The sequence below is a fragment of the Desulfoluna sp. CYM3A genome (assembly GCF_056829965.1).
The window spans coordinates 788756-846426 of sequence record NZ_CP186556.1 but is presented as its reverse complement, the minus strand read 5'-3'; the positions used below and the strand labels follow the sequence as shown (position 1 = coordinate 846426).

48 protein-coding genes, 3 tRNA genes and 2 pseudogenes (2 of these 53 running past the window's edge) are annotated in these 57671 nt (G+C 58.5%); 15 read left to right on the top strand and 38 right to left on the bottom strand.

All coding sequences use genetic code 11. The features are described 5' to 3' along the window. Positions 1–136 carry the 5' portion of a hypothetical protein gene (locus ACOYW1_RS04530; protein ID WP_482421826.1) on the bottom strand. It extends 80 nt beyond the left edge of the window, so the window shows 136 of its 216 coding nt (coding positions 1–136); its start codon is at positions 134–136; its stop codon lies off the left edge, out of view. Between the two features lie 430 nt (positions 137–566). Here ACOYW1_RS04530 and ACOYW1_RS04525 point away from each other — a divergent pair, with 430 nt between their 5' ends. The 7 genes from ACOYW1_RS04525 to ACOYW1_RS04495 all read left to right on the top strand — a co-directional run bounded on the left by ACOYW1_RS04525 (position 567) and on the right by ACOYW1_RS04495 (position 10447). Then, on the top strand, positions 567–1580 hold the full coding sequence (locus ACOYW1_RS04525) for a methyltransferase (protein WP_482421825.1): 1014 nt from the start codon (positions 567–569) through the stop codon (positions 1578–1580). A 255-nt stretch (positions 1581–1835) separates the two neighbouring features. Further along, on the top strand, positions 1836–2828 hold the full coding sequence (locus tag ACOYW1_RS04520) for a hypothetical protein (protein WP_482421824.1): 993 nt from the start codon (positions 1836–1838) through the stop codon (positions 2826–2828). Between the two features lie 632 nt (positions 2829–3460). Beyond that, on the top strand, positions 3461–4795 hold the full coding sequence (locus ACOYW1_RS04515; RefSeq protein ID WP_482421823.1) for a diguanylate cyclase domain-containing protein: 1335 nt from the start codon (positions 3461–3463) through the stop codon (positions 4793–4795). A 141-nt stretch (positions 4796–4936) separates the two neighbouring features. After that, on the top strand, positions 4937–5494 hold the full coding sequence (locus ACOYW1_RS04510; protein WP_482421822.1) for a MarR family winged helix-turn-helix transcriptional regulator: 558 nt from the start codon (positions 4937–4939) through the stop codon (positions 5492–5494). Continuing rightward, the gene (locus tag ACOYW1_RS04505; protein WP_482421821.1) at positions 5475–6893 is read left to right on the top strand and encodes an MFS transporter; all 1419 of its coding nucleotides are present in this window, start codon (positions 5475–5477) and stop codon (positions 6891–6893) included. The genes ACOYW1_RS04510 and ACOYW1_RS04505 overlap by 20 nt, the downstream gene beginning before the upstream one ends. Positions 6894–7028: 135 nt before the next feature. Further along, on the top strand, positions 7029–9479 hold the full coding sequence (locus tag ACOYW1_RS04500; RefSeq protein WP_482421820.1) for an ATP-binding protein: 2451 nt from the start codon (positions 7029–7031) through the stop codon (positions 9477–9479). Between the two features lie 128 nt (positions 9480–9607). Beyond that, positions 9608–10447: an MBL fold metallo-hydrolase gene (locus ACOYW1_RS04495; RefSeq protein ID WP_482421819.1), complete on the top strand. Its 840-nt coding sequence runs from the start codon at positions 9608–9610 to the stop codon at positions 10445–10447. Between the two features lie 88 nt (positions 10448–10535). Here the strand turns inward: ACOYW1_RS04495 and ACOYW1_RS04490 are convergent, their stop codons facing one another. From ACOYW1_RS04490 to ACOYW1_RS04415, 16 genes and pseudogenes are all read right to left on the bottom strand, one after another. Further along, a complete protein-coding gene (locus ACOYW1_RS04490) occupies positions 10536–11108 on the bottom strand; it encodes an REP-associated tyrosine transposase (RefSeq protein ID WP_482421818.1) in 573 nt (190 codons plus the stop codon). Positions 11109–11565: 457 nt separating this feature from the next. Next, on the bottom strand, positions 11566–12303 hold the full coding sequence (locus ACOYW1_RS04485; protein WP_482421817.1) for a tetratricopeptide repeat protein: 738 nt from the start codon (positions 12301–12303) through the stop codon (positions 11566–11568). Continuing rightward, on the bottom strand, positions 12300–14042 hold the full coding sequence (locus ACOYW1_RS04480) for a BatD family protein (protein ID WP_482421816.1): 1743 nt from the start codon (positions 14040–14042) through the stop codon (positions 12300–12302). The genes ACOYW1_RS04485 and ACOYW1_RS04480 overlap by 4 nt, the downstream gene beginning before the upstream one ends. Further along, entirely contained in the window at positions 14043–15260 is a 1218-nt protein-coding gene (locus ACOYW1_RS04475; protein ID WP_482421815.1) for a tetratricopeptide repeat protein, read from the bottom strand. Between the two features lie 16 nt (positions 15261–15276). Further along, positions 15277–15705 (bottom strand): annotated as a pseudogene (locus ACOYW1_RS04470) (VWA domain-containing protein); the annotation flags it as partial. Between the two features lie 180 nt (positions 15706–15885). Continuing rightward, positions 15886–16164, bottom strand: a complete 279-nt coding sequence (locus ACOYW1_RS04465; protein ID WP_482421814.1) for a hypothetical protein — start codon at positions 16162–16164, stop codon at positions 15886–15888. Next, positions 16142–16876 carry a vWA domain-containing protein gene (locus ACOYW1_RS04460; protein WP_482421813.1) on the bottom strand — a complete coding sequence of 245 codons (735 nt, stop codon included), beginning with the start codon at positions 16874–16876 and terminating at the stop codon, positions 16142–16144. Before ACOYW1_RS04460 ends, ACOYW1_RS04465 begins: the two co-directional genes overlap by 23 nt. Positions 16877–16938: 62 nt before the next feature. Beyond that, entirely contained in the window at positions 16939–17619 is a 681-nt protein-coding gene (locus ACOYW1_RS04455; protein WP_482421812.1) for a hypothetical protein, read from the bottom strand. Continuing rightward, positions 17619–18113 (bottom strand): DUF58 domain-containing protein, encoded by a 495-nt coding sequence (locus ACOYW1_RS04450; protein ID WP_482421811.1) that lies wholly within the window; start codon positions 18111–18113, stop codon positions 17619–17621. Before ACOYW1_RS04450 ends, ACOYW1_RS04455 begins: the two co-directional genes overlap by 1 nt. Positions 18114–18189: 76 nt before the next feature. Beyond that, positions 18190–18381: pseudogene (locus tag ACOYW1_RS04445) on the bottom strand (DUF58 domain-containing protein); the annotation flags it as partial. A 112-nt stretch (positions 18382–18493) separates the two neighbouring features. Then, positions 18494–19468 carry an AAA family ATPase gene (locus tag ACOYW1_RS04440; RefSeq protein WP_482421810.1) on the bottom strand — a complete coding sequence of 325 codons (975 nt, stop codon included), beginning with the start codon at positions 19466–19468 and terminating at the stop codon, positions 18494–18496. 554 nt (positions 19469–20022) lie between these two features. Then, on the bottom strand, positions 20023–20517 hold the full coding sequence (locus tag ACOYW1_RS04435) for a cytochrome P460 family protein (protein ID WP_482421809.1): 495 nt from the start codon (positions 20515–20517) through the stop codon (positions 20023–20025). A 650-nt stretch (positions 20518–21167) separates the two neighbouring features. Further along, entirely contained in the window at positions 21168–22088 is a 921-nt protein-coding gene (locus ACOYW1_RS04430) for a transposase (RefSeq protein WP_482421808.1), read from the bottom strand. 204 nt (positions 22089–22292) lie between these two features. Then, the gene (locus ACOYW1_RS04425; RefSeq protein ID WP_482421807.1) at positions 22293–23669 is read right to left on the bottom strand and encodes an aldehyde dehydrogenase family protein; all 1377 of its coding nucleotides are present in this window, start codon (positions 23667–23669) and stop codon (positions 22293–22295) included. A gap of 82 nt (positions 23670–23751) precedes the next feature. Further along, on the bottom strand, positions 23752–25413 hold the full coding sequence (locus ACOYW1_RS04420) for an acetolactate synthase large subunit (protein WP_482421806.1): 1662 nt from the start codon (positions 25411–25413) through the stop codon (positions 23752–23754). Between the two features lie 421 nt (positions 25414–25834). Beyond that, entirely contained in the window at positions 25835–26731 is an 897-nt protein-coding gene (locus ACOYW1_RS04415) for a LysR family transcriptional regulator (RefSeq protein WP_482417345.1), read from the bottom strand. Between the two features lie 563 nt (positions 26732–27294). Between ACOYW1_RS04415 and ACOYW1_RS04410 the strand changes: the two genes are divergently transcribed. Then, a complete protein-coding gene (locus tag ACOYW1_RS04410; protein ID WP_482421805.1) occupies positions 27295–28296 on the top strand; it encodes a YeiH family protein in 1002 nt (333 codons plus the stop codon). 997 nt (positions 28297–29293) lie between these two features. Here ACOYW1_RS04410 and ACOYW1_RS04405 read toward each other — a convergent pair. The 7 genes from ACOYW1_RS04405 to ACOYW1_RS04375 all read right to left on the bottom strand — a co-directional run bounded on the left by ACOYW1_RS04405 (position 29294) and on the right by ACOYW1_RS04375 (position 34340). Next, a complete protein-coding gene (locus ACOYW1_RS04405) occupies positions 29294–30070 on the bottom strand; it encodes a hypothetical protein (protein WP_482421804.1) in 777 nt (258 codons plus the stop codon). Between the two features lies 1 nt (position 30071). After that, complete coding sequence (locus ACOYW1_RS04400; RefSeq protein ID WP_482421803.1) at positions 30072–30866, bottom strand: transketolase family protein; 795 nt, start codon at positions 30864–30866, stop codon at positions 30072–30074. Next, a complete protein-coding gene (locus tag ACOYW1_RS04395; RefSeq protein ID WP_482421802.1) occupies positions 30836–31078 on the bottom strand; it encodes a hypothetical protein in 243 nt (80 codons plus the stop codon). The genes ACOYW1_RS04400 and ACOYW1_RS04395 overlap by 31 nt, the downstream gene beginning before the upstream one ends. Positions 31079–31088: 10 nt before the next feature. After that, positions 31089–31727 (bottom strand): transketolase, encoded by a 639-nt coding sequence (locus ACOYW1_RS04390; protein ID WP_482421801.1) that lies wholly within the window; start codon positions 31725–31727, stop codon positions 31089–31091. Next, positions 31724–31930, bottom strand: a complete 207-nt coding sequence (locus ACOYW1_RS04385; protein ID WP_482421800.1) for a hypothetical protein — start codon at positions 31928–31930, stop codon at positions 31724–31726. Before ACOYW1_RS04385 ends, ACOYW1_RS04390 begins: the two co-directional genes overlap by 4 nt. 363 nt (positions 31931–32293) lie before the next feature. Beyond that, positions 32294–33553 (bottom strand): aminotransferase class III-fold pyridoxal phosphate-dependent enzyme, encoded by a 1260-nt coding sequence (locus ACOYW1_RS04380; protein ID WP_482421799.1) that lies wholly within the window; start codon positions 33551–33553, stop codon positions 32294–32296. A gap of 25 nt (positions 33554–33578) precedes the next feature. After that, positions 33579–34340: a hypothetical protein gene (locus ACOYW1_RS04375; protein WP_482421798.1), complete on the bottom strand. Its 762-nt coding sequence runs from the start codon at positions 34338–34340 to the stop codon at positions 33579–33581. A 293-nt stretch (positions 34341–34633) separates the two neighbouring features. Here ACOYW1_RS04375 and ACOYW1_RS04370 point away from each other — a divergent pair, with 293 nt between their 5' ends. After that, positions 34634–35332, top strand: a complete 699-nt coding sequence (locus ACOYW1_RS04370; protein WP_482421797.1) for a TetR/AcrR family transcriptional regulator — start codon at positions 34634–34636, stop codon at positions 35330–35332. Next, positions 35333–36274: an AraC family transcriptional regulator gene (locus tag ACOYW1_RS04365; RefSeq protein WP_482421796.1), complete on the top strand. Its 942-nt coding sequence runs from the start codon at positions 35333–35335 to the stop codon at positions 36272–36274. It begins immediately after the preceding gene. Positions 36275–36606: 332 nt separating this feature from the next. On the opposite strand, the gene ACOYW1_RS04360 is transcribed toward ACOYW1_RS04365, so the two are convergent. The 3 genes from ACOYW1_RS04360 to purM form a co-directional block, all read right to left on the bottom strand. Then, positions 36607–37941: a sodium-dependent transporter gene (locus tag ACOYW1_RS04360; protein ID WP_482421795.1), complete on the bottom strand. Its 1335-nt coding sequence runs from the start codon at positions 37939–37941 to the stop codon at positions 36607–36609. 403 nt (positions 37942–38344) lie between these two features. Beyond that, positions 38345–39364, bottom strand: a complete 1020-nt coding sequence (gene tsaD / locus ACOYW1_RS04355; RefSeq protein WP_482421794.1) for a tRNA (adenosine(37)-N6)-threonylcarbamoyltransferase complex transferase subunit TsaD — start codon at positions 39362–39364, stop codon at positions 38345–38347. A 139-nt stretch (positions 39365–39503) separates the two neighbouring features. Continuing rightward, positions 39504–40547 carry a phosphoribosylformylglycinamidine cyclo-ligase gene (purM, locus tag ACOYW1_RS04350; RefSeq protein ID WP_482421793.1) on the bottom strand — a complete coding sequence of 348 codons (1044 nt, stop codon included), beginning with the start codon at positions 40545–40547 and terminating at the stop codon, positions 39504–39506. Positions 40548–41082: 535 nt separating this feature from the next. On the opposite strand from purM, the gene ACOYW1_RS04345 reads away from it, so the two are divergent. The 5 genes from ACOYW1_RS04345 (at position 41083) to recQ (ending at position 45596) form a co-directional block, all read left to right on the top strand. After that, complete coding sequence (locus ACOYW1_RS04345) at positions 41083–42387, top strand: homoserine dehydrogenase (RefSeq protein ID WP_482421792.1); 1305 nt, start codon at positions 41083–41085, stop codon at positions 42385–42387. Between the two features lie 98 nt (positions 42388–42485). Continuing rightward, entirely contained in the window at positions 42486–43106 is a 621-nt protein-coding gene (thrH, locus tag ACOYW1_RS04340) for a bifunctional phosphoserine phosphatase/homoserine phosphotransferase ThrH (RefSeq protein WP_482421791.1), read from the top strand. A 2-nt stretch (positions 43107–43108) separates the two neighbouring features. Further along, positions 43109–43423: a DUF167 domain-containing protein gene (locus ACOYW1_RS04335; protein ID WP_482421790.1), complete on the top strand. Its 315-nt coding sequence runs from the start codon at positions 43109–43111 to the stop codon at positions 43421–43423. Positions 43424–43489: 66 nt separating this feature from the next. Then, positions 43490–43566 (top strand) — tRNA-Met (locus ACOYW1_RS04330). Between the two features lie 194 nt (positions 43567–43760). Then, the gene (recQ, locus tag ACOYW1_RS04325; RefSeq protein ID WP_482421789.1) at positions 43761–45596 is read left to right on the top strand and encodes a DNA helicase RecQ; all 1836 of its coding nucleotides are present in this window, start codon (positions 43761–43763) and stop codon (positions 45594–45596) included. 175 nt (positions 45597–45771) lie between these two features. Here recQ and ACOYW1_RS04320 read toward each other — a convergent pair whose 3' ends face one another. From ACOYW1_RS04320 to ACOYW1_RS04270, 11 genes are all read right to left on the bottom strand, one after another. Beyond that, positions 45772–46023 (bottom strand): hypothetical protein, encoded by a 252-nt coding sequence (locus tag ACOYW1_RS04320; protein ID WP_482421788.1) that lies wholly within the window; start codon positions 46021–46023, stop codon positions 45772–45774. Positions 46024–46898: 875 nt separating this feature from the next. Next, on the bottom strand, positions 46899–51263 hold the full coding sequence (locus ACOYW1_RS04315) for a coiled-coil domain-containing protein (protein WP_482421787.1): 4365 nt from the start codon (positions 51261–51263) through the stop codon (positions 46899–46901). Between the two features lies 1 nt (position 51264). Further along, a complete protein-coding gene (locus tag ACOYW1_RS04310; protein WP_482421786.1) occupies positions 51265–52047 on the bottom strand; it encodes a hypothetical protein in 783 nt (260 codons plus the stop codon). A 502-nt stretch (positions 52048–52549) separates the two neighbouring features. Then, positions 52550–52930: a hypothetical protein gene (locus ACOYW1_RS04305; RefSeq protein ID WP_482421785.1), complete on the bottom strand. Its 381-nt coding sequence runs from the start codon at positions 52928–52930 to the stop codon at positions 52550–52552. Further along, positions 52890–53690 (bottom strand): hypothetical protein, encoded by an 801-nt coding sequence (locus ACOYW1_RS04300; RefSeq protein ID WP_482421784.1) that lies wholly within the window; start codon positions 53688–53690, stop codon positions 52890–52892. Before ACOYW1_RS04300 ends, ACOYW1_RS04305 begins: the two co-directional genes overlap by 41 nt. Before the next feature lie 271 nt (positions 53691–53961). After that, positions 53962–54171, bottom strand: coding sequence for a hypothetical protein (locus ACOYW1_RS04295; RefSeq protein WP_482421783.1), 210 nt, complete (start codon positions 54169–54171; stop codon positions 53962–53964). 637 nt (positions 54172–54808) lie between these two features. Next, on the bottom strand, positions 54809–55918 hold the full coding sequence (ychF, locus tag ACOYW1_RS04290; RefSeq protein WP_482415317.1) for a redox-regulated ATPase YchF: 1110 nt from the start codon (positions 55916–55918) through the stop codon (positions 54809–54811). 98 nt (positions 55919–56016) lie between these two features. Next, positions 56017–56913: a glutamate--tRNA ligase family protein gene (locus ACOYW1_RS04285; protein ID WP_482421782.1), complete on the bottom strand. Its 897-nt coding sequence runs from the start codon at positions 56911–56913 to the stop codon at positions 56017–56019. 296 nt (positions 56914–57209) lie between these two features. Further along, positions 57210–57286: transfer RNA gene (locus tag ACOYW1_RS04280), tRNA-Met, on the bottom strand. 138 nt (positions 57287–57424) lie between these two features. Next, positions 57425–57501 (bottom strand) — tRNA-Met (locus ACOYW1_RS04275). Positions 57502–57582: 81 nt separating this feature from the next. Continuing rightward, positions 57583–57671: the 3' end of a rhodanese-like domain-containing protein gene (locus ACOYW1_RS04270; RefSeq protein WP_482421781.1), read on the bottom strand. Its footprint extends 247 nt past the window's final position; only the last 89 of its 336 coding nucleotides appear in the window; the start codon falls outside the window, past its right edge; it ends in the stop codon at positions 57583–57585.

The window sequence follows — 57671 nt, the reverse complement described above, 5'->3', positions numbered from 1 at the left end:
GGACCAGAATCTCCTTCTGCCCCTTTTTCAAAAACCGCATCTCAAGTTCCATGCGACCGTGGCCGTCATGATGAAAAAGGTCTTCGTACAACGTTTCAATGGTCTTGAGTATCTGGCTGTGCCCTTCAGGTATCATCCGTCCATTCCTTGCGATTCAGTGCGTTGGTTCATCCGGGGCAAAGTGGAAAAAACGCCCCGCTGTGTGCCTTGTTTTTCTCCCCGACATCTCGAATAACTTCATTACCCATGCCAAGTATGAAGTGTCAAGTATTTTTTGCCTAACCAAAACAATATCAAGCATCCAAAACCGGTTTTTTCCAGCCCCAAAATAAAGGAACAATATATTGACACACGACCGCTTTTTGTCTGACACCACCATCCGGAGTGCATATTACTAGTTTATAAACACCAACAAAAAATGATACACAACAACCACGTCAGAGTTCTCCATCCTCCCCCCACTTCAGGCCCTGACGGATGCGCCCCGTTACAGAGCCGGTAATGAAAAGGCGTTCCACCGTTCAAAACCATGGTTCTATCCAGATTACGGAAGAAAAGGAGACACCATGCACCTCCCGGACATCACCGCCCCATTTCGCCCCATCCATCACATTGTCGCCGCCGGGTACGGCCACCGAATCCTCCTGGGAGCCATGGAGATCGGTCTCTTTGACCAACTCGCCAAAGGCCCCGCCACCGTCGAAGAGCTCACCATGGCCCTGGACGCGGGCCCCGTTCAGACCAAGGCCCTGCTGGAGACCCTTGTGGCCCTGGAACTCGTGGAAACCGACGGGAAGAGCTACCAGAACACCCCCTCGGCTCAGCAGTACCTTGTCCGCGCATCGGACGCCTGCCAGGCCCCCTTTATCACCATGCTTACCGGACTCTACGAGACCGCCCTGGCCGACATCCCGGCCCGCATGAAAACCTCGGAAGCTGAACAAAAAAAGACGGAAAGCTTGTGGGCAAAGCCCGAGGCCCTGGAGGGCATGGGGCGAGCCTCCCTGAGGGGCCCCGTCCAAAAAGCCCTTGCCTTCATCCGTGACCTGCCCGGCTTCGACGGGTTCTCCACCCTGTGCGATGTGGGAGGAAACCACGGTTTTTACAGCATGGCCCTTTTGGACGCCAACCCCGGATTGACAGCCACGGTCTGCGACCTTCCCCATGTCACGGGACCGGCCGCCGAGATTCACAAAAAGTACGGCTACAGCGAACGCATAACGGTGCAGGACCTGAACCTGAACACCGACGCGCCGGAAGGGACCTACGACATTGTTTTTGCGTCCCACATCCTCTACGCCTGGAGCGGGCGGCTCATTGAGGTGATCAGGCGCCTTGCCCAACCCCTGAAGCCGGGTGGGTGGCTTGTCCTCAACCACATGGCCCCCACCGAGGGCAGGCCAAACCTCATCAACGCCCTGATGAACTTCCACGCAAGCCTGTCCGGGTATCCCGCCCACGTCCTTGATTCCGACGAACTGGAATCCGCCACTGGGGAATGCGGCCTCACAGCGCCCCGAACATCCCTGGACCACGACACATGGGCTCTGCTTTTTGCCGTGCAAAAGCCTTCCGGATAGAAACATCGGCCAGAAAACAGTGACTAAAATATCCGGGTCAGGAGGCCCCGGCAGGAGACTGCCGGATGGCCCCCGAGGGGGGTATTCCCGTGTGGCACAAGCCACATTTTGGCCTGTCAATTCCTGAACCCATCGTGTACGTTCAAAGGAACACACCGGACTCCCCTTTTCACTGTTCACCGCCCCCATTATCCTGTGCTGCTTCAGCTCCGAACAGGCGGAGTCCCCCACCCATCTTCATTGAGGACCCTGGACATGATCAACCGAAATCATCGCAGTCTGCGGGCCTGGGCTCTTTGTCTTCTTCTGCTGCTCGGTTTCGGCGGGTGCGCCACCCGTTCCGCGCCCCCGGCGCCCCATGATGTTGTGGCCTTCCTGCCCCCCGAGGACAACACGATTCTCAGCCGGTACGCACCGGCCTTTGTCGTCGAAGAACCCGAACAGTTTTACAACCTCGTGGGCACCCCCACGGCCGGGCTCGGAGGCGACGGCACGGAAGAGATCCGGGTGGACCCCTGGTCGAGTCGCTACACCGAAACCCGACGGTTCGACACAGGCAACGGGAGCTGGACAAACCTTGTCTACCGCGTCCACTTTCAGGAGGTTCCCGGCGGGCTCCTGCCCTATTACCTGGGAAAGGGAAAAAACGTCGGACTCTTGGTGGTGGCGACCCTCAACCGGGAGATGAAGCCCGTTCTCTACACCACGGTACACACCTGCGGTTGCTACCTGGCCTTCGTGCCCACCAACCTTTTGCCGCAGAGCGCGCACCCCGCAGGCTGGCCCCAGGACCGACAGACGGTTCACTCCGAAAACCTCCCCGCCCTCATCCGCCTGGGAGAGAAACCGGAATCAAAGCGCCTCATGGTTCTCCTCCGGGACGGCACCCACCGGGTCAAAGACATGTGGCTGGAGCCCGAACATGCCCTGATACGTTACCGGCGCATCAAAACCGAAACAGCCCCGCTCTCCTCCCTGGAGGCCCTGCCCCTGCCCACGGGGGGAACCACCTCGCTGTACGAATCCACAGGTTCCCGCTCTGGCTATGTCAAGGGAAGCCAAAAACCCAGGGAGCGACTGCTGATGAGCTGGTGGGCCTTTGACTGGCGAGTGGGAGAAGACAAAAAACTGGGGGCATCCAAAACCGACGGCACCCTTTTTTACACCAGCCTCAAGCCCTGGGCACGGGAGCGGTCGGACATGCGGGACTTTCCCACATTTCTGGCGTACTGGGGCTGGCGTCTGTAAGGGCAATGAATAGAATAAAGACACATGACGGGATCATCCCATCAGTCCTGAGCCAGGATTTTTTGATCGTTGCTTCGATACATAACGAATTTGAGGCGGCGTATCGTTATGTCTTATTATTTTAGGGCATAGCCCTAAACCAAAACGCCCGGCCCATTTTCTCCCCCGCATCCCCAAGGCTAACACATTTGGATTTTGCCTCCGGCGGCCCTGTCCGGGGCCAAACTTTTAAAAAGTTTGATAAACAGGTTTTGTTTTTTGAGGATGCGTCTCTACACGGTATAACCTCTCTTCTTTTTTTATTACCGGAACGTTTTTGCGGAGCTTTTTTCAAAAAGCGACCCGCCGGAGGCAACTGAGTTTTTAAATGCGTTGACCCTGCCCGCATCCCACTTTGCTGTTGACATGATTCGGCTTTATTCATAGTAAACGGTGATACGTTTACTAACTGGAGTTCTCCTCAACCGCACACCCCGGTCCCAAAACTCCTGAACCCCAGAAACTGCCGCGACAGAGAGCTTTGGCTTTTGCGTCGGCCCACAACCCGTTTGGCCCCTTTCTCCACCCCTGTCCGCCATGGGACAGAAGCTGAATCAGGAGCCGTTTACGTTTTTCGGCTCCCGGAGTAAGGCATGAACTATCGCATCACCGGTTCCTGGGCGATCCCGACCCTCCCCCTTCTTCTCTTTGCCCTTCTTATGGGCACAAGCCACTACGTGGTCAAACGCGAACGGCAGCACCTCCGGGATGTGCAGTACCGCAAGGTCTACGAGCACGCCGGGGCAATCCGCACCCGGATGGAGGTGGAGCTCAGCACCACCCTGAATCTCTGCCTCGGCCTGGCGGCGGTGATCCGGTCCCAGCCCGATTCCCCGGACCGCGCCTTTGAAAATGTGGCCAGACACATCATGTCCGGGGCACCCCACATCCGAAGCATCACCCTTGCCAAAGACAATGTCATCACCCACATCTTCCCTGCTATAGGGAACGAAAAGGCTTTGGGCCTTCGTTACGCAGACCATCCCGACCAGTGGGCCACGGTGGAGCGGGCCATGATCTACCGTCAGCCCCTTATGGCTGGCCCCATGCTCCTGGTTCAGGGGGGCAGGGCCTTTGTCTGCCGTATCCCCATCTATCCCCGGGACAACATCTACTGGGGCGTGGCCAGCGTGGCCATTGATGAGAAGTCCCTCTACCGCCTCAGCGGCCTTCTGGAACCGAATCCCACGGTGCAATTCGCACTCAAGGGAAAAGACGGCCTCGGCATGTCCGGCGATGTGTTCTACGGAGAGCCTCAACTCTTCGAAGATCCACATGCAGCGGTGCTCCCCGTCAAGCTCCCTGCCGGCACATGGCTCCTTGCCGCCGTCCCGGCCACCGGGTGGGTGGAAAGCACCTCCGTACTCTCCGTGATCCGCTGGTCGGGCCTGCTGCTCTCCCTTATCATCTCCGGTCTTGTCCACGCCCTGCTGCGCTCTTACCGGCGCATTCATCTCATTGCCCTTGAGGACCCCCTCACCGGCCTTTCCAACCGTCGCCTGCTGGAGGAACACCTCTCCCAACTCATCCTTCTCTCCCGCCGAAAGAAAAAAGGATTTTCCCTCCTGTATGTGGACCTGGACCGCTTCAAGCCCATCAACGACCGGTTCGGGCACGAGGCCGGTGACGCTGTTTTGACCACCCTGGCCCGCCGCCTCAAGACCAACCTCCGTCAGTCGGATATCATCGCACGGGTCGGCGGTGATGAGTTTATCCTCCTTTTCCACGACATGGTCACCAGGCACGACGCCGACGCCATGGCATCCAAGGTGGCACGTATCATCCAGGCACCGGTGGCCCTCTCCTGCGGCAGAGAAATCTCCGTGGGCGCCAGCATCGGTGTCAGCCTCTACCCGGACGACGGCACCTCCGGCGAGGCCCTCATCAACCATGCGGACTTGGCCATGTATTCCCAAAAGAACCAGTAGCCCCTGCCCCGACCGCCCAAAAGTGGTCGCCCATGCCCTTCACACACAAAAATACCATTGACAGGAACACGTCACCTCGCTAATTATTGACATGTCAACATTTGACATATCAATGTTTATAATCACCCCATAGGAGCGGTCATGAAACATCCCGACTCACGAAAAACATCCTTCGGTTACCGTTTTGCCATGATCCAACGGCTCCATGCCGCCCTGTCACGTGACGGAATGGCCGCCCTGGGTATCACCACAGCCCAGTTCCCCTTTCTGGCAGAGTTGTTCCACCAGCAGCGCCCCGTCACACAGAATGAACTCTCCATAGCACTCTGCATTGACCCGGCGGCCACGGCCCGGGCCCTGGACCAGCTTGGGAAAAAAGGGCTCGTCACCCGGGAGGTCAACCCCGAAAACCGCCGCCAGAAACTTGTGGCCATCACCCCCCTGGCCCGTGAAATGGAGCAGGATTTCTACAAGGTGCTGGGCAACGCCTCCAACACGCTGGTGTCAGGCCTCTCCGAGCCCGAAAAACAAGCGACCCTCACGCTTTTAGACCGCATCATGGCGGATATTGCTTCATCGGTACGGAACAGACGACAACCAGAGCACATCGGGGCATCCCCCCCGCAAAACCAGATAAACGACGCATCCATCGATGCTGAAAGGAATAGAACAGCGCATCATGCAGACACACCCCCCTGAACAAACCATCTCACCTGCCGTCACCATCTTCGTGGTGTCGGTGATCCAATTCCTGACCCCGTTCATGATGTCCGCCGTGGGCGTGGCCCTGCCCGCCATCGGACACGAGTTCTCCGCCGGTGCCGTACAGCTCGGCCTGGTGGAGATGGTGTACATCCTGGCCGTGTCCCTGATCATGCTCCCTGCAGGGCGCATGGGTGATATCCACGGACGGAAAAAAATCTTTGTCTCCGGATCGGTGATCTTCACCGTGGCCACCCTCTTTCTGGCCATGGCCCCCACCATCGGGGCCTTCATCCTCTGCCGATTTCTCCAGGGTGCAGGCGCCTCCATGGTCACGGCCACCAGCGTGGCCATTCTCTCTTCGGTGATCCCCCCTTCCAAAAGGGGAAAAGCCATGGGGATCGTTGTGGCGGCAGTCTACCTGGGTCTCTCCGCAGGTCCCACCTTGGCAGGGTTCATGGTCACCCACATGGGGTGGCGATGGATCTTTTTCACTGCCCTGCCCCTGGAGCTTGCCTCCCTGGTCCTGACACTCACCCGCCTCAAGGGCGAATGGAAAGGGGCAGAAGGCATGCCCTTTGACTGGACGGGCAGTCTCCTTTACATGGGCTCCCTGTTTGCCATGATCTTTGGGGCCACCCACCTCAAGGACGGATCACTCCACGCAGGCCTTCTTATCCTGGGCCTTGGGGGCATGGCCGGTTTCCTCGCCTGGGAGGCCAAAAGCGACTCCCCCATCCTCAACGTACGGCTCCTCATGGAAAACCGGGTCTTTGCCATGAGCAACATCGCCACCTTGATCAACTACGCGGCCTCCTTCGGGGTGACCTTCTTTTTCAGCCTCTACCTCCAGCAGGTCAAGGGGCTCTCCCCCCAGAGTGCGGGGCTTATCCTCGTCACCCAGCCCATCCTCCAGGCCATCTTATCCCCGGTTTCCGGCAGGCTCGCCGACACCCTGCCGCCCGCCCGCATCGCCACCTTCGGCATGGGACTCTGCACCGCGGCCCTGGCCCTGTGCGCCACCATCCGCATGGAGACCTCCATCCACGCCCTGTTGGGCATCCTCGTACTTTTAGGTATCGGCTTTGCCCTCTTCTCTTCGCCCAACATGACCACGGTCATGGGCAGCGTTGCCCCCAGAGACTACGGCATCGCCTCCAGCCTCATCGCCACCATGCGGACCGTGGGGATGCTCACCGCCATGACGGTCATCACCTTCATCCTCACCCTCTTCATGGGCGATGCCCCGGTGACCCGTCAAACCGCTGGCGCCTTTGTGGAGGCCATGGGCACCGGCTTTCTCATCTTCACTGTCCTGAGCGTCATCGGCATCTTCTGCTCCATGGGACGCATGGAAAAAAAATCCGACGAGGCCCTGCTTGAACCTCGGAGTTAGAAGACACTGGCCTTCTGTGGGCCGTGGTGGACCGGACGGGTGAAAGTCGACCCGTCTTGAGCCTCCGCCTTCCCACCGATCGGATATTTTGTCGTATCTCTACACATCCACTCACCCCAAGCGGACAGAGGACCCATGGCCCACACCCCATTGCCTGCGGCCGGACGGCGGAGGCTCCGCCGCCTGCTGCTGGTCTTCATCGGCCTCCTTTGCCTTTCGGCCTGCCGGACTGAAGCCCCCCTTCCCCTGACACAGGAAGAGCAGGACTGGCTTGCGACCAATGGGAAGCACCTTGCGGTCCTCCTGCAGGAGGATCGCCCCCCCTTCACCTTCCGCGACGAAAGCGGAGCCTATGACGGCCTGTTCGTGGACTACCTCCGTGAAATAGAAAAAAACCTGGGCCTGCAGCTGCCCATTCGTCCCTTTGCCCGGTGGGGCGATCTTCTGGCCCATGCCGAGCAGAACCGCCACGTAATCATCCTGGCTGCCAGCCGGTCCAGGGAAGGGCCGGAAAACCTTTTCGTCACCGCCCCGATAGTCAAAGTGCCCTACGCCATCATCACCCGTAAAACCAGCCACGCCACGGGCATCCCGGAGTTTGCAGGAAAAACCCTCTGCGCGGTGGCCCACGACACGGTCCACACCACCCTGGCACGCCACTACCCCCACATCGCCATCACCGGAGTAAAAAGCAGCATTCAAGGTCTCCACGCGGTCTCGTCCGGGACCTGTGATGCCATGATCGCCAACAGCATGGAGGCCTCTTACCTCATTGAGGCCTTAGGGCTCACCAACGTGCACATTGCCGGCAGGACCCGCTTTCTCAACCGCGTGGCCCTGGCAACCTCCCCAGATACCCCGGAGCTCTTCGACATCATAGAAAAAACCGTGGACAATATCCCGCCGAACCGCCGCAGGGACATTTATCGCCGATGGATCAGCCCGGGGGACAGATGGGTGCCAGACAGCCTGGTCATCAGCCTCGAAGTCATGGCGGGCATTGTGCTGTCCATTATCTTCCTGCTGTGGGCCTGGACCACGAGCCTGAGGAAACAGGTGGGCCGGCAAACCAAAAAACTCCGGGACAGCAGGGAGAACCTGCGCATCACCCTGGACTCCATCGGAGACGGGGTCATGGTCACCGACACCGAGGGCACCGTCACCCGCCTCAACCCTGCTGCCGAAGTCCTCACCGGCTGGTCCCTGGCCGATGCCTGCGGCAAGCCCATGGCCGAAATTTTCCGGCTCAGGGATACCCACACGGCCCGTCCCCTGCCCCCTCCGGATCTCAGCGTCCCCACGGACCGGCAGCCAACGGACACCACCACCGAAGCCGTCCTGGTATCCCGCAGCGGCGCCCCCTTCAGAATCTCCTGCAACATGGCCCCCACCCGCGACGAAGAGGGGCTTGTCACCGGCGCCGTTTTTGTTTTCAAGGACATCACGGACAAAACAAAGGCCGAAGAGGAGGCCCTGCGGATGAAGAAGCTCGAATCCCTGGGAATCCTTGCCGGCGGCATCGCCCATGACTTCAACAACCTGCTCACCGGGCTCTACGGCAACGTCTCCATGGCAAAACTGGCCCTGCCCACAGATCATGAAGCCCTGACGTACCTCTCCTCTGCCGAGGAGTCCATGGAAGCGGCCGTGGCCCTTACCGGCCAGTTTCTCACCTTTGCCAAAAACGAAGCCCCGGTGAAAAAAATCATTCACGTGGGGAAAACACTCAGCGACGCCGCCACCTTTGCCACCCACGGGCTCAACACCCGGCTGGAGACCGCCATCGACGACGATCTGTGGCCCGTGGCTGCGGACAAGGGGCAGCTCAGCCAGATCATCGGCAACCTCATCATCAACGCCCATCAGGCCATGGCCACCGGAGGGATCGTCACCTTAACGGCAAAAAACGTCCGGGCAACAGGCGGCCGAATCGTCCGCATTACGGTGAGGGACACCGGTACCGGTATCGACCCGGAGCACCTGGACAAAATCTTCGACCCCTACTTTACCACCAAAACCACGGGCAGCGGCCTGGGCCTGGCCACCACCCATGCCATCGTCACCAAGCACGGCGGCACCATCTCCGTGGATACCGAACAGGGCAAGGGCACCGTCTTCACCGTGGACCTTCCCGCAGCCGACATCCGCCCTGCGGAGGCCCCCGGTAAACAGCCGGAGCCCCTGGGCGACACCAGCGCCGAGGGGGCCCGCGTCCTTATTCTGGATGACCAGGCAGTGATCCGAAAAATCATTGAGACCATCCTGGGCAAGATGGGCATCGTCCCCACCTTCACCGTGGAAGGCTCGGAGACGGTCCGCGCATACCGAAGCCAGCTCGAAGAGGGAACGCCCTTTGACGCGGTGATCCTGGACCTGACCATCCCCGGTGGCATGGGGGGCCGGGAGGCATCGGAGCAGATCCTGGCCATGGACCCCGAGGCAAAAATCATTATCTCCAGCGGCTACGCCAGCGACCCCATCATGTCCCGCTACGAAGAGTTCGGTATCAAAGCCATTGCCGTGAAGCCCTACCGGTTTTCCGACTTTCGGAACATCCTCCTGGGCGTGCTGAAACCCGACGCCTGATATTTCCCCCATGGGGCATTGACATCTGTTTCGCCCCGCACAATACTTCACCCTGAAAAAAAAGTTATCGACCACCCGGTCCATGCCGGGCGGTCTCTCATGTGCAAAAGGATATAAGGATAACCATCATGAAGGTCACCCTCACCGCCCTTGTGGAGAACACCCTGGGCGACAATCCGAACCTGGAAGCCGAACACGGCCTCTCCTTTCACATCAAGGCCGGAGACACCTCGTTTCTCTTTGATACCGGGGCAACGGGCCTCTTCCTCAAAAATGCGGAACGCCTTGGCATCCAAACCGATGCCGTGGACTCTGTCTTCATCAGCCATGGCCACTACGACCACTCCGGCGGGTACAAGGCCTTTGTGGAACAGGCTGACGGGAAAAAGACGAATCTTTTTGTGAGGCCCGGTTTTTTCGACAGGAAATACGGTTTCAGGGAGACGGGAGAGGCCTTTCTCGGCAACGCGTTTTCGAAAGAGGAGCTTGAGCAGGCAAACGTTGCCGTAAACGAATTGGAAGGGGGCACAAAGGAAGTTTTCCCGGGGGTGTTCTCGGTGACTGGCTTTGAAAGGACCAGCCCCTTTGAGAAGATCAACCAGCGATTTGTGGTAGAAAGAGATGACGGCCGCGTGGTGGACGACTTTTCCGAGGAGCAGATCCTCGTGCTGAAAACCTGCCGCGGCCTGGTTGTGGTCCTGGGCTGCTCCCACCCCGGAGTGGTGAACATCCTCGAAAAGGTCAAAAAAGAGTTTGGGGAACCCATCCATGCGGTCATCGGCGGCACCCATCTGGTGGAGGCCGACCCTTCCCGCATCGACAAAACCACCGACTACTTCCTGAAAGAAGCCATCCCCCACATCATGATCTGCCACTGCAGCGGCGGGCCCGACCACCTTAAAGGGCTTATCTCCCGACTCGGAGACACGTATCGTTCGGTCCCACACCGGGACGGTGATCTCCTTTGAATAGGTCGACATAGTAACCACGCAGGAATGCGGCATTCCAAACGACGTTCGTTTATGGAGCGCCGCACTCCGTGGGGCTTTTCAAAAATTAGGGCAAGCCCATCCACGGCCATTCATGGGAAGACCCCACAAGCCCAGCATGTACAGGGTTGTTGGCGATGTATTGAAGGGCCGCTTCATAGTGGTGTTCATTTCGAATCAACCGATCCCAAAAGCCGCGTTGCCAAATGTTCTCGGGCAGTGGCTCCCCATGTACTTCCCTGATCTTCTTTGAGGTAAAGACCTTCCAGCTTCGAATCACCCCACCCAGGGGCCAGCCCTCATATTGCCGGATAACAAGGTGAACATGGTTGGGCATCACCACCCATGCGATGAGTTCATAACGCGTTTGATGAAAATACCGAAATCCGTCTGCAACAACTTTCGCGCATTCCGGATGGTTCAGAAGACACGACCCATACCCTGTATCGAGCCACTCATTGATGCGCCGACGCAATCCACGGCTCTTTTGGCCGTCAGGTGATGCCGCAACGTCTCTTTCCATCTTCTTCAACACATCAAAGGGAAGGCTGTCGGCAAGACGAAAGGTTATGGCCTGCAAAGCGCCCGGTGCATCGCAATGGGGAAGGTACCCCCGGGAATGCCACCCAAGGTGCGTCATGCTTCCTCCTGTGCCAGGATGATCATGTTGACCGCCCGATCTGAAAGTATGGTTCGGGATGCCATTGGACTGCGAATGCCGCACAGGAGTGCGGCGCTCCAATGGTGTCGGCTCGGTTATGGAGCGCCGCACTTCATGCGGCTTTTTCAGGGCAACGGGGTGAACCGTCTTGTTGTGAAGTGATCCTATTGACTGCCTGGTTCAAAGGCATGGCCCGGGATGCCGTTGTCTTGCCAATGCCGCACAGGAGTGCGGCGCTCCAATGGCGTCGGCTCGGTTGTGGAGCGCCCCACTCCATGCGGCTTTTTCGGGCAACAGGATGAACTGTCTTGTTGTTATGAAATCCTATTGACTGCCTGGTTCAAAGGCATGGCCCGGGATGCCGTTGGCCTGCGAATGCCGCACAGGAGTGCGGCGCTCCAATGGAATCGGCTCGGTTGAGGCTTTCTTTGCCACCTCAAATAACCCCGACGCTCTCTTTTTTCACCCAACCGATCTTGCCTTGGGCAAAGGCGATGCGAACCCACCCGCTGCGCTCCTGCTCCACGGTGACCCGGCTGCCTGCGTGGAGGACAAAAAGCTCGGTGGCGGTATCCGAAAGGCCTGAACGCACGGAGACGGCCTGGGGTAGCACCACGCCCCTTTGAATGCGCGCGTCGGAAACGGTGTCCCAGAGGGCCGTGGAGGCCAGAAGAAGAAACAGGGCGCCGCTTACGGCAGCTGCGGTTTTAAGGGGTGTCTTGCGCAAAAGGATCGCCAAAGCCCAAAGGCCCCAGAAGAGCACTCCCAAGCCCACGGCAAGCTGCTGGAGGGTTTTCAGGGAGAGCCCCTGCTTCCAAAAGAAAAGAACGGACACCACCGGGTTTTGTGTCTCCTCCTGGCGGTCTTTCACCTGGGAGAGGGCCTGGTTCCGGTTGAAGGTCAGGTCCGGGTCCCCGGGCATGAGGCGATGGGCCCTGTCGTACCAGAGAACGGCGCGACCCAGGTCCCCTTTCTGCATGTAGGTATTGCCCAGGTTGTAGGCGAGTTTACCGTTTACAATGCCCTGGCGGGAGATGGAGAGAAAGCTCTCCAGGGCGTCGTCGTAGCAGCCCTTTTCGTAGTGGGCGATGCCGTCGTAAAAGGCCTTGGAGAATTCGCTGCCAAAGGCCACGGCGGGGATCAACAAAATCAGGATACACAACAGACGCTTCATGCCTTCACCTCCTTCAAGAGCTGCGCCAGGGCCCGGACTTTTTCCTTGCGGCCCCCCTCTCCTTCGGCGGCGCCGCCGTACCGGGCGGCTTCCACGGCCTCCAGAATAGCCACGCTCGATTCAGCGGCCTCAGGCTTCCCACCGGCCCGGGACACGATCTGCCGGATATCATTCCCGGTCAACCCTTCCACGGGGCGTCCTGCAAGGGCTCCCATGACGGCCACCAGGGCGGCGTGAAGGGCGCCGTAAAACTGATCGGTGTCACCCACAGATTTTTCCGCTTCTTTCAGCTTACCCGAAGCCTTGCGCCCCAGGGCCTGGCCCACGCTGAGGCCGCGGGCAAAGCGCTTGAGCCCCGCCACAAGAATCAAAAACACCCCAAAGGGCCCTGCCAGCAAGGCCAAAAGGGTAGTCACATCCATGGGCGCCCTGTGAACAACGGCGTCCGGGTCCACATTTAAGGGAAGGATGTCTCGGCCTTTGAGGCGGACATCCTTTTTTTCCGGTGTCAAAGAAGGAGCATCCCCGGCCCCTGCCTGAAACACCTCCACGGCCTCGGCGGCGGTGTTTTCTGTTACGGTAAAGGTAAGTGGCCCGGATTGCCCCGTGCGATAGGTTTCAGCTTTGGGGTCAAACCACACCAAGGAAACGGACGGGATGGTCACGTTTCCTGGTTTGAGGGGCACGATGGCTGTTTTAAAGGTCTTTTTCCCCTGCCACCCGGAGGGTCCCATGGCGATCTCCTCCACGGGGGTGTCCCCGTACTGCTTCATGCCCTCGGGCAGAAAGACAAGGGGGGAAGCGGCATCGCGGATATTGCCCGTGCCCTGGATCGTCAGGGTCAGGGTCAGGGGGTCTCCGGCCTTAACCTCCTCGTTTTCAAGGGCAGCTGTGAGGGAAAAATGTCCCACAAGCCCTGAAAAAGGGGTTTTCCCAGAGTACGGCGGCAGGGGCCGAACGGTAAGGGCAACGGCTTCAGTGGTGAGAAGCTTCTGCTCCATGACGTTGCGGGTGGAGAAAAAATCATCGAAAAGAGGATCCCGGGACCTGCGGGAGCGCCCCGTGACCACGGAGACAGACAAACTTGCCGGCTGGATCTCAAAAGCACCTGCTTTCTGAGGGGTGAGCAGCTCGATGACTTCGTGGATGGCATAGCGCCTGCCGTTGATCACCTGTTCAAAGGCCCGGCCTTCCCCCATCTCGTCCGAGGAGAAACCGTTAAAATCGGGTTTTCCCAGGCGCGCGTTCTGAAAGGCGGCCGCGGTTTGAAACCTGAACGTCCACACCACCTGCTCCCCCACGTAAGGCGAGGTGTTGGAGACCTCGGCCGTCACCGACCAGGGCTGATCCGAGGTTGACGCGGCGCTGCGCTCGTCCACCTGCACCACAATGGGCCGGGTCTCGGCCTGCACGCCCTTTCCACGGACGGGAATGGCCGGAATGGTGAGCTGACCGGTTCGCAAGGGGATGAGCAGAAAGAGGCTCTCCACCTCCCGGGTGGTGGTTCCGTTGATCATCTGAACCCGGGAGCTGGTACCCCTGGGCGACACGCGAAAATCGGCCAGCTCGGGCATCGCCACCCGGGCGTCGTCAAAATCGGCGATGACGCGCAGGGTCAGGGACTCTCCCAGCCGCAACCGGTTGGTATCCACCACGGCCCGGGCCCCCTGGGCCTGGACACCGGAGGCCGAAGACCCCAAGAGCAGTATCGTTATCAAAAAAAGAAACAAGCGTTTCATCTACCAGTCCTTTTCCACACGTCGTTTTTCGGCGCGCCGCATCATGACGCCGCCGGGTTTGTCCTTCAATCGGTTGAGGGCCGAGGCGGCCTGCTGCATCTCCTCATCCCCGGGTTCGCCCTGGCTGCCCATCGCCTGATTCTCCTCCGCGCCGGGGGCTTCATCTCCGGGCTGGCCGCCTGCGGGGTTGGCATCGGCAGGATCGGGGGAAGAGGCCTGTTGCTGTTGACCAGCCTTCTCGTCCCCGGATTTTTCCGGGTCAGGGGATGGCTGCTGATTCTGCCCCCCCTGGGCCCCCTGTTGCCCTTGATCTTTCTGGCTCTGGTCTTTCTGCCCCTGGCCCTGCTGGCCGGAATTCTGGGAGTCTTGTGACTCTTGCTCTCCGTCCTTTTGGGGCTGGTTGTCGCCTTTCCCCTGCTGGTTTTTGGGCTGCTGTTTCATCTCTTCCAGCCGTTTTCGCGCAAAGTCCAGGTTTTCGGCGGTCCGTTTGTCCTCCGGGGCCTCTTTAAGGAGGTTCTCCCAGGTCTCGATGGCCTCCTTGACCTCGCCTTTTTTGAACCGGCTGTTGCCCAGGTTGTAGAGCGCCTTGTTTTTAAGGGAGGGGTCTTCGGAACGGGCGGCCCGCTCAAAGCTGTTGGCAGCTTCGTCGAATTTTTCCAGGCGATAATAGGCGGTGCCGATATTGAAATCAATGGCCGGGTTGTCCGGGTCGTTGAGCTGCCCGTCGATGAAGTGGGTCAGGGCCCCCTCGTAGTCCCCGGCGTCAAAGGCCGTCACCCCCTTTTCCAGAGGAGAGGCCAGATCCAGGGCGCTGGCGTATCGGGGCAGAAGCAGGCACAGGGCCACCAGGGCAACGGTGCCATTTTTTTTGGCGTCTCCCAGGCTGAGGTAGGCAAGCAGGAAGGCAACAGCCGCCGCCAGAAACCACTGGTACCTGTTCTCCCACACCTTCTTGCGGGAGCTCTCCAGGGACCGGGCCTCCATGGTCTTGCGGATGCCCTGGGTGTAGATGACGTCTAAGTCCATGTCGCCTGCCACGGACCGCACAAAGCTGCCTCCGGTGATGGCGGCCATGCGCTTGAGGGTAGTGGCGTCCAATTTGGAGAGCAGGATGCTGCCGTCCCGGTTCTTCTTGAACCCGCCACCGGCATCGGGGACGGGCACCCCTTCCTTGCTGCCCACACCGATGGTAAAGACCTTGATCCCAAGCTCCGCCATCGTTCACCTCTTCGGGGGTGCCGTCGGTGCTCTCTCCGTCGGTGATGAGGATCACCGCCTTGTCCGTTGCGTCTTCCGTCTTGAAAGCCTCCATGGAGACAGCAAGGGCCCCTGCGAGGTCGGTGCCGCCCACGGGCAGGTATGAAGGGGTCAGGGCGTCCAGGAACATATTAAAGGAACTGTAGTCCAAAGTGAGGGGGCACTGCAGAAAGGCTTCTCCGGCAAAGGCCACCAGCCCAACCCGGTCCCCTTCCAGCATCGCCGGAGGCGGTCGTTCCCGCTTGGCCCGCTCCAGACGGGAGGGCTTCACGTCCTCGGCCAGCATGCTCTTGGAGCAGTCCAGGGCCACCACGATGTCCACGCCTTTTCGCTCCACCTCCTGCCAGACATACCCGTAGCGCGGCCCGGCCAGGGCGAGGATGAGGCTTAAGGTCGTCAGGACCATGAGGGTCGCCTTAACCCGCCGGCGACCCGTTGTACGCTCCGGGAGCACCGAGGCCCGGCTTTTTTCCGAGGCGAAGAAGATCGCCTGCGCCGCATGCCGCCCCAGGCGAAGAGCGCGGCCACGGCAGGTACGAGCCAGATCAGGTAAAGCATGTGTGAGTCTGCAAAGGTCATGGTACCCTCAAAAATCGTGTGTTACCCAGGATGACGGAGGCCAGGAGAAGCGCCACGGCCAGGAGAAGGGGAATGCGGTAGTACTCGCGATCTTCAGTTCCAGGAGGTCGCCCTCGCTCCCGCTCTTTTCCATGCGGTCGATGGTGGCCCAGATCTGTGCCAGTGCCTCGGCGTCCTCGGCCCGGAAGTAGAGGCCGCCGGTCTTGGCCGCGATCCCTTTCAAGGTCTCCTCGTCCATGGAGACCTCCTGATAGACATAGCGCTTACCGAACAGGGGATGGTTCACAAGGAAGGGCACCTTGCCCTTGGTGCCCACGCCGATGGTGTAGACCTTGACGCCCCGTTTGGCGGCCAGCTCGGCAGAGAGCATGGGGGTGAGTTTGTTCCCTGCGGTGTCTATTCCATCGTGAGGGCACGATGACGTTGGAGGTGCTCTCGATGTCTTCCAGACGCTTCAGGGAAATGCCCAGGGCATCGCCGATGGCCGTCTGCTCCCCTGCCGCGCCGATCTCCACCTCTTTAAGGATTGACGAGATGGTGTTGTAATCCCGAGTCAGGGGTATCTGGGTGATCCCTTCAGTGCCGGAACAGACCAGCCCGATGCAATCCCCCGTTCCCAGCCGCCACGAACCGGTCCACCACCTCTTTGACAGCGTCCAGGCGATTGACGGTCTTTTGTCCTCACGGGTAAAGTCCAGGGCGGCCATGCTGCCCGAGGTGTCCAGGGCAATAACGATATTGACCCCGGCGGTCTTTACCATGCTGTGCTCAACACCCAAGCGCGGCCGAGCAAGGGCAACGATCATCAAAAAAAGGGCCACAAAGGCACACAAAGGCACCAACTTCGCGCCGGACACGGCCCAGGACCGCTCCACCAGAGAAAAGGAAACGGTGGTGGACACCCTCAAGGCCGGTGCCTTGCGCCGCCGACCCGCCCACCAGAGGACCGGAAAGGCCCCCATCAAAAGAAACGCCCACGGCGTTGCAAACTCAAACATGTTATGCCTCCGGCAGGTCGCGTGAAAGCGCCCCGCAAAAACATTTCAGGTGCAGGACCCACTCAGTCGTTATCTGGTGCATCCTCGTCCGGATCCCGGGCCGTGTCCGTGACAAACCGCCGAATGGCGGAAAAATCCCCGGCCATGATCCCGGCGTCGGGCGCGATGCCGGCAAACTTCACGGGCTCGGCGTGGGCAAACAGACCGGAGACCGTTTTTTTCTGGTCAGGAGTAACCGGCAGGCCGGACAAGGCCGGAAGCAGCTCTTCTGCGGTCATCTCCGGGGCATCCAGGCCAAAGCGCCCCTTGAGGTAGTGCTTTGCTGTTTCGGAAAGCTCAAAGTAAAAGGCCTTTCCGTCCTGTGTCATAAGGGGCTCGATGCGATCCAGGGCCATGAGGGCCAGGGCGTCCGGCGGCTGGTAGATCTCCGGGACCTTTTTCGGGCCCAGCTTGCGCCGGAACCAGAGCCAGAGCCCTGTAAGCACGAGAATCACGACGCCAAGGGCAATCCCCCCATAGAGCATGGCCTTCTTCACCCCCGAGGAGAGGCCGGTGAATCGAGGCGGGGCGATGTCGTGGATATCGGACATGGGGGCCTTGTCCGGGGCCTGGGAAGCGATGGCCGGGGAGTCTGGCGCAAGAGGTGCGATGAGCTGGGATGCCTCATTGGCGTGCAGGCAGGTCACGGCCAGGCCAAACACCAGAAACAGAGCCAGAAGAATCTTTTGAATCGGGGATGTCATCAGCGCCTCCTCCCTTCCCGCCAGGTGAAGTACCGGGTAAGGGCGTCCGTGGTGGAGGCCTCGGTGGAGAGCTCGATGACGTCCAACCCGGCGCGCTTCATCTCATCCATGATTTCTGCCTTTTCGGCCAGCTTTACCTGGCGTACCTTTTCCCGGCACCTGCGGCTGGACACATCGAGGACCACGGTGCGGCCGGTCTCGAAATCCCGGGTGGTGAGGAGTCCGCCGGAGGGAAGCAGAAAATCCCCGGGATCGGAAAGGAGAATGGAGATGAGCTCGTGTTTTCTTCCCACCAGCCGCAGGGTGCGGGTGCAGGGGTCGGAGAGGAAATCGGAGATCACGAAGCTTACCGTGCGCTTGCGGCAGACCCTCGCCAGAAAGGCCACGGCCTCTTCCACATCGGTGCCACGGGACGAGGGAGTAAAGGTAAAGATCTCCCGGATGACCCGCCAGATATGGGCGGAGCCGTTCTTGGGGGGAATGTACTGTTCCACCCGGTCGGTCGCGGATCACCACTTTGTCCCCGTTTTTGATGGCGTTGAAGGCGATGACCGAGGCCACCTCCGCGGCCTTGTCCACCTTTAAGTTCTCCCCGGTTCCGAAAAACCCGGAACGGCTCATGTCGATGAGGAGCATCACCACCATTTCGCGCTCTTCGCGAAACTGCTTGATAAAGGGGCGGCCCATGCGGGCGGAGACCTTCCAGTCGATGCTGCGGATCTCGTCCCCGGGGGTGTACTCCCGCACCTCTTCGAACTCCATGCCCGCGCCTTTGAAGACAGATCGGTAGTGCCCCGCCATCATGGTATCGGCCATGCGGCGGCTTCGGATGTGGATCCGCTTGATTTTTTTCAGCACCTCGGCAGGCAGCATATCAGGGCACCTCCACCCTCTCGAAGAGCCGCTCGATGATGGTGTCTGTGGTCATGTCCTCTGCTTCCGCCTCGTAGGAGGCGATGATACGGTGGCGCAGGACGTCCGGCGCGATCTGCTTGACGTCCTGGGGGGTCACGTAGGTGCGGCCCTGGAGAAAGGCCCAGGCACGTGCCGCAAGGCTCAGGAAAATGGTGGCCCGGGGGGAGGCGCCGAACCGGATCCATGCGGCAAGGTCGTCGTCCACCTCGGCAGGCTCGCGGGTAGCGCAGACCAGGTCCACGATGTAGTCCCGGAGCTTTTCGTCCATGTAGATTTCATGAATCAGGTCGAAGATGGCCGAAAGGTCTGAGGGGGAGAGGACCGCACGAATCGCTTCCGGGACCTCGAAGCCCACCCGGCGCATGATCTCTTTCTCTTCGGACTTGCTGGGGTACTCCACGAGGAGCTTGAACATGAAGCGGTCCACCTGGGCTTCGGGAAGGGGGTAGGTTCCCTCCTGCTCGATGGGGTTCTGGGTGGCTAAAACGAGAAATGGGTCGGGAAGGGGGAAGGTCTGGTCTCCGATGGTCACCTGGCGTTCCTGCATGGCCTCCAGCAGCGCGGACTGCACCTTGGACGGGGCCCGGTTGATCTCATCGGCAAGGATAATATTGCGAAACAAGGGCCCTTTGCGCGTGACGAAATCCGATGACTGGGGGCGATAGATTTCGGTTCCCACAAGGTCTGCCGGCAACAGATCCGGGGTGAACTGAATGCGCTTGAAGTCGGCGTCCACGGCGTCGGCAACGGCCTTCACCGCGCTGGTCTTGGCAAGGCCCGGCACCCCTTCGATGAGAATATGCCCACGGGTGAAAAGCCCCATAAGCAGCCCGTCCACCAATTTCGTCTGTCCCACAAGCACCTTGCCGATCTCCTGGCGAACGGCGTTGATACGGCCATGGGCCTCTTCCACTTTTGCTTTGAGTTCTTCCATATGTAGTTTCTCCGGTCAGCTCAGACATGAGGTTCAACCCGAACACGTTTGGGGCTCAACACAATCACGCGGCAGTCATCGTTTTTTCCAGGTCCGCTGCTCCATTTCAGGATAACAGAGTAAACAAGCTCCGACGACGAGGGTGGCAAAGCCACGGTAGCGGCATGTTTCTCGAAAACAGGTTGCAGTTTCCCTGTTACGGGATTCCAGAGGATCGTCCATACAACACCCTGCGATCGTTTCCTTTACCAAAGCACGCAGGACGTCAAAATACAGCCCCATTGCGTCAAAGAATGGCAGCAAATATATAATCATTTTGGGGTCAGGTTTCAAGGGGAACAAAACCGGTACAGGCCCCTGCCGAACCACTTTCCATAAGGTTCACACAAAAAAAACCGCATATCTCCCAAAGGGAAACATGCGGTCACTTTACACCCCGTCACAACAGCAGAACAAATGACTTCTTTGTAATGTTACGCCGACGGAAACACATCTGTTTCCGGTCCCTGTTCAGGGGACGAGTCAGAAAGAATGCCCGTGCCTTGTGGCCTGGGTCAGTTTACTCCTTCCACACCAAACCCGTGAACCATGATGTAATCCTGATCCACCATGGAGGCATGGCAATCGATGCATGCCTGGGGGCGCCCGAATTTTTCCGCTTTCCCCTCGGGGCTGTACTTTACCCAGAACCAGTCGCCGGCCTCGGGATTATAGCCTCTGACTTTGTACATGATCGTGACGGCTTTTAAATCCTTTCCCATCTCATCACCGTAATTCTCTTTGACAATAAGGGTGCCGTACCGCACGGGGGGCTTTTTGGAATCAAGGCCCAGCTTGTTCACAAACACCTTGTGGAAGGGTCCATGGGGCGCGCCCCCGGCTTGGAGCCCGACGTGATCTCCCCAGAATCCCCAGGAATCATAGGCGGACACCTCGGTGATGTATCGCCACAGTTTATCCGGATCGGGCTCCGGTTTCATGGCGTTGACCACCCCCACACCGATAATCATCCACACGACCACAGCGGCAAGCATCCATCGTTTCTTCATGGCGGCTCTCCCTCTTCTGGTTTGGTATCCCTGTTGTTGGTGTATACGTTGCGTGAAGCCCCGTGTTTGAAGCACTCCGGGGCGCTGTTGCCATGATGGGCAAAACAAAGGCGATGCCACAGGCTCAGAGTCTTTTCAGGATCGGTGGAAGAAAGGAACGCGACAGATATAACCCATTGAGGATTCATAACATTCAACCATCACACTATACATCATTCTTCATCCCCTGCACAATTTTATTTTCTTTAGGAGTCAGGCAAATGTTCTTAAAAAACGTCGAGTATGGTTTCGATGCCAATTGAGGAGAACGAAAGGATGGATTGGAAAACAAAAAGGGTCAGGCAAAAAATTGACAAAAAACAAATCCGTTCTTCGGACAAATATGCAGACGGCTTTCCACTCAGCCGACAACGCTTATGGAAGTAATTCTCGTTATAAAAGAAACTAAATTTTCATATGCCATCAGGCAAACAACCGTCCCGGTAAAAATACGTGTAGCGTCCCCTCAAGATCCGCCTTTCCGTTTACTGCTCTTTATCAAGAAGACAAAACCACGCGGCCACCGGATGCTCTTGATCTCCCGATCCTTTCTGCACGCGCACGTCACCTTGCCAACACACCCAGCGTGAGTCCGCCATAAGCCAAACCCTTCAGACACGGCTCAAACGCTTCAGTGTAAACAGCCCCTCGAACCCTGATATTTCACGGGGAACCCTTTTTCGCTTAGCCGGAACAGACGATTTGAAATGATGAATCATCCCTTCAACAAAACTCTGGGAGCCGATGACACCGGAATCCGTAAAAAACCTTGCACGATATTCCAAGCACTTTGCCTTACCTATTCGAAAACCGCTCTTAATTTCCTTTTCAAGGATACTGCTTTCAATTTTTGCGGCTCCCACTTTGTCAATGGCACCGGCATGGTAGACATATTCACGGTACCTGATGAGTCGCTCGTCCGAAGAAAACGTTCCGAATTCCAAAAGGCCAAAATCATCGCACAGAAACGTGTCCCGGTTCCCGGTCTGCGCATGGTACCCCAGCGAGCACCAGCGATAATCCTCCGGGCGATTGACGATCCCCGCCCTGACAGGATTTAGGTCTATGTACGCCAGGCAGTTGAGCATCGCGCCACCATCTTCGACAATGACGCTTTTAAATCGATCCCCCCACAGCGTCCCTTTCCGGTCCCTTCTCTTGTTATAAAACCTCGAAAACGTCTGTTTTACCTCTTTGACATATTCTGAAAGGTTGCACCATTTCGACTTTAACCGTGCCATCTCCGACTCTGGAAACACGCGTTTGGAGCCATACCGCAAAACATATCGCCGCCTTATTTCAGCATCGGTTGCGGCGAGATCAGGATGCACGACAACGAGGATATGAAAATGATTCCCCATGATGCAATACCCCTGAACATCGACAAAATAGACGGTACTGAGCCATTTGATGAGCCGTACCAACTCATCTTTGTCCCGAGGGTCAAAGGGAAGCCCGTCCAGGGCGGTTCGAGAAATAATGTGATAGGCACAGGCCCGATCCGGCACAAGCATTCGAAGGCTGCGAGGCATACATAACCTCCTTATCGAATCATATGGCATCGAAATGACGGGATGCTGGTTCTGAGTTGAAAAGAATCATGGCAAGAGACAAAAAATATCGTGCAATTTTCAACACATAATCATGTGACATGATACAAGGAATTTTGTCAAGTTGATTTGCCTGACCCTTTTTTGTTTTATAAGCGGTTGGGTAATGAGCCCAAGCCTGAACCCCTACCGGTGATGAAGAACGATCAATTTTTCCTGGGTCATCTCACGCATGGTATAGCCGATGCCCCCGACACCCAGGCCGCTCTCACGCCTGCCGCCAAAGGGCATCCAGTCTACCCTGAAGGCGGTGTGGTCGTTGATCATGACAGCCGATGCGTCAAGGTGACGGGCAACGTGCATGGCGGTATCGATATTCTGGGTAAACACCGAGGCCTGGAAAGCCATCTTGACGTCGTTGGCGCGTCGCACCGCTTCGTTTACGTCCTTACAGGGGTAGACACAGATCACCGGCCCGAAAATCTCTTCCGTGGAAACACGGGCCGCTTCGGGGGGTGCCATAACAATCGTAGGGGCGTAAGCGCATTCGGCCACCTTGACGCCGCCACACAGCACCTGGCCTCCGTCCTTGACCGCATCCTTCACCCACTCATCTACCCGGTCTGCTTCCCCGGAATGAATCAAAGGCCCCACATCGGTGGTGCTGTCGGTGGGATCCCCCACAATCAGTGTCGATGCGGCCTGGGCCATCTTGGCTGCCAGCTCCCCTGCAATGCCCTTCATGGCAAAGACCCGTTGAACCGACACACACACCTGCCCGGCATGATAGAAGCCACCTTTCATAAGGGGAGGCACCAGAAGGTCCAGGTCAACCCCTTCTCCCACAACCACGGGAGCCGCTCCCCCATGCTCAAGGCCGCACCGGGTCCCCGGCGCCAATTTGCTTCGCAGCCCCCACCCCACCGTTGCCGAGCCGATGAAACTGAAATAATCAACGCGGGAATCCGTCACCAGCGCTTCTGCTTCTGAACGGCCGAGGAGCGCCACCTGGCACCAGGCTTCGGGAAGTCCGTTCCTGTGCAGACACTCCACCAGCGCCAGGCATGACAGAGGCGTCCGCGTGGCCGGCTTGACAATGACCGGACATCCCGTGGCCACCGCAGGCATCACCTGGTGAACAATCAGGTTCAAAGGATGATTAAACGCGCTCACCGCCACCACCACGCCGATGGGTTCCCGGATCGTCACGGCAAGACGTCCGGTGGAGGCAGGAGTCAGCCCCATGGGCACCTCCCGACCGGACATGCGGCCCATCTCCTCTGCGGCCAGCTCAATGCCGCCGATGGCACGGGTCACCTCCACCCTGGCGTCCATGAGGGGCTTTCCCCCTTCCCGCGCAAGAGGGGGCACCTCATGCCGCGCCTTCACATCAGCCGCGGTTTTCAACAGGATCTCCCGACGCTCCCACACGGGAAGCCACGCCTTGCAACTCCGAAGACCCCCCGTGGCCTTGTGCAGCAACTCATCCACATGGGCGATACCGCCCATATGCAACGTTTCCAGAACCTTCCCATCCCATGGGGAACGCACCTCCACCTTCATATCGTCCTCCTCATAAAATTCTGTTTATTGTTCAATGAGTCCGCCCCATAAAGCGACGCAAAAGGCTGCCCGCCGTCACCAATCACAACAGGCACACCCGGGCGGCCAGCTCATCAATCAAGACCCGCTGGTTTTCCGAATAATCCACCGGCACCTCAATAAGATGAACCCCTCCCTTCTCAAAGCACGCCTCCATCAGCGGCAACAACGCGTCAGCTTTCGCCACCCGGTGCCCGCCTGCGCCGTATGCCTTTCCATAAAGTACAAAATCAGGGTTCCCGTATTCCAAGCCCCAATCCGCATACCCGACCATGGACTGCTTCCAGCGAATCATTCCATAGGCGTCGTCCCTCAACACCAGAACAACCAGGTTGAGGCCCAACCGAACGGCCGTTTCCATCTCCTGGGAGTTCATCATGAACCCTCCGTCCCCACAGACGGCCATGACCCGACGACCGGGGTTGAGCATGGCCGCCACCATGGCCGACGGCAACCCGGCCCCCATGGTGGCCAGGGCGTTGTCCAGCAAGATGGTGTTGTCCATGTTGGTCCTGTAATTTCGGGCAAACCAGATTTTGAAGATACCGTTGTCCAGGGCGACGATACCGTCCGGCGGCAACACCTTGCGAACATCCGCCACCACCCTCTGGGGCAACAAAGGGAACCTGGGAGAGTCGGCGTCCATCCCCATATGCCCGAGCACCTCCTTGCGGATCTTCATAAAGTAGGAAAAGTCGTGGTGGTCACTCTTGGCAAGCCTCTCCGTAAGTCGCGTGAAGCTGTTGCCGATGTCCCCCACCACATCGTGCTGCGGAAAATAGACGGTGTCCACCTCCGCCGGACTGTAGTTGACATGAATCACCGTCTTGCCCCCGGGCACCATGAAGAAAGGCGGTTTTTCCACCACGTCATGACCTGCGTTGATCACGAGATCCGCCCGGTCGATGGCACAATGCAGGTAATCGTTATCCGACAGTGCCGCAGTGCCGATATACAACGGATGGGCCCCGCCAATAACGCCTTTGCCCATCTGGGTGTTGAAAAAGGGGATCCCGGTCTTCTCCACGAACGCCTTCAACGGCTCGATCACCTGCTTTCGGTTGGTCCCGGCCCCGATAAGCAGAAGCGGCGAGACAGCCGCCTCAATCATCTCAGCCGCTTTTTCAATGGAGGTACGGTGCACAACTAATAGGATCCTTCGCGGAATCAGGTGCCAGCCCTCCACCATCTCGCCTGCAATGTCCTCGGGTAATTCCAGATGCACCGGCCCAGGCCGCTCCTCCTCGGCAAGGCGGAAGCATTCGCGGACAAGGGCAGGGACCGTGTTCCCATGGACAATCTGACGGGTGAACTTCGTCAGGGGACGCATCATGCTCACCACATCCACGATCTGAAACCGCCCCTGCTTGCTCCGGGTAATGGGCTTCTGGCCGGTGATCATCACCATGGGCATGGCACCAAGCCGGGCGTAGGCCGCACCGGTCACGAGATTTGCCGCTCCTGGGCCAAGGGTGGCCAGACACACCCCGGCACGACCGGTAAGCCGTCCGACAACGTCCGAGCGCATAAAGGCAGCGGCCTGCTCATGCCGGGTCAAGACCAGCTGGATGGTGGACGTGCGAAGGGCCTCCAGAAAATCGAGGTTCTCCTCACCCGGCACGCCGAACACATGCCGAACGCCCTCTCCTTCGAGGGCTTTCACCAGAAGCTCCGAGGTTTTCAAAGGAATGCCGGAAGGGGACATGAGGCTTCTCCCGAAAAGGTTTGGCTTCCGGCACCGCGACACCGCCGCAAGCAAAGAGAAATCCCACAAACAAAACATTGATCAGGCTGCCAGGAAAACAGTTCGTCCTTCAGCTTGCATGAGGATTAAAGACCTTGTGACGCGATGCAGCCCGTTCCTGCCTTCTGTGGTTCAAGTGAATGGAAAAGCCTGCCTTCGGCGGGCCTGCCCGAGGAAAGGCGTTAGGTGCGTTCTTATGGGCTGGCTGTATAGTAAGGAAGGGAAGACTCGGTTTTCGCAGGTGTCGGCGCAAAAAGAGATGGAAGGACAACAATTTATTATGACACCAAATTATCACAGTTACCCTGCCGGGACAAGCAATGCCCCGGCAGGGCAACCTTAGATAGGGTGACCCATGGGGAAATGGCAGGGCAGGAGCGGCTTAGCGCGACATGCCGTCCCAGCTACGGGTAAATTCAATGAAGGCGGTGATGAGCGAGCTCATGAACTTGTTTTTGTGCCAGATGGTATAAAAGGACCGCGTAAACGAATACCCTTCCACGGGGAGCCTGAACAAAAGGCCGTATTTCAGCTCTTTTTGCACACTGTACCGGGAAAGGCACGAAACCGTGTCCCTGTTGGACAGAATCGATTTTACCGCACCGGTATGGTCCAGCTCCATATAGACGTTCAGCGCTTTGGACAGATCCCCCAAATGGCCCATGAAGGTCTCTCGGGTACCGGACCCCTTTTCACGGAGCACCCAGCGCCTTCCGAGAAGCTCCTCCATGCGGTAGGGCTCCTCCCGCACCAGGGACGCATCCCCGGTGACAATGTAGAGCTCATCCTTGCCGAGGACCTCGTGCTGGATATCCAGGCCGTCGTACTCCCCTTCGATGAACCCCATGTCCACACGGCCGCTTTCAATAAGAGAGGCCACCTCATGGGTGTTGCCCGTCTCCATCTTAAAGCTCACCCCGTCGTGGGTCTGCATGAAGCTGTAGAAGATCTTCGGAATAATATAGTTTGCGATGGACGAACTCACCCCCACACGGATCTCTCCATGAAGGTGCTCATCCCTGAAAATGGACTCCGCCTCCTTCAGGCCAAGCACAAGGTGCTCCACCCGCCCGAGGAAAAGCCGCCCGTTTTCATTCAACACGATCTTTTTGTTGATCCGATCGAAAAGCCTCGTCTCCAGAATCTCTTCCAGGGACTTGATGGCCATGGATACGGCCGACTGAGTCAGCCCCACCTCTTTGCCCACTTCCCCGATGTGCGGCCTCTTTGCCAGAGCCAGGAACAACTCCAGCTGCCGTAATGTCATGCGCATCTGCATGGTAACATCATCTCCTTGATATAGAACCGAAACGTGCCGGTATGTCTGCTTTTCCCCCGGCATTGAACGCTTTTCCGCGAAACAACACCTTGAATTTTAAACCAATCACCCACAAAAATCAAATATTTTTATGAGCTTTTTAAATACAATGAATTTGACTTATCACAGCCCTATTCATAAAACAAGCTCATCTCCTTCACGGAGTGGAGCAACAAAAAAAGCAGTCTGTATCTCCACGGCACCGGGCGGCGCGACACGTGCACGTCCTCACCGCCCGGTGCCCGATACACCCTGAAAAAAACTCCACCCCCCGGGACAGAAACGCATGGCCGGATACGTTGGGTTAAAAGCCATGCAAAACACCCTGACTCACGTTCGTCTCCCACACGTTGAATAACGCCGGATCCTTGCCCATGCAAGGCACAGGAGAGGTGTTTCTTCACGCCACCGACGAACTGACACAACGTATCGCACACGATTTCGGCCCGTTAAACGGACCACTCAAAGCAGGACACAAGGAGCGGTAACCGATGTTTTTTCCAGCAGAAAGTCGTAAAGATGCCATGAACGGCCTCCTTTTCGTCACCCTTTTCGCCACAACAGCTATCTACTGTTCTGAATTTCCGCCCATCAAAAGAATGGGGGTCAGCCCCCTGATCATCGGGATCATGCTCGGCATGATTTACGGCAACACCCTGCGCATGGCACTGCCCGCCAGGTGGGTGCCCGGCATCGTGTTTGCCACCCGTACCCTGCTGAAGCTCGGTGTCATCCTTTATGGATTCCGTATCACCTTCCAGGATATCGCAGCCGTCGGAACCGCCGGGTTTGCCGTAAGCGTCACCATGGCCACATCGACCTTTCTTATGGGGAGCTTCCTCGGCATCAAATTCTTCAAGCTGGATTATGAAACGGCCATGCTCACCTCCATCGGCAGCTCCATCTGCGGTGCGGCGGCCGTCCTTGCCACAGAGCCTGTGCTGAAGTCCGATGCCCATAAAAGTGCCATGGCCGTCTCAACGGTTGTCCTCTTCGGGACCCTGACCATGTTTCTCTACCCGGCCCTCTACAAAGCCGGCTTCTTCGACATCAGCGAAAAGCTCTTCGGGATCTATATCGGAGGCACCATCCATGAGGTAGCTCACGCCGTGGCCGCAGGAAACGCCATCTCCCCGGAGGCCGCATCCTCTGCCATCATCGTGAAAATGCTCCGTGTCATGCTCATCGCCCCCTTTCTCATCGGGATCAGCATCTGGCTGGGGCGCCGTAAAGGGGCCGAGGAAGGTAAGCGCGGCAAAATCACCATTCCCTGGTTTGCCGTCCTCTTCATTGTCGTGGCCGGTATCAACTCCATGAACGTGATCCCCACTCCCGTGGTAGCCTTCTGGAACAAACTGGACCTCTTCATCCTCACCATGGCCATGTGTGCCCTGGGTATCGAAACCAACTTCAGCCGCATCAGGGGCGTCGGCATGAAGCCTGTATGGCTGGCCCTGATCCTCTTCGGGTGGCTGACCATCGGGGGCTTCGGTGTCACCCGACTGATGTCCGCACTCTTTGCCTGATCAGCACCAGAAAGTCATGCAACGGGCCGTCGACCTTATACAGGAAGGCGGCCCGTTGTGGTTTCGGCCCCTGCAACCGGAACGCCCCGGGGGGACAAATCAATCATATTGATAAACTTCTTAAATACGTTGAATTTGACCTGATTTAAAATATCTTATACTTATGCATCAAGATGTTGTGCGGTTCCTGATGAAGTTGTTCGTCCCTTCTTCATCACTTCCAAGCCGGACTCCATCAACGAAATACCTCGAGCCCCCATCCGCGTTGGGGGTTCGAAGGGGAACAAACAAAGGTTGATGGTCCCAAAAAGGCTATACCTCCCTGAAAATCATCAACCGGTTAAAAAAAGGCCCGGATCCAACTTCCCAAACTTCCCAACTTCCTCCTTACGGGCCTTTCCTCCCCCCTCTTTTTTCAGGGTTATTTTCATCCACACAACGTCCCTTACTTTGTCCTTTTTAATCCCGACCAGCCGGAGCGGACTTCTCCCATGAAGACAGCCCTGGACGCTAAGGCTTAAAAAAACGTGTGGATGAAAATGCCCACCCTTTCAAAGGCATTACCCGTAAAGTAACTTCGAAGTGTAATACACCCGTTCTCCCGTTGTCAAATGTTCCCCGGCGAAAGCGCGTCGCCCCCGCCTCCCCTGCGACCACGCACCGAATTCATTCCAGACACCATGCAGGCATAAATCATCAGAAAAAGCCAACACCAGGCGCATCTCCTGACTTTTCCCGGCACAGCAAAGGGTGAAAGCTCGGATAATTCGCTGAATACCTTTCACACGTGTATTCCAAGAGCGGATAATCACCACCCGAATATGTCGGTATGCCACCTCTCCCTACCTGTGACCTGATGAAGCGTTTTTTTGCCTGACCCTTTTTTAAACGTTAAACGTAATTTTGCCTGACCCCTGTTTTTCTGCATTGCATAAAAAAAGCCGCACCAGCATAGATATGCGGCGCGGCTCTTCTCCCACGTTGTACCCATTGGAATTCAGACAATCAGGGCCTGGATCCTCTGCATGTAATCGTTCAGGTTGGCGGCATACTCGGGAGAGCCTTCCACGGTGACGAGTTGTCGCCCCAGGGCCTCCACAAACTCCACATCCCCCATAAGCACCGGCAGGGCCCCCTGGATCCCGTTAAAGCAGATGTGAACAAAGGGGCGCCTGCGTGTGTAGAGCCCTCGCCCGGCCTTGGTCTTGCCCGCCTTGACCCGGACATAGGCGGCAATCTCTTCGCCGTCCACGGACATCTGGTAAATGCGATCGGGCTGCTTTCCGGTCCACCGGCTCATCTCCGGATCCCCGCCCTTGTTGTACTGGCTCAGAGCCGTGGTGATCATGTAGAGGATCATCTTCACCTTCAATCGCTGCTTTGCCTCCTGCTTTGGCCGGGCATCGGGCATGAGAATCTTCATGGCCAGGAGCAGCGAGACCATCTTCCCGATGAGAATGGGATGCCGCCAGCCCCGAATTCCCGGAACCACAGGCTTTCCGGCCATGAAAGCGTTGAAGCTCTCCGGGCTCTTGAAGCGAAAGGAGACATCCGCATCCCCCTCCATGGCCCCGTCCACGGAAAGCGCCCCGTCCTCAAACACCACGTCGGTGCCCCAGGGCCCGCCGTCACCGGCCACGGCAAAACGCACCCGTGCCGATATGCCCTCAAAACGCCTGTTCATCTTCGGGTCGTCAGCCACCACCACCTTCATCACGGGAAACAGGGCCTTGAGCAGAATACGCGTCGCAAGATGTGTTCGATTCTCGGTCATGTCACACCTCATCTTCCCAGTCTTCGTCCTCTTCAAAATCCCGGCCCATGACCTCGCGCACCTTTTCGATGATGCCGTTGGTGTCGAGCTTGTAATGGGCGTAAAGATCTTCGGGATATCCCACCAGGGAAAAGGCATCGGGCAGCCCCACCTTTTCAAAGGCGCACCCCTTGCCGCTTTCCGCGATCACATCGGCCACGGCGCTGCCCAGCCCTCCGTGGACCGTATGCTCCTCAAAGGTGATGATGCGCCGGGTCTCCTGAACAGCCCGCAGCACCGCCTCTTCGTCCAGGGGCTTGATGGTGTGAAGGTTCAGCACCCGAACGCTCAACCCGTCCTCCTCCTTCAAGGCTTTGGCCGCTTCCGCAGCCTGGAGCACTGTTACCCCGCAGCAGATAAGGGTGATGTCGGTCCCCTCGCTTACGGTAACGGCCCGGCCGATCTGGAACCCGTAATCTTCGCTGTGGTACCAGGTGGGCTCAAACCCCCTGCCAACACGGATATGCCCGTCGTAGCTCCAGACACAGGCACGCACCGCGTTGGCGGTTTCGATGCCGTCTGCCGGGATGATCACCGTCATGTTGGGAAAGGAGCGCATGATGGCCACATCCTCCTGGGCGTTGTGGGTGCTGCCCGCCGTTCCGAAGGAAATCCCGCCGTGGGTGGCGATGATCTTGCAATTGAGGCTCTGGTAGCAGATATCGGTGCGCACCTGCTCGCAGGCCCGCATGGAGGCAAAGGCCGCCATGGTTGAGACAAAGGGCGTCAGGCCGGAGAGCGCCATGCCCGCGGCCACGCCGGGCCGCCGGCAATGCCCACGTTAAAAAAACGATCCGGGAATTTCTCTCCAAAGAGACCTATTTTCGTGGATTTGGCCAGGTCTGCCGTAAGCCCCACCACATCATCCCGCTCCTCACCGATCTCACACAGCACATGGCCGTACACCTCCGCCTGGGTCATGGAGTTGGCGTCATAAACGGTCCAGGTGGTTCCGGTCACTTCACTCATGCTCTCCTCCTTAAGCCTTGCCGTACAGACGGTCCACAGATGCCCGGGCCTTATCGGCCAGGGTGGAATCGATACTGCCGTAATGCCACTTGACGTTGCCCTCCATGTAATCGACCCCCCGCCCCTTTTTGGTGTGGGCCATGATCACGCACGGCCCCTTGTCACCGGAAAGAGAGGTGTCGATGGCTCCCGCAAGATCCGCAAAATCATGCCCGTCCACCTCCAGCACATGGAACCCGAAGGCCCGCCACTTGTCGCTGAAGGGCTCAAGGGCCATCACCTCTTCGGTGGCCCCGTCGATCATGTAGCCGTTGCGGTCCACGATGGTCACCAGGTTGGTCAGCCCGAAATGGGACGCGGACATGGCCGCCTCCCACACCGCCCCCTCGTTGCACTCCCCGTCCCCTAAAATGCAATACGTTTTCCACGCCTTGTTCTGGGCCCGCGCCCCCAGGGCCAACCCCACGGCCATGGAAAACCCGTGCCCCAACGAACCGGTGGAGGCATCCACACCGGTCACCTTGGAGGCATCAAGGTGCATGCCAAAGGGCGACCCGAACTGATTGAAGGTCTTCAGCGCGTCAAAATCAAAATACCCGCGGCGCGCCAGCACCGGCGCAAAGCCCACGCCCCCATGCCCCTTGCTCACCACCACCCAATACCAATGCCATCTCTGCGGCTGCCGGACTGGAGATCTAGGTACTTGAAGTAAAGGAGCACCAGGATATCCAGCATGCTGAGCCCCCCGCCGATGTGGGCCCCACCCGCCCACACCGTCACGTTGATGATGTCGTGCCTGAGCTGCCAGGCCTGCTCTTCCAGCTCCCTGATCTCCGCATCGGTCAATGCCATGGTCCATCTCCTTTATTTTCGAAAAAAAAGTACACAACGAAGATGCCTCCGGCGGCCCTGCCGGGGGCCAAACTTTTTGAAAAGTTTGACAAACAGGTCTTGACGGCTTTGGCATGAATTTCAGTGATTTTGACTGTTCTAATCTTTCTGCACACTCTCTTCGTATTCTGCCCCCCAGGGGCAGAATACGAGAGTGTGCAACCTGAACGTTTTTTGCGGAGCTTTTTTTAAAAAAGCGACCCGCCGGAGGCAAGCTGAATGCTTACGAAACTTTTAACAAACAGGCTAATAAAACGAATTCGCGTCAATCAAGCTCAAGGGCGATACCATTTTTCCCGCGCCCCTTCTGTAAATAGCCCACCATCACGACGCCAGCCGCCCCTTTTCCGCGGCATCTTTGATCACCAGAAAGGCTTCGTCGCAGATGGCAAGGGTCCGGGCCACCACCTCATCGTCGTGGGCCGTGGAGATAAACCAGTTGTGGTGGGAGGCAAAGAAAGCGCCCCGTTTTGTGCATTCCGCGCACCAGGCCTGGTGGAGCATCCCGCTGGGGTCGTCGGTCAGGCGAACATTGGGCATGGAGGGCTCGCCGGTCACCTTGAGGTGAAAGCCGTAGTTAGCGGCCATGGCCTCCATCTTGCCGAAAAGATCAGCCCCTTGCCTGAGCATCCAGGCAGGGGCATCTAACCGCTTGAGCTCCTCCACACAGGCCAGGGCCGCAGCCATGGGCACGGCCTGGTACCAGTAGCTGCCGGTGTAGAACACCTTGGCCGCTTCGTTTTTCATGGCTTCGGTGCCCATAAGAGCAGAGATGGGGTACCCGTTGGCCAGGGCCTTGCAGTAGCAGACCAGGTCCGGGGTAAACCCGTAGTGCACGTGGGAGCCCTTCATGTTGAGGCGAAAGCCGTGGCGGATATCGTCCACGATCAGCACAATGCCCTCTTTTCGGCAGATGGCCTCAATCTTCTGCCAATATCCGGGGTCCGGGAGGACGTTGTCGTAAAAGGTGGGAACATGGTAGGGGGTGGCGATGAAACCCGCCACATTGCCGGGGTGTTCGGCGATCACCTTCTCAAAGGCCGCGGTATCGTTCCAGGGGATGCGCAGGGTGTGAGCGTGGTCCTCTTCGAGAATGCCGTGGTGCCCAAGGGCCTGCATCCAGGGGGCCACCCCGTGGTACCCGCCCTTGATGGCCACGATCTTTTTCCGACCCGTGGCGCTTCGGGCCACCATGGCGGCGTAGTTGGTGACGTCCCCGCCGTTTTTGGCAAAAAAGGCCCAGTCCATGGCATCCACCGTGTCCACAAGGGCTTCGGCCAGCTCCACCATCTTGGGAGATGCACACATGGTGAGATCCGCCTCGTCGGCCTGGCGTCGGGCCGCCCCGTCCACCACCGGGTTTCGGTACCCCAGAATCATGGGGCCGTACCCGCACATGTAATCGATGAATTCATTGCCATCCACGTCCCAGAAGCAGGCACCTTCGGCCCTGGCCGCATAGATGGGATAGGCCGAGGGCGGGATGTTCACGGCAGGGCTCATGTGGCCGGGCACGCCGCAGGGAATGACGTTTACGGCCCGCTCAAAAAGGGCCTGGGACTGCTTGTAGCTGTAAGTATCCATGGCCTCCTCACACGTTTTGGTTGGGTTACCCAAGGTAATGGGGGATACGGTCCATCAGGAGGTTGGTCGCCTCGATCATGGGAATGCTGCCCTTCATGGAGACATCGCCCTTGGCCAAAGCGGCAAAAGCGTCGCATTTGCCGTTCATCAGGTCGCATGCAACGCCCATGTCCCGGAAACTCATGATGGCCATGGGGTTTTCCGGACGGGGGGCTCCCACGGCATAGCTGCCCTTCTCTTTTACGATGGAGACCGACGGGCCGTCGGGCAGCACGCGGATGGCCAGGGTTCCGTCGGGCATGGATGCGGCATTGAGGGATCCCATAGGATCTGAGGTGGCAAGCTCGCGCACGGCATAGGCGGCAACCCCCAGATTAAGGCGGGTGTTGACCTCCTGATAGGCGGCATCGGCAAGGAGGGTGTCGTCGGGTTTGAGGAAGTATTCGAGGCGATCGGTAAGCTGGGGAAACTCTTTGGTCAGAAACGAGAGATGGGTGAACCCCTTGAGTGGAATGGGCGAGCCTTTGCCGTCCATCATGCGGTTGAGGTGACCTGCCGAAAGAAAAAAAAGACGAACGTCCGGCGATGGGTGCGCCCCTTCCCCTGCCCTGCATCTGCCGTTGTGAAACTCAAGGAAAAGGGTGGGCCCCCGGAACACCGAGAACTGAAGGGTAACCTCCCACCCCTTGATCAATTCGGCCGATGTGCCGTCGCACGCCACAAGGGTCTCCAGGTTGCGCAGGACCGCATAGAGATTAAGATTGGCTTTCACGCGCTGGTACTCCATGGACCTCCCCTCCTTTCCGCTCTTTTTTATGAAAGCGATTGAAAAAGGCTACGGGACCCGGGAACACGACCTCACACTTCTCACCATGGTCTCGGCACGGCGGTTTTCATTGAGACGGCCGCCTTTACCTGGAAACCGGGCCATGCTATTGTAGGTTGAGTGAGCGATCACTCACTTATGAATCATTGAATAAATATCGTATGTTGTCAATACCCATTCACTAAAATTGAGACCTCACGAACCACAGGCCCCGGGGGCACACCGACCGCCCCAGGCGTCAGGAGCGCGCAACCATGACCCACGCCTTTCCGGCATCCGACATCATTGAACAGCTCAAGGCCACCCACGCCAAACCAGCCTTTGAAAAAATTCCCATTGAAAAGCGGGAACGCATCTTAAAGGCGGCCGCCAAAGAGTTCGCCGGGCAGGGGTTTGCCTCGGCCAACATCAACGTCATCGCAAAAAAAGCCGATATCAGCATCGGCTCCATGTACAACTACTTTGAGTCCAAAGAGGCCCTTTTTCTCACCATCAACGACCTGAGCTACCACCTCATCGATGCCATCCTGGCCGCAACAGACTTAGAGGAGGGATCGCTCTTCGACAAGTTCGAACGGCTGCTCCGGTCGGTGCAGGTGTATGCCCGCCTCTACCCGGAGTTCAATCAGATCTACCAGGAGCTCACCTCCGAAGGGCTCTCCCACCTCTCCCGCCAGCTCTCCGGCAAGCTGGAGACGGTGACGGCCCGGTATTACCGGGGGCTCCTGCGGGACGCCAGGGACAAAGGGGACATCGCCGCGGATATCGACGAGTTCACCGCGGCCTTCTGCATGGACAACCTCCTGGTGATGCTCCAGTACGCCTACTCGTCTAACTACCACTCCCAGCGCATGAAAATTTTTGCAGGCGAGGACGCCCTTGAAAACGATGAAAAAATGATCCAAGGTATCATGACGTTTATCCGCAGAGCCCTGACCAACCCGGAGACATAGATGCACGCACCGAACACCGACCACACCCTCCGCCTCAACCGCGCCCTGGACCACATTGACGCCCACTTAAGCCAAAGCCTCACCCTGGACGATGTGGCAACCGTTGCCTGCTATTCCCCCTACCACTTCCACCGCATCTTCAAGGCCACTGTGGGGGAGACCCTCAACCGGTACATCCAGCGCCTTCGGGTGGAAAAGGCAGCCGCCATGCTCCTCTTGTCGGCAGAGACGATCACCGAGATTGCCCTTGCATGCGGGTTTTCAAGCTCAGCCACCTTTGCAAGGGCTTTCCGGGACTTTTACGGAATGAACGCCGGGGAGTGGAGGAAATCAGGGGATCTTCGAAACAGCAAGAAATGTAAAACAGACCACAAGATCAGGAAAGCCGCCGTTGTCAAAGCAGTTTATGATGCCTCAAACCCACACCAATGGAGGCTTTACATGGACGAAACGCTGAACACGACGATACGAATCGAACCGCTTGAAGAGATGGAGGTGGCCTACGTTCGGCACATCGGGCCTTACCAGGGCAACGGTGAGCTGTTTGACAGACTCTTCAACCGGCTCTTTACCTGGGCCGGCCCGAGGCAGCTCCTGAACTTTCCCGAGACCCTGACCTTGAGCGTCTACCACGACAACGAGCCCCTCACCGAAGACGACAAGCTCCGCTTAAGCGTCTGCATCACCGTCCCGGATGGCACTCCTGCCGAAGGCGACATCGGCCGCATGACCCTGGCCGGCGGCACCTACGCCGTGGCCCGGTTCCACCTCTTCCCCTCGGAGTACGCCGCAGCCTGGGACGCGGTCATGGCCGACTGGCTCCCCCAGTCCGGATACCGCTCCGACGACCGCCCCTGCCTTGAGATCTATCGAAGCGCCCCGGGCGAACACCCCGACGGCCGCCACACCGTGGACATCTGCGTTCCGGTCAAGCCGGCATGAGACAATATAGGTCAATAGGGGTCAGGCAAAAAACGAGACGATGGGAAAACCCACCGGCTCGTTTTTTTCATAGGGTATCAAGGGGCACTGCTGACCAGAGCCAGGCCCGAACTTACGTGAGCCCTTTCACTTTTCAGCCTTTAGCCTTTCAGCCCTTCGCCTTTCGCCTCTATTTAGGTAGAGGTCAGGCAAAAAAAGAGCCGGAGGGAAAACCCACCGGCTCGTTTTTATTCATAGGGTATCAAGGGGCACTGCTCAGCCCCAGACCCGAATTCTGGCCTGACCCTTTTCACTTTTCAGCCTTTGGCCTTTTGGCCCTTCGCCCTTCTATTTTACCACTTAAGACCTGTCACGAAAATCCACCCAATGGCCGCAGGGGCCACCACGCAGCAGATCACGCGCCAGGCGGGATAGATGGCCAGAGGCTTTCCATCGGGACCGGAGAGTTCCTCTTTGGCCATGGCGTGGAGTCCCCATCCGGCGAGAAGGGCAAACCCCATGCCGCCTAAGGGCATGATCATGTTGGAGGCCATGAAATCCATGGCGTCGAGAAAGGATTTTCCGGCGATATTGAGGCCGCCCCCCAGGCTGATGGCCGAAGGGATCCCCAGACAGAACGTAAGACAGGTTACGGTGAGGGTCGCCTTGCTGCGGCTCCATTTGCGATCGTCCACAAAGTAAGCGCAGATCACTTCAAGCTGGCTCATGGACGACGTCAACGAGGCAATGACCAGAAGAAAAAAGAAGAGCACGGCAAAAAGGGCGCCTCCGGGCATCTTGCTGAACACCGCAGGCAGGGTCACAAAGGTGAGGCCGGGGCCGGAGCCGGGCTCAAGGCCGAAGGCAAAGACCGCCGGAAAAATCACGAGGCCGGCAATAAGCGCCACAAAGCTGTCCAGAAAGCAGATCTGAAACGCCGGGCTGACGATGGGCTCGGATTTCTTCAGGTAGGACCCGTAGGTCAGCATCACCCCGATGCCGATGGAAAGGGAAAAAAAGGCCTGTCCCAGGGCGGCGAGGATCATGGCCCCGTTCACCTTGGAAAAATCGGGCTTCAGGTAAAACGCCAGGCCTTCGGCAGCTCCGGGAAGGGTTACGGACCGCACGGCCAAAACGATGAGGAGCAGGAAAAGCACGGGCATAAAGACGGTGCAGAACTTTTCGATGCCGTTGCCGATGCCCCGCGCCACCACCCCGAAGGTTCCCAGCATAAAAAGGGCCTGATAGAAAATGACCATCTTCGGGTCTTTTACAAAGTTACCGAACACCGCCCCGGCCGACGGCACGTCCGTGCCCAGGGCCCCCATGAGGGCATCCACGGTGTATTTGATGGTCCACCCACCCACCACACCGTAAAAGCTCAGGATAACGATGGCGGCAAAGATCCCCATGCCGCCCAGGGGGGTGAAGAACTTTCCAGCAACCCGTCGAAGGGACCCCACCGGGTCTCCCTGGCCTCTCCGGCCCACGACAAATTCGGCGAGCATCACCGGCATGCCGATGCAAAACACCAGCAGCAGGTAGATGAGCACAAAGGCTGCGCCGCCGTTTTCACCGGCCACAAAGGGAAATCGCCAAATGTTGCCAAGCCCCACCGCCGATCCGGCAGATGCAAGGATAAAGCCGATACGGCTTCCGAACTGATCTCTGTTTTCTACCTCTGACACGAATGACTCCCGGCCTTATTCAACCGTGATTAAATAAGGACATGCTTGATCCTGGGCCCGCTGCGTAACGGGCTGTTTATGTTAAAGCCTTAAAGAAACCGAAACCCACTGCCTGCGCATGGTTCACCGCACGCACCATGTGCCTATGCGGTCTTCGGCCCTTGCAAGGCCCTTATTCGCTTGAGATGTGAATGCATGAACAACGTGATACAACTCTGAAGAGAAGAACAGCGCGAGAAAACACACAAAGGGGATGCATCGCAAAACGAACACACTCAACCAAACCCGTGACATCTCTACGTGAACGCAACCGGGTTGGTCAAGAATAAAATGGCGCACCGGGCGATCCGCTGATTTGTTAAAACAAAGCGCCCGGAGCTATGGATATCTATAAAACCGCCCCTTATTTGTGCTTGGTGTTAGACGGCAGGCGGGCCCGGGAATAGGCATCATCGTTCACCCCCAGGGTGCTCCCCTCCATAAACCGGTGGTAACCGATGGCACCGATCATAGCTGCATTGTCCCCGCAGTACTTAAGCTCCGGGGTATGAAACGAAAGGCCCCTGCGGGACGCCGCCTTTGCCACCATGGCCCGCACGCGGGAGTTGGCCGCCACCCCGCCCACCACGGCCACGTGTCTGCACCCCTTGACCTTGGCGGCGTACATCAGCTTGTGACAGAGCACCTCGGCCACCGACTCCTGAAAACCGGCCGCAATGTTGCGGAGGCGCTCCTCGTCGGGCTCTGGGAACTCTTTGAGATGACGGCCCACAGCGCTCTTGAGGCCGCTGAAGCTGAAATCAAAGGCCTTCTTGTCCAGGTACGGACGGGGAAAAGAGATGGCCTTGGGGTCTCCTTTTCCTGCCAGACCGTCAATGACCACCCCGCCGGGATAGCCGAGGCCCAGCATCTTGCTCACCTTGTCGTAGGCCTCGCCCACGGCGTCGTCCCGGGTCTGGCCCATGAGTTCGTACTCGGTGGGCCCGGTGACATAATAAAGGCTTGTATGTCCGCCGGACACCAGCAGGGCCACATAGGGAAAGGCTGGCGGGTTGTCCCCCAGGAAAATTGAGGACATGTGCCCCTCCAGGTGATTCACCCCCACACACGGGATTCCCAGGCCCCAGGCAAAGGCCTTGGCATAGGAAAATCCCACCAAGAGCGCTCCCACCAGGCCGGGCCCCTGGGTTACGGCCACCGCATCCAGCTCGGAACGGTCTATTCCTGCCGTCTCAATGGCCTCCCGCACCACGGGCACAATGGCCTCCACATGCTTTCGTGAAGCCAACTCCGGCACCACGCCTCCGTAGACATGGTGCACAGCCACCTGGGAAGCCACCACAGATGAAAGGACGCGGGTCCCGTCTTCCACCACGGCAGCGGCGGTTTCATCACAGGACGACTCGATGGCAAGTATCTTCATGGGTCACTACACTCCTCATTTCCAAAAACAAAAGGCCATTTTCATGGGTCAAACCCGGTGAAAATGGCCGCATCATCATGTTGTATTCACACACTCCGGAAGCTCGCTGCGCGGCTTATCGCAGAGTTGGACGTCGGGCCTACACCCACTCCACCCGGGGGGCACCCTCTTCACGCGTGTCGATCTCGCCGATGATCCAGGCTCTCTCTTCCATGGCCTCCAGCATATCCAGCAGCGCCTGAGCATACTCCTCGGGAACCACAACGGCAAGTCCGATGCCGTTGTTAAAGGTTCGCATCATCTCGCCATCGGCCACGTTACCCGCCTCCTTGAGCCAGGTAAAGACCGGCGGCACCTCCCAGCTGTTGCGCTTCAGCACAGCCTTGCACGCATGGGGAATGACGCGGATGATGTTTTCGTCCAGCCCGCCGCCGGTGATGTGGGCAAACCCGTCCACCTTGATGCTCTTAAGCATCCCCTGCATGAGATCGGAATAAATCCGTGTGGGGGTGAGCAGCTCTTCACCCAGGGTCTTGCCGAATTCGGGCACGTGACTCTCAACGGTGAGCTTCATCTTCTCGAAGCAGATCTTGCGCACCAGGGAAAACCCGTTGCTGTGCAGGCCCGTGGAGGCGATACCGATGATCTTGTGCCCCACATGGATCTCGGAGCCGTCCACAATTTTATGGTCGTCCACGGCCCCCACGGCAAAACCGGCAAGGTCGTATTCCCCGACGCCATACATGCCGGGCATCTCGGCGGTCTCACCGCCGATGAGGGCGCATCGCGCCTGGCGACAGCCTTCGGCGACCCCTTCAATAATGGCCTTGGCAATGTCTGTGTCCAGGCTTCCCATGGATATATAATCCAAGAAAAACAAGGGTTCAGCCCCTTGCACCGCGATATCGTTGACGCACATGCCCACCAGGTCGATCCCCACCGTGTCGTGCTTGCCCATCTGAAACGCAATGTTAAGCTTTGTTCCGACGCCGTCGGTGGAGCTCACCAGCACGGGCTTTTCCATGCTGGACAAATTGGGCGAAAAAAGCCCGCCGAACCCGCCGATGCTTCCCATCACACCGGGCCGATTGGTCTGTTTGGCGATCTTCTTGATGGAGTCCACAAGGGCATTGGCCTTTTGGACATCAACCCCCGCATCTGCATATGTTAACGACTCACTCATGGTATGAGGACACCTCCGGAAAATTGATCACCCGCGAACCGCTGATTTAAGACGGCCGGATCAAGGCCCAAACCATCGTGTTCCCCGCGCCCCCCGCGCATCACGATCCCTTGTAAAATCCGTACTCGCGGCTGTCATTGTAAAATCACATACCTAAACAGATTCCTTTAAAAAGTCAAACCAAAAGGGTGCCCGCAGCGCCGGTTTTCCCGGCCGGAACGTTTCGTGGAACGCCTGATTTTTCAACACAACCTCAAAGGACACGACCATACAACATCCTGTGGTTCCACCCGATTTATCCATAATATATTGTTAACCCCTTGGCGTTCACCCCCTTGTCATCGGGCCTGCCGCACCACCCCCAGATTTTTTTTTGACATCAAGGGCCGTTGTATTGTACGTTTGCCTGTTAGTGACTGCCATAGAACGCGCCAAGAGAAAAGAGCGTTGTAATATCAAAATGTTACAACACACTTCCCTGGGCCTGTATCTCAGACTATCACGTTTTGCCGCTGCCTCAAAGGAGCTCCCGCTTATGAAAACGATCAAAATCGGTATCCTTGGACTTGGAACCGTGGGAACGGGTGTGGCCCGCATGCTTGAAAAGGAGAAAGACCTCATCTCCTCCAAGCTGGACGCCGAACTCGTCATTGCCAGAATTGCCGACCTCGACATCGACACCGATCGAGGCCTTACCATATCCCGCGACCGCCTCACCACCGATGCCTTTGCCGTTATCGATGATCCCGAGATCGACATCATCGTGGAACTCATCGGCGGAGAGACCTTTGCCAAGGAGTGCTTCGAACGGGCCATCGCCAAAGGTAAACACATCGTCACCGCCAACAAGGCCCTCATCGCCTCCCACGGAAACGACCTCTTCCGCCGGGCCGCGGAGCAAGGCGTGGACATCGCCTTCGAAGCGAGCGTGGCAGGCTGCATCCCCATCATTAAAACCATGCGGGAAACCCTGGCCGGCAACACCATCCACAGCCTGGCCGGCATCATGAACGGCACCTGCAACTACATCCTGACCAAGATCACCTGCGAGGGAAGCAGCTTTGAAGACGCCCTGGCCCAGGCCCAGGAGAGCGGCTTTGCAGAGGCCGACCCCACCCTGGATATCGAAGCCATAGACACAGCCCACAAACTGGCCATCCTGAACTCCCTGGCCTACGGCATGAAGGTTAACTTAGACGACATCTATGTGGAGGGCATCACCCGGGTCACCCCGGAAGACATCCGGTTCGCCGATGAGTTCGGCTACCGCATCAAGCTACTGGCCATCGGCAAACGCACCAACGGTGCCGTGGAAGCCCGTGTCCACCCCACCATGATCCCCAAGGACAACCTCTTTTCCAGTGTCAACCACGCTGTCAACGCCGTCAATGTCTGCGGGAGCGCCACCGGGGACATGTTCCTCGTGGGCCAGGGCGCGGGCATGCTGCCCACGGCCAGCGCCGTGGTAAGCGACCTGGTGGACATCGCCCGAAACCTCATCACCGGGGCTGGCCAGCGGGTTCCCTACCTGGCTTTTACCAGCGAGCGCATGAACGATTTGCCCATCCTGCCCATGGATGAGGTAACCTGCCGTTACTACGTCCGGTTCAAGGCCATGGACAAGCCCGGGGTCCTCTCCCGCATCTCCGGTATTCTGGGGGAATACAACATCAGCATCCGCTCCGTGCACCAGAAAGAAGGTGGCCAGGGCGACGGCTCCGTCCCCCTGGTCATGCTCACCAGCGTGGCACGGGAAAAAGACATGAGGCAGGCCCTGGCCGACATCGAGTCCCTGGACATCATCCAGGGCAAGGCCGCCCTGATCCGCATCGAAGAGTAAGGTACCCGGGCCCGTCCGTAAAAGATATGGGCGGGCCCGTCCCTTTTTCATAACCCCGCCTCATGGGCGTACCCAAAAATAAATGGAAACCGCACACCATGATGAACATCATCTGCTCCGACCTGGAAGGGGTCTTCATCCCTGAAATCTGGATCAACGTGGCTGAAAAAACCGGCATCGAAGAGTTGAAACTCACCACCCGGGACATCCCCGACTACAACGTACTGATGAAAAAACGCCTGGGAATCCTGGACGCCCACGGTTTGAAGCTTGCCGACATCACCGAGGTCATCGACACCATGGACCCCATGGAAGGCGCCGCCGACTTCGTGGCCTGGATGCGTGAAAATGCGCAGCTCATTATCCTCTCCGACACCTTCGAGCAGTTCGCAGGCCCCTTCATGCGCAAGCTGGGCATGCCCACCCTCTTCTGCCACCAGCTGAAAATCGATACGGAAGGGCGGGTCACGGACTACTGCCTTCGTCAGCAGGATCAGAAGAAAAAGGCGGTCATGGCCCTCAAAGGGCTCAACTACCATGTCACGGCCTTCGGCGACTCCTACAACGACGTCTCCATGCTCAAGGAAGCGGATCAGGGTTTTCTCTTCAGGCCCCCAGCCAACGTCATCGAAGAGTTCCCCCAGTTCCCCGTGACCACCAGCTACGACGAACTCAAGCCCCTGGTGGCCGCCTCCCTTGAAACAGGGGCCGCACGCTGATCATGTTTGCCGTCGAAGAAAAAAAGGGGGATCTCTTCTTCCGCATCTTCGTGCAGCCGAAGTCCTCGAAAAACATGATCTCCGGCATCCACGGAGACGCCTTGAAGGTGAAGATCACGGCTCCTCCCGTGGACGGTGCGGCCAACGCCATGTGCATCAAGTACTTCGCCAAATTCCTAGGGGTCTCCAAATCATCCCTGGAAATCGTCTCCGGACAGACAGGACGGAACAAACGGGTCCGCGTGGAGCTTGGGGCGTCCCCCGGCGATGAAGAAAAGCGGCGGAATATCGTGAAATTACTCACATCGTATGCTTAACGGCGATTTTTTTACGATCCCTTCCTTGACAAGGATCCAAGGCCCATGTATATTCCCTCACATTGTTGCGGGGTGGAGCAGTCTGGTAGCTCGTCGGGCTCATAACCCGAAGGTCAGTGGTTCAAATCCGCTCCCCGCTACCACCGCTTTCAAAAAGCCTTGAAGGATATTCCTTCAAGGCTTTTTTTGTTTTGGTCCGCATTTTCCTTCGACGCCTCTTTCTCTCTTATCCGGGAGGACAAAGGGGATGCCATCCCACCCTGTTTCTGATATGAACCACACAGACATGCATAACGCTGTCCCATGACGCCAAGAAACAGGAGCCGTTGTACCGCCCATGCACCACCAGCCCCCGGAAACCATTCTAAAAAACGTCTTTGGTTATGAAGCCTTCAGGGGCAACCAGAAAGCGATCATCGATAACCTCCTTTCCGGCGGCGACGCCCTGGTGCTCATGCCCACGGGTGGGGGAAAGTCCCTCTGCTATCAGATCCCGGGGATCCTGCGGCCCGGCACCGCTGTGGTGGTCTCCCCTCTGATCGCTCTCATGCAGGACCAGGTGGAGGCCCTGCGCCAGAACGGGGTCAGGGCGGGCTACCTCAACTCCTCCCTGTCCCAGGCCGAGGCCCTGCAGGTGGAACGGGCCATGGCCCAAGGGGAGATGGACCTGGTTTATGTGGCCCCGGAGCGACTCATGACACCCCGGTTTCAGGAGCTCCTCACCCGGACGCCCCTGGCCCTCTTTGCCATCGACGAAGCCCACTGCGTCTCCCAATGGGGGCACGACTTCCGTCCCGAGTACATGCAGCTGGCCATCCTTGCCGAACGATTTCCCCAGGTCCCCCGCATTGCCCTCACCGCCACGGCCGACCCCATCGTACGGGAGGAGATGGCCGAACGCCTCCACCTCACACAGGCCGAACGCTTTGTCTCCAGCTTTGACCGCCCCAACATCCGCTACCGCATCGTGGTGAAGAACACCCCCAAAAAGCAACTCCTGGACTTCCTGGAGCAGGAGCACAATGAAGACTCGGGCATCGTCTACTGCCTGAGCCGTAAAAAAGTGGAGTCCACCGCAGCCTGGCTCTCGGACAAAGGCTTCACTGCCCTGCCCTACCACGCCGGGCTCCCCCAGCAGACCCGGGCCGAGAACCAGCGCCGATTCATCACCGAGGAACAGGTGATCATCGTGGCCACCATCGCCTTTGGCATGGGCATCGACAAGCCGGACGTCCGCTTTGTGGCCCACCTGGATCTCCCCAAGAACCTGGAGAGCTACTACCAGGAGACCGGCCGGGCCGGACGCGACGGCCTGCCCGCCGACGCCTGGATGGCATACAGCCTGGGGGACGCCGTCTTCCTGCGCCAGATGCTGGATTCATCCGAAGGAAACGAGCAGTTCAAGCGGATCCAGCACCAGAAGCTCAACGCCATGCTGGGCTTCTGCGAGATCACCGGGTGCAGGCGCCAGGCCCTCCTCGCCTACTTCGGCGAAGCCCTGGAGACCGCCTGCGGCAATTGCGACACCTGCCTCTCCCCGGTGGACACCTGGGAAGGCACCACCGAAGCCCAGAAAGCCCTCTCCTGCATCTATCGCACCGGGCAGCGCTACGGCGCAGGGCACCTCATCGACGTGCTCCTGGGCAAAGGCACCGACAAGGTAGAACTCTGCGGCCACGACTGCGTCTCCACCTTCGGCATCGGCAAAGAGCTCTCCGACGCGGAGTGGCGCTCCGTCTACCGGCAACTGGTGGCCGGGGGCCTCATCAGCGTCAACGCCCAGACCGGCGGGTTCCGGCTCAATGAAAAGTCCATGCCTGTTTTAAAAGGCCAGCAACAGGTGAGCTTCCGAAAAGATCCCACCCCAACGCGCAGGGGCAAACAGGCCGGACGACGCTCCAACGCCTCCCGTCTCATGGAAGAGGTCTGCGTGGCCCCCGGCGCCAGGGCCCTCTGGGACAAACTCAAAGCCTACCGAAAGGAGACCGCCGCCGAAGCCGAAATCCCTCCCTACCTCGTCTTCAACGACGCCACCCTGGCCGACCTCATCGACAAAATGCCCACCGACGATCTGGAACTTCTTGCCGTTTCCGGCATCGGCCAGCAAAAGCTCTCCTCCTACGGCGACGAGATCCTGGCGATTATCGACGAGCACCTCAAAGATTTTATTTAGATAAGAACTCATAGAGAAGCACAAAAAAGCGTACCGATACAGGAAAATTCCGCAGGTGGAATCACCCGCTAAGACGCCAGCACTTAGGTCGTTATGCACAAAAAAAGCCGCACAGCAGTGCGGCGCTCCAGGCTTCCGATTCCCCTTTGTGGGTAGCCTCCTTTAAGGACTCTTCTCAATGGGGAATGTTACCGGGTGGCATGGCATCCGTCAGGCTGAAGTAGACCAATTGCCACTGGCCTGAGGCAACGTCATGACGAATGAGATACACGCCCCCGTCGTCACCCCGGCATTTGAAATAACGATGGTCCGGGGCCAGCCATTGGTCCAGAACCTCCTCCACGCGAATGAGGTTCTCGCCGATGGAGATCGCCCGGGGCGTCTCCTCTCCCCGGTACCCCGCATAACAGCTGACATGGATTTTCATGGGGCTCTCCGCTATGTTGATACTGAATCAACGCTACCGAACGTTTGCGAAATTTCATGGGCTTGTTTTGATAACCGATTTGTAACTATACAGCTTATGTAGGTATGACGCATTGCCAACGGTGTAGGGGGTGTGAGGTAGGGTGCGCTTGCGCACCGCCGAAGATTCGTGACGGTCATAAAAAACCATATACGGGTAATCTTCAGGTATTATAGACATGCCAAAAGAGGTTGGTTTCTCGACCAAATGGTGCGCAAGCACACCCTACAGGATGTCACATAACCAACGATTCAACTCATTCCGGCAGTCCGAGACAGATTGATATGAATAACCTGTGGCAACACCATCTTACTGACTTAATCCCATCGTTTTCTCATGAACATGATCCTGCCGGGCCATCCAATTTAAGAAATCGATGAAAGAGGAATCATCATTCAGATGTAACATCTTAAACTTAAAGTCCAATTACCACCAGAACGTCTGCCTGTACAGAAAACGTGCTCTCAAAGCTCCCCTCACCCTCTCATCATTGCCCACCGCCACCGGCAAGGCAGAGCCTTGCATACCCCACCCCCGGACAGAGCCCCAGACTCGAGACTCGAAAATCTTCGATCGACCAAGCCCAACCGCCTCTTCATCGGTCCCAGGCTCCGCCTGGGAATGCACCTCAAGAGGCTCTGCCTCCATGGTCCATACCGCACCAGCCACGAATTCCTTCCCATCCTTCCCTTCCCCAAAACAAAACGAGCCCTGAGCGATCCGTCAGGATCACTTGGCTCGTTCATACCCAAACGTTTTTGATCAAACTTTTTTTCAAAAAGTTTGGCCCCCGGCAGGGCCGCCGGAGGCTTCTTCGTTTACCCACCAAAGGCGCATTATACCCGTTCCAGGTTCTGTTCGATGACCTCCAGGTGGTTGTAGTCCACGCCTTCGATCTGGACGCGTTTGCCGCTTTTGCGCACGGCCACGCGGTGTTCGAAGAGGCCCAGGGACTCGGTGTCGTTGATGCCGGTAAAGTAGACGCACTGGATGCCCATGGCGCGGGCCACCTTGAGCTGGGCGTCTAGGAAATCCGACCGGTTGCAGACGCCCAGGGGGTTGTCTGCAATGAGGAAGGCCGGGAGGCGATCCTCTTTGCGGTTGCGGCGTTTCTGACGCATGGAGGTAAGCAGGGCGTAAAGGAGCACGGCCGTGGTGAGGGCCTCGCCGCCGGAGCCCAGGTCCTTGCCTACCTGCTCGTAGCGCCTGCCCGTGTCGTCGCACTTAAGGAGCCGCACGGCAAACTCGCTCTTTCCGGTGGCGGCCTGGAGAAGGCGATACATGAGCTCGGCCCCCAGCATGTTGCCGGTGCGGGCGTTGACCTCGGGCATGCGGTTGGCCTCGATGAGCTCGTGGAGCCAGTTGTCGATGGACTCCCGAAAGGCCTCTTCGTGGCGTGCAAAATCAAGCCGCCTGCTGCAGCGCAGGATCGCTTTTCCGCCGTAGATAAAAACATCGTCGGGCATGGTGATGCGGGTGGCGGTGAGGAGTTTCTGGTGGCACTCCTTGACGTGCTGGAGCATCATGCCGATGAGGCTGCCCACGAACTTTTCCGACCGGGCCAGGTCGCTCTCGATGTTTTCGGCCAGGTCCTTGCAGGTAGCCACCATGGCAGCGCTCTGGGCCCCCAGGGTTTCGGCGTCGTGGCGGCGCAGCTCGTCCACCACCGCAGGCAGGGCTTCTTTGAGCTTCTCATCGGAGAGGCTCACCTGAAGGCGGTCAAAGGCCGCGGACATCACCCGGTGCTGGCGAACGCTTTCGGCCACGGAATCAGCTTCCAGGCGGATCACCTCTTCCACCTCTTTGAGGAAGACCTCGGCGGCCACCACGGGGTTGGCGCACTCCACAAGCTCGGGCCACTCGCGCCTGGGCGACTCCTCGTCCCAGACCGGGGTGTAGTCCTTGATGCGTGCGGTGCCCAGGTCCAGGGAGGTGGACCAGGTTTTGACCATATCCGCCTTGCTCTTGAGCTTGGTCTGTTTGGTCTCCAGGTCCATGAGCTCTTCACGCAGGCGGGCCCCTTCCAGGGAGCACCCCTCCATTGCCTCGTCCAGGGCGTCGGTTTCCAGGGTATCGGCGGACACATCCGGGGTCACGCCCCTGCCCTTCCAGCGCCCCAGTTCCAGATCCAGGCGCTGCTTCTCGCGGACAATACCCTCCTGCTTGCCCACAAAGGCCCCTTTCTGCTCCAGGGTCTCTTCCAGCATGGCGGCCAGTGCCTCCATCCGTTCGGCACGTTCGGCGTCGGTGTGGGAAGCCCACGTCTCCACCAGGGCCTCGTCCAGGTCGTACTCGCGGCGGGAGCGCTCCAGCTCCGCCGCCTCTTTCTGGCGCTTGGCCTTGAGTTCGGTGAGCTCGGCCGCCAGGGACTCGATGCCCAGCTCGCCTGCCACCCGGCGCTCCCGTTCCAGGGCCTCGGCATACAGGGAGGCCAGGGCGGAAAGATCCATCTCCCGGGCTTCCTGTTTCTGGTCCTCATCCAGCGTGGCGTCCCCCTGGGGCACGAGCTCGGCCTTTTCATCCAGCCGCTTGACCGACGCCTCATTGCGGGCAAGGAGCTCCACAAGGCGCTGCTGATCTTGACGCCATCCCTGCCGGACCTGGCGAACTGTCTTGCGCCCTTCAAAGGAGGAGAGGTTCCGGTTCTCGTCGTTGAGGCTCTCCTTCCAGGCCTCCAGCTCCCCGTACTGAGTCTGCCAGGCGGTAATCTGCTGCATGCGGCGGGTGAGTTCGCCTTCCTTTTCCGTGATGCCCTTGGCTTCACCTTTGAGGCGATTCTCTTCGGATAGAAGCACCCTCTGGGCCTCTTCAGCCCTGGCGATCTCTGCCTGGATCTCCTCCACCCGATGCCCGGCTTCGGTGAGCTGGCCTTCCAGGGCCTGGATCCCGGACTCGTCGGGGTACTGCTCCAGGTAAGCCGTCAGAAGCCTTGCGGCATGCTCCATCTCCGCCAGCAGGGCCTGCTCAGAAGCCAGGGTTTCCACCAGGGCGGCACGCCTGGCCTTCAGCTCGGTGATACGGGTTTCAATAAAGGAGGGGCTGTAGACCGAGGCGTCGGCCGGGGCCAGTACGTGGCCCTGGCAGTCGGCCACCTCCTCAAGGGCAGACGGCACGGAAATCACCACCGGTCGCGTCAGCCAGTCCGGGGAGGACAGGGCCTTCACCTTTTCCAGTACCTTGTCGTTTTTGGCCATGATCCCGGTAAAACGCCCCGGGTCTTTTTCAAGGAACCGGGCCACCACCTGGGGATCGCCGTACTCTGCGGCAAGGTAGTCGGGAAACGCCTTGACGTCGGCAGGGGAGACGCCCTCTTCCTGGAGCCATGCCAGCAGGCGACGGGTGTCCGCGTCCACGGCCAGGGTCTCGGTGGTGGAGAGGCGCTCGATGTCGTCATCCAGGGTAAAGCGGCGATGGTTCTGCTCGGCCACGGCGTTTCGCTTACGCTGGAGCATCTCGGCAACCCGGGAGGCCAGGTCCGGCCGATGGGGGGACAGGTCGCTGCACCCGGCCACAGCAGCCAGATGACGGTTCGTGGACTCCCGGGCAGCTTTCTCCTTGTCCAGGGCCTCGGCCGCCTGCTTAGCGGCGGACTCGGCCTCCACCTGTTCCCGCTGGCTCCTCTTCCAAAGCTGCTTGGACTCTTCCATCTCCAGGTAGAGGTCCTCCAGGGAAGCAATAATCTCTTCCCGGCGCGAGGCATGCTGGCCCTGCTCTGTTTTCAAGTCTTCCAGGGCCTCGTCCGGAGACTGATCCTGCGCCAGAGCCAATGCGGTTCGGGAGGTTTCAGCGGCGTCGATGAGGGTGGTGCACCGGGTGATGGTGTGCCTTGCCTTTTCCACGTCCGATGCAAGGGCTTCGGCCTCGGCTTCGATGGTTCGACGCCTGGACCCGGCGGCCTGCTGCTCCTCCTTCAGGCGATGGCGTTCCTTTGCGGCCTCGTCCCGTTCCGAGGCAAGGCGATGATGATACTGGGAGGACCTAACGGAGATCTGCTCGCGCACGGGCGCCAGGGCGTCGTCTTTGTCGGAAAGGGCCTTTTCCCGGTCGTCGATCCGGGCGGAAAGGCGCCGAATTTTTGCGGCCAGGCCAGCCCCTCGCAGGGAGGCCTGCTCCCTGCGGCCGGAGGCGTAGGCCTCGGTGGCCGCGTCCACCTGCTCTTTGAGGCGCTTCTCTTCCCGGGCGTATTTTACCGACTCCAGGTAAAAGGCGTTGGCCCGGGTACGGTTCAACTGCAAGGTCACGGCATCATGGGACTCGGCAGCTTCATGAATCTTGACCGCCACCTCCTTGCCCCTGGCAGCCGCAGCCGCCTTTGCCGTTGACAGAAGACGGCGGGCCTCACCCAGGCGCAGGCGAAAGGCGTCGGTGTCGTCACCGGCGCTGCGCCACTTGCCGCTGACCGCCTCGAACTCGGAGAGTTTCTCCCGAAGCCCCCAGGCCGCCTTGAGCCGGGCCTTCTTCTCGGGGCGATGGCGCATCTTCTCCATGGACTGCAGGGTGGTCTCCCGGAGCTTTGCCGCCACGTCCAGGTCCGTAACGCACCCCAGGAAAAAGCCCATGAACTCCTCTTCGTTGCGGAACTTGAAGGCATCCTTGATGCCCCCTTCGGACCGGGCAAAGTCCACCTGACGGTTCACCAGCCAGGGGTCGAGGTCAAGTTTTTCCAGGTGCTCTTCCCAGTCCCGCTGGGAGGTGGTGGAGGTGACCCTGGGGGTGATGTACTCCCGGGCGGCGGTAAAGGGCTTCTCCTCGGCGGAGAGGTCCGGCCAGGCAGAGCGAAGTTCGTCGAACAGGGACTCTTCCGAGGAGGTAAAATACATGCGGTCGATCTTGCCCGCCGCCCCTTTGTGGCGGTAGATGAGCTGCCCCACCAGAAGGTGCTCTTCGGGCTCGGCCTCAAAGAGGGTGGGCTCCGCCGTGACGGTGAGGTTGATGAGCACCACGGCCGGGCGCCCGGGGATCAGGTACTGATCCAGGCTCTTGTCTCCGCCGGACTGAAGGTGCTGGACAAACCGGCGCTGCTCCGGGCAGAAGGCGCTGAGCAAAAACGAAAGAAGCGTTGTCTTGCAGGAGCCGTTCTGGGCAAAGAGCACACCATGGTCGGCACGCTCCCCCTCACGACAGATGGGAAAATAGCCGTTCTGGACGATGTTCTCCCCGGCCGCCACGTCACTGATAAAAAATCTGCTGAGTCGATACATCCTAGTGCGCCTCCTCTTCTGCCTGGACCTCGGCCTGCTCCTCGGCCATCATCTGATGATCCTCCACCACGTCTCGGAAGGCATGGAACGCATAGACCGTGGCATTCTTCAGGGCCGCCTGGTACGACGGCGTGGGCCGGTACTCCAATTCTCCGGGACGGTCCTCAAAGGCCAGGAGGTAGCCGGTCTCCACCATGTGTTCAAAGACCCGCTGGATGAGCTCCACCCAGCTGTGCCCCCCCCCTGCGCGCTTGCTGTCGGGGTTCTCCTCGGGAAGTTCCCGGAACCTCTTGGCCGCGGTCCGAACCTCGGGGTGGACCAGGTCGTCGTCCTCTTCCATCTGCGCTTCGGCCTCTGCAAAGCGTCGGAGCACCTCCACAACGTCTTCCACCATGGCAATGCCCAGGTCCTCCACGGGCGCGTCCAGATCCGCCTCAGACGGGAAAAACGCCGTGGCAACAGCGCAGTGCACCATGAGCAGCTCGGCTGCCTTCAACTCGTTACGGGCCAGGATCTTGCCGTACTCGGTGAGGTTTGCCGCAAAAAAGCTTCCGGAATGCAAAGCGGAAACACGGAGAGCAAGGGCCTCCACGTCCAGCACCTGAAGCTCCAGGCCGGCGAGGCCGTCATGAACCATCACCTGGAACTGGCCGTCCGCCTGGTATCGCTGGACCAGCTCTTTGGCCTCATCCTGATGGCGTCCCACCAGCTGCTTACGCCCGTTGCTGTGGGCCAGGCTGAGATAAATCAACCGATTGACCTGATAGATATCGTTTGTTTCCAATTATATTTCGCCTCCGGCGGCAAGGGGATGATCCCCTTGACCCCATATGGCATCCGGCTCGCTGGCGCTCACCGGATGCGAAAAGGATGATATGGTCAAAGTAGGTTCAAAAAGCATGCCTCCGGCGGCGAGGTGTGCCACCTCGAAAGACGGTTTTTCTAAATCACTTTCCCCTCGTTCCTCGGGAAAAAACACATTCGTCTTTGATTTAAATTGACTTGAATCCACGTTTTAAAACCTGTTCGTTAAACTGTAGCTATTCAGTTGCCTCCGGCGGGTCGCCGAAAGCTTGCGGCCGATCCACGACGTTCGTAAGACCTGTTTGCCAAACTTTTTAAAAGTGTGGCCTCCGGGGGCATTTTTATAACAGGCGCAGCCCGTCAGCAAATGTGAGGAACCCGAGGAACGAGGGTTCAGAGCATTTGCGTCTCTGGCCCTTTATCCTGTTTTCCGAAGAATGACATGGGCCTCTCCAGCATAAACGGTTGCCCCATGTCACACATCACGCGAATGCCCCGATAACGATTGTATGCTGGCGGCCTCCACGCATTCGCCATAAGGTTTCCAGGTGCCCCCACCTAGCCGCCAGAAGACTCTGAACGTCGACCCCGCCCTCGGCAAGGGGCACCAGGGCCAGGTTGTGGCCTCGGTAAAGGCGTCCGTCCGGGAGTCGGGCGGAGAAGCGGCTTTCGGTGTCTGCCAGGCGAACCTGGACACGGTTCTTTTCGGCAGTGCGGGGATCCACGAAGCGCTGGAAAACAGTCATGGCAGCAGCAACGGCCATGGGGGTGCCATGGTCGCAGGAACGGTCCATGAGGTCGGAAAGGGCCAGGAAGCCCTCCTTATGGACGGCGTTGCGCATAAAGGCACCGGCCGAGGCCATGAGCTCTTCGGTGAGTTTGACGGTAGGTCTCCAGATCCTCTCCGTCGATTTCGCAAACGGCCCGCTGTTTTTCCTGGGGGCCGCTCATGCGTTCGAGGAACCGGTCCATGGCGTCCATGAGGGTGGCAGGGTCAAACAGGGAGGGCCGGGTGGGCGGGTCAAAACGGGCGATAAATTCCATGCCCACCTCCGCGGCTTTGTGCTCCTCCAGCCTGGCCACCCGCTTGAGCACCTCATCCGGGGAAGGCAGGATGCCGTAGGAATTTCGCCGGAACAGCTTGTGGCTGTGTTTGTGGTAGTCGTCGGGCAGGCGCTGGAGTTCGCCCACCAGATCCATCTGGCGGGAGTTCAGGTGCCTGAGCTGGCCTGCCAGCTGGTGCAGCTTCTCCTCAAGATCCGCATCGGAGGTGTCCTGAAGGTAGGCCATGACCAGGGTCTGGAGACGGCTGCTCTCCTCCTGAATCTGGAGGGCCTGACCCGCGCCTTCGTCGGCCATGGCGTTGATCTTTGCAAACTCCACGGCGTGGATGTTCCGTGCGATGGCCCGGCGCACGTTCCTTATATCTCCGGCCTTTCGGAAGCACTGCTTCTGGTTCTGGTCCGCCACCAGAATGGCGTCGTCCACGTTGCCGCGTTCGATGAAGAGCTTGATTCGAAGGTTGCCGATGGCTGTTCCGTCCAGGGCGCTTGTTTCATGCAGGCCGAAGTACGCGGCATAGCCTTCGTCGGTGAGGGCGAAGAGAGATGTTGAAGTATCCATAGCCGGTGTACACGAGCCATCTGATCAGCCAGAACTTCCGGGTATCGAACCGGCCCTCCTGGCCGTCGTAGTAAGGGTATTCAAAGGGCAGGTAGCGCCGCTCCCGGTTGGAGAGGTGGTCAAAGACGCGGCTGATCACCTCGTGAGCTGAGTGGTGTCGGTGATCTGGACCCTTGCGGCCTGGGCCTGCACCCGAGCCGTCGCCGGATCCGGCAACGCCTCAGTTACTGGAGGCCCCCACCTGGTATTCGGTCACCTCGGAGATGGTGTCTCAAATGGCAAAGGCCGGCCAGCGGAGATCCAGCACCTCGCCACCTTCCCCGGCCTCTCCGAACCGGAACCGCCGGGCCTCCAGCTCATAAATGGGCCGCATGACAAGGCCCGAATGGACCACCCGGGTGACGTCCGATTCGCGGGTTCGAACCGTCCTGGACTCCCCTTCGCCCTCAAGGCGATTTTCCTCTGTTGTCAACGTATCCAACGTGCACCCCTGTATCTATCTGATCCGGTCTCCACGCACTCGACGTTGACCCGGCACCATACAAAATTCATGCTGCGGTCAAGCCCGCGCCAAAAACAAAAAGCCCCTTGATGGGGCCTTTTTTAGGTATCACATTTTTTTGTCAGTGACACCCTGAAATCGAAGGGTGCCAAGGCACAAAAACACCCCCGGAGCCATTGGACCCGGGGGCGTTTTTATCATTTCCGAGGCCGAGGCCCCGCTCATCCTTGAGCCGATACCCCGATGGGATCGATGCTCCCGTCTGAAAACAACGCCAGGGGCATGGGAGAACCGTCCTTTCCGATCTCAACCCACCCTCCGGTATTGTCACCCCGCATTGCCAGAAAGAGATTAAACAGAGTCAACCATCTCTCCGCGCACCCATAACATTTCGGGTACTTACTCGTTCAACCTGAAACTATGGGAAAGACCACCGAAGGCAGCAGGGAATTGAGTCGCTACAAGGGATCTGCTCGAAAATCAGACGAGGAAGAAGGAAATCCAAAGACTGGAACGGTAACGGTCCGGTCCCTCGGCCTGCAGGCCCCAAGGGGCCTGCCACCGATCCGGCGCTGCCTTCCCGATGGTTCAGAGGGCAGGGCGACCGGGAATCTCGCTATACGTTGAAGCGAAAATGCAGCACTTCTCCGTCCTGCACCTCGTACTCTTTGCCTTCCACGCGGAGCTTGCCCTTCTCTTTGAGGGCAGCCTCGCTCTTGTATTCGAAGAGCTCTTCGCAGTGGTAGACCTCCGCACGGATGAACCCGCGCTCAAAATCGGAGTGGATCACGCCTGCGGCCTGGGGAGCTTTGGCCCCTTTGGGGAAGGTCCAGGCTCGGACCTCTTTTTCACCGGCCGTGAAGTAGGTCTGGAGGCCCAGCATGCTGTAGCCTTCGCGGATGAGACGATGGAGCCCGGACTCTTCCAGCCCTGCGTCCTCCAGGAAGGCCTTTTTCTCCTCTTCGTCATCCATTTCGGAGATTTCCGATTCGAACTTGCCGCAGATCACCACCACGCCGGAGCCGTCTTTCTCGGCAAACTCACGGACGCTGGCCACGTAATCGTTCTCGCTGCCGAGATCGTCTTCCCCCACGTTGCAGCAGTAGAGCTGCTTTTTCTGGGTAATGAGGTGCAGGTCGGAGATGAGCTCAATTTCACGGTCATCCAGCTCCAGGCTTCGAGCGGGCTGCCCCTCTTCCAGGGCCGCCTCCAGCTTTTTCAGGACGGGCTCCAGGGCCTTGGCCCTGCCGGAGACCTTCTTGTCCTGGGACTTGAGGAGCTTGGGAAGACCGGTCAGGCGCTTCTGGACCGTCTCAAGGTCGGCAAAGGCCAGCTCGATGCTGATGGTCTCAATATCGCTCACCGGATTGACCTTGCCATCCACATGGACCACGTCGTCGTCATCAAAGCAGCGCACCACATGGATAATGGCACCCACCTGACGGATGTGACCGAGGAACTGGTTGCCGAGCCCCTCCCCCTTGGACGCCCCGCGAACGAGGCCTGCAATGTCCACGAACTCCACCACCGCGGGGATCACCTTCTGGGGAGGGATCAGCTCCGTGATACGGTTCATGCGCTCATCGGGCACAGCCACCACGCCCACGTTGGGCTCGATGGTGCAAAAAGGGTAGTTGGCCGCCTCGGCAGGAGCGGAGGTCAGGGCCGAAAAGAGGGTGGATTTACCGACGTTGGGCAGGCCAACAATACCGCAGTTCAATTGCATGGGTCACAAAACTCCTTCAAAAAATAAAAAAGAGAACACCCGACCATCCGGGCCTTCTCATCGGTTCAATGGTGGTTACCGCCTCTATGCACCGACACTCAACGTTCCGGGTCCCCGGCACATTGAAACGCCCCTGCGCAGGCAATGAGGTCTTCAGGGGCCGACACCCCATGGGCGCATCCCAGAAACCGGGCCGCAGCCTTCCAGGCCACATCAGGGGGAATCCCGGCTTCGCGCATGTCTTTCAGGGCGTAAGCCCCCCGGGATTTCGACAACTTCTCGCCGTCCGCCCCGGGAATCAACCGGTGATGCAAAAAGACGCAACGCTTGAAATGGGACGCGTCAAACAGGTCCGCCAGGTAGAGCTGCGCGGCCGTTGACGGCAGGAGGTCTTCGCCCCGGACGATAAAATTGATCTGGCCGGCCTCGTCTTCCAAGAGACTGGCAAACTGGTACGCGGGCTGATCGTCCTTTCGCCAGAGCAGAAAATCCCCGAAGGTTCTGGACAGGTCCAGGCTGTGGCCGTTCACGCTGACCATGACGCCTTCATCCACCTGCACCCGCATGGCGGTCTTCTGGGGTACCAGCGCAAGTCCGCAGTGACGACAGGTCCCGGGGTAGAGACCGTCGGGAGACGCCTTTTTAATGGTGCTCCGGGAGCATTCACAGGCAAAGAGCTTTTCGGTGGCCTTCTGCAATCGGTCCAGCTCGCCCCGGTAAAAAGCACGTCTTTTCTGGAGAGAAAATGAGCTGTGAAACGCATCCGGTCCAAAGGGCCCGCTGTCCCAGTCCAGCCCCAACCACTCCAAAGAGGTAAAAATATCTTCCAGTACCTCGTCACGGAACCGAATCCCGTCCATGTCATCAATGCGCAGGTGAAGGGTGCCGCCCCCAGCCAACAGGCCAGGGTCGAGAAAATTCACCGCATTGCCCAGATGCAGGTAACCACTGGGAGTCGGTGCTATGCGCGACACCGGCTTTTCAGGTATCTCCATCCTGTCCAAAGGCGTTGTTTCCATGGGGCAAAAAAGGGTTCTCCCTCTGTTGGACCTGTTAAAAAGCGCATCGATTCAAAACGAAACTACATATCACTGTTTTTATTCCATGTCCAATATCGGATGGGTCAGATACCGGCAGAGTACACGTCAGAAACATAAATACCTGCGGCATTGTTGCCCCGTATAACGCTTTACCCTTTGCCCTTAGCCTTTCACCTTCAGCCGCCACCTTCGCCCCACCAAACGCAAAAAGGCCCGGAAGAGAACTCTTCCGGGCCTTTGTATTTTTTTATTGGTAGCGGGAAGCGGATTTGAACCACTGACCTTCGGGTTATGAGCCCGACGAGCTACCAGACTGCTCCATCCCGCAACAATGAGACGCACACTACTCCCCGCGCCGGGGGATGTCAAGGGATAAAAGCAAAAAAGATGCCACATACCATTTCCCATGACGCAAAATGCAAAAAAGGCCCGAAAGAGGACTCTTTCGGGCCTTCGTATTTTTTATTGGTAGCGGGAAGCGGATTTGAACCACTGACCTTCGGGTTATGAGCCCGACGAGCTACCAGACTGCTCCATCCCGCAACAACGAGACGCACACTACACCCCAGCCCGGGTGATGTCAAGGCACAAAAGCAAAAAAGATGCCACCATTGTTACCATCACCTATGGACGGCTCTCCTTATGCTGCTCCCACCCCAGGATCCCCCCTTCGATATTGTAGACCCCGGTAAACCCCTTGGCCGCCAGAAACC

Coding starts and splice junctions, on each gene's coding strand:
- ACOYW1_RS04525 (WP_482421825.1), top strand. CDS start 567: ATGCACCTCCCGGACATCACCGCCCCATTTCGCCCCATCCATCACATT.
- ACOYW1_RS04520 (WP_482421824.1), top strand. CDS start 1,836: ATGATCAACCGAAATCATCGCAGTCTGCGGGCCTGGGCTCTTTGTCTT.
- ACOYW1_RS04515 (WP_482421823.1), top strand. CDS start 3,461: ATGAACTATCGCATCACCGGTTCCTGGGCGATCCCGACCCTCCCCCTT.
- ACOYW1_RS04510 (WP_482421822.1), top strand. CDS start 4,937: ATGAAACATCCCGACTCACGAAAAACATCCTTCGGTTACCGTTTTGCC.
- ACOYW1_RS04505 (WP_482421821.1), top strand. CDS start 5,475: ATGCAGACACACCCCCCTGAACAAACCATCTCACCTGCCGTCACCATC.
- ACOYW1_RS04500 (WP_482421820.1), top strand. CDS start 7,029: ATGGCCCACACCCCATTGCCTGCGGCCGGACGGCGGAGGCTCCGCCGC.
- ACOYW1_RS04495 (WP_482421819.1), top strand. CDS start 9,608: ATGAAGGTCACCCTCACCGCCCTTGTGGAGAACACCCTGGGCGACAAT.
- ACOYW1_RS04490 (WP_482421818.1), bottom strand. CDS start 11,108: ATGACGCACCTTGGGTGGCATTCCCGGGGGTACCTTCCCCATTGCGAT.
- ACOYW1_RS04485 (WP_482421817.1), bottom strand. CDS start 12,303: ATGAAGCGTCTGTTGTGTATCCTGATTTTGTTGATCCCCGCCGTGGCC.
- ACOYW1_RS04480 (WP_482421816.1), bottom strand. CDS start 14,042: ATGAAACGCTTGTTTCTTTTTTTGATAACGATACTGCTCTTGGGGTCT.
- ACOYW1_RS04475 (WP_482421815.1), bottom strand. CDS start 15,260: ATGGCGGAGCTTGGGATCAAGGTCTTTACCATCGGTGTGGGCAGCAAG.
- ACOYW1_RS04460 (WP_482421813.1), bottom strand. CDS start 16,876: ATGTTTGAGTTTGCAACGCCGTGGGCGTTTCTTTTGATGGGGGCCTTT.
- ACOYW1_RS04455 (WP_482421812.1), bottom strand. CDS start 17,619: ATGACATCCCCGATTCAAAAGATTCTTCTGGCTCTGTTTCTGGTGTTT.
- ACOYW1_RS04440 (WP_482421810.1), bottom strand. CDS start 19,468: ATGGAAGAACTCAAAGCAAAAGTGGAAGAGGCCCATGGCCGTATCAAC.
- ACOYW1_RS04435 (WP_482421809.1), bottom strand. CDS start 20,517: ATGAAGAAACGATGGATGCTTGCCGCTGTGGTCGTGTGGATGATTATC.
- ACOYW1_RS04430 (WP_482421808.1), bottom strand. CDS start 22,088: ATGCCTCGCAGCCTTCGAATGCTTGTGCCGGATCGGGCCTGTGCCTAT.
- ACOYW1_RS04425 (WP_482421807.1), bottom strand. CDS start 23,669: ATGAAGGTGGAGGTGCGTTCCCCATGGGATGGGAAGGTTCTGGAAACG.
- ACOYW1_RS04420 (WP_482421806.1), bottom strand. CDS start 25,413: ATGTCCCCTTCCGGCATTCCTTTGAAAACCTCGGAGCTTCTGGTGAAA.
- ACOYW1_RS04415 (WP_482417345.1), bottom strand. CDS start 26,731: ATGCAGATGCGCATGACATTACGGCAGCTGGAGTTGTTCCTGGCTCTG.
- ACOYW1_RS04410 (WP_482421805.1), top strand. CDS start 27,295: ATGAACGGCCTCCTTTTCGTCACCCTTTTCGCCACAACAGCTATCTAC.
- ACOYW1_RS04405 (WP_482421804.1), bottom strand. CDS start 30,070: ATGACCGAGAATCGAACACATCTTGCGACGCGTATTCTGCTCAAGGCC.
- ACOYW1_RS04395 (WP_482421802.1), bottom strand. CDS start 31,078: ATGAGTGAAGTGACCGGAACCACCTGGACCGTTTATGACGCCAACTCC.
- ACOYW1_RS04385 (WP_482421800.1), bottom strand. CDS start 31,930: ATGGCATTGACCGATGCGGAGATCAGGGAGCTGGAAGAGCAGGCCTGG.
- ACOYW1_RS04380 (WP_482421799.1), bottom strand. CDS start 33,553: ATGGATACTTACAGCTACAAGCAGTCCCAGGCCCTTTTTGAGCGGGCC.
- ACOYW1_RS04375 (WP_482421798.1), bottom strand. CDS start 34,340: ATGGAGTACCAGCGCGTGAAAGCCAATCTTAATCTCTATGCGGTCCTG.
- ACOYW1_RS04370 (WP_482421797.1), top strand. CDS start 34,634: ATGACCCACGCCTTTCCGGCATCCGACATCATTGAACAGCTCAAGGCC.
- ACOYW1_RS04365 (WP_482421796.1), top strand. CDS start 35,333: ATGCACGCACCGAACACCGACCACACCCTCCGCCTCAACCGCGCCCTG.
- tsaD (WP_482421794.1), bottom strand. CDS start 39,364: ATGAAGATACTTGCCATCGAGTCGTCCTGTGATGAAACCGCCGCTGCC.
- purM (WP_482421793.1), bottom strand. CDS start 40,547: ATGAGTGAGTCGTTAACATATGCAGATGCGGGGGTTGATGTCCAAAAG.
- ACOYW1_RS04345 (WP_482421792.1), top strand. CDS start 41,083: ATGAAAACGATCAAAATCGGTATCCTTGGACTTGGAACCGTGGGAACG.
- thrH (WP_482421791.1), top strand. CDS start 42,486: ATGATGAACATCATCTGCTCCGACCTGGAAGGGGTCTTCATCCCTGAA.
- ACOYW1_RS04335 (WP_482421790.1), top strand. CDS start 43,109: ATGTTTGCCGTCGAAGAAAAAAAGGGGGATCTCTTCTTCCGCATCTTC.
- recQ (WP_482421789.1), top strand. CDS start 43,761: ATGCACCACCAGCCCCCGGAAACCATTCTAAAAAACGTCTTTGGTTAT.
- ACOYW1_RS04320 (WP_482421788.1), bottom strand. CDS start 46,023: ATGAAAATCCATGTCAGCTGTTATGCGGGGTACCGGGGAGAGGAGACG.
- ACOYW1_RS04315 (WP_482421787.1), bottom strand. CDS start 51,263: ATGTATCGACTCAGCAGATTTTTTATCAGTGACGTGGCGGCCGGGGAG.
- ACOYW1_RS04305 (WP_482421785.1), bottom strand. CDS start 52,930: ATGGCCTCGGCCGGTGCCTTTATGCGCAACGCCGTCCATAAGGAGGGC.
- ACOYW1_RS04300 (WP_482421784.1), bottom strand. CDS start 53,690: ATGGATACTTCAACATCTCTCTTCGCCCTCACCGACGAAGGCTATGCC.
- ychF (WP_482415317.1), bottom strand. CDS start 55,918: ATGCAATTGAACTGCGGTATTGTTGGCCTGCCCAACGTCGGTAAATCC.
- ACOYW1_RS04285 (WP_482421782.1), bottom strand. CDS start 56,913: ATGGAGATACCTGAAAAGCCGGTGTCGCGCATAGCACCGACTCCCAGT.